This window comes from Mycoplasma sp. 1578d, from assembly GCF_024582695.1.
GTDB lineage: Bacteria > Bacillota_I > Bacilli_A > Mycoplasmatales > Metamycoplasmataceae > Mycoplasmopsis.
The window spans coordinates 230,687-288,357 of record NZ_CP102081.1; the positions used below are offsets into that span (position 1 = coordinate 230,687).

The following is a 57,671-nucleotide window of genomic DNA, read 5'->3' on the forward strand; positions in this document are numbered from 1 at the left end:
AGATCAATCTCCAATTGATCTTTATTATCCAGGAATGATTTTAAATTGTATTATTGAAAATGTGGATTTAAAAAACAAAAAAATTTCAGGTATTTTAGCGAGCTAACGTTAACTTATTCCACGGACAAATACTCAAGTAGTATTTGTTTTTTACTATTATTTAGATTAATTTGAGATTTAATTTATATCATTTATTCGCTAAAATTGTGGAAAATGATATAATAAAATATATATATACTATAAAAGGACTGAATATGGCTCAAAATAAGAATAAAAACGATGAAGAAATTAAGTTATCTTTAGAAGAAGATAAAGAATATGAATATGAAGAAAACAATCGAGTTGTTTTTAGAAAAAAGCAAACTAAGTTAATTGAGGAAGAATTCGAAGAAGAAATTCCTCAAGCTAAAGAGCAATATCAAGTTCAATCACAAATACTTGAAGAACCAACTCTAAGTGTTGCACCCATTTCAATTGATTATGAAATGAACAATTCATTCTTAGAATATGCAATGAGCGTTATTGTTTCACGTGCTCTTCCTGATGCACGTGATGGGCTTAAACCAGTGCATCGTAGAATTTTATTTGACATGAGCGAACTTGGAATCACTCCCTCAAGTCAACACCGGAAAAGTGCTCGTATCGTTGGGGATGTGTTAGGAAAATTCCACCCACATGGTGATTCTTCAGTGTATGAAGCTATGGTTCGGATGGCACAAGATTTTTCAATGCGTTATCCACTAGTAGATGGTCATGGTAACTTTGGTTCAATTGATGGTGATGAAGCAGCAGCAATGCGTTATACTGAAGCTAGAATGTCTAAAGTTGCTGCTGAAATGCTTGAAGGAATTAAAAAAGACACTGTTGATTTTGTAGATAATTATGATGCTAGTGAAAAAGAGCCTGAAATTTTACCTTCAAGATTCCCTAACTTACTAGTTTCTGGAGCCACCGGAATTGCTGTTGGAATGGCCACAGAAATCCCACCACATAATTTAGGTGAAGCCATTGATGCCACTATTGCTTATGCTAAAAATAAAAATATTAGCACTAAAGAGTTAATGGAGTATATCAAAGGGCCAGATTTTCCAACAGGAGCTATTATTTTAGGAACTAAAGGTATTTATGATGCTTATGAAACTGGAAAAGGAAAAATTCCAGTTCGTTCAAAATGTGAAGTGCAAGAATTTTTAAACGGTAAATCAAAAATTATCGTTACAGAAATTCCATATGCCATTAAAAAATCAACCATTGTTCAAAAAATTTCTGAATTGCACAAGGACAAAGTCATTGAAGGGATTTCAGATTTACGGGACGAATCCAACCGTGAAGGAATTCGGATTGTAATTGATGTTAAAAAAGGAGTTAATCCACATATTTTACTCAATAAGCTATATCAAAAGTCATATTTACAAACCAATTTCAATGTTAATATGGTTGCTCTAGTTAACGGGGAGCCAAAATTATTAAATCTTAAAGATGCACTTGAAGTTTACTTGCAACACCAAAAAAGAGTGGTTACTCGTCGTTTACAATTTGATTTAAACAAAGCCCAAGAAAGAGTTCACATTCTTGATGGTTTAAAAATTGCTATTCAAAACATTCGTGAAGTAGTTGAGATTATTCAATCAAGTAAAACTGATGCTCAAGCTCAAGAACGTTTAGCACAGCGTTATGAATTAAGCGAAAAGCAAACTAAAGCTATTTTGGATATGTCACTTAGAAGACTAACCGGTCTTAATTATGAGAAAATGACTCAAGAAATTGATCAATTACGTCAAGAAATAACTTATCTTCAATCAATTTTAGAATCTGAAGAAAAATTAATTCAACTTATTATTGATGAGTTGAACCAAATCAAAGAGCAATTTAATGATGAGCGGAGAACCAAAATCGATTCTTCGGCTGTTGGTGTTATTTCGGATGAAGATCTTATCGCCGAAGAACAAATTGTCATTACCAGCAGTGTGAATGGATATGTCAAACGTGTTTCTTTATCTGAATATAATACTCAAAATCGTGGTGGAGTTGGTTCAATTAGCATGAAAACCTATAATGATGATGATATTAATACCATCATTCACACCAGCACACATACTGATTTATTATTATTTTCAAATAAAGGAAAAGCGTACAAAATTCGTGCTCACCAAATTCCTCAAGGATCAAAACAATCTAAAGGGATTCCATTTATTAACATCATTCAAAACTTAGATGTCCAAAATGGAGAAAAAATCATTTCAATGCTTGATGTGCCGGATTATAGCGAAAACACTTATTTAACAACCGTGACCAAAAAAGGAATCATCAAGAAAAGCCCGCTTATTTCATTTAATAATGTGCGGAGAAATGGACTTAATGCCTTTAAGCTTAATGAGGGAGATGAATTAGTTCGGGCATTTATTGCTTCAAATGATGATTACATTTTAATTGCTAATAATCAAAAAAGCATTGTAGTGTTCCGTGCTGATTCACTGCGTTCACTTGGTCGGGTTGCAATTGGTGTTAAAGCAATTCATCTCCAAGAAGATCAACACGTTATTTCAGCTTCATCAAGCTCAGATGGAGAGTACATTCTTTCACTCGGAAGTCAAGGATACGGTAAATTAACTAAGAGCGATGAATTTAGAATTACTAATCGTGGAGCTAAAGGAGTTGCTGGAATTAACTCAGATAAAGCTGGTCATTTAGTCTTTGCTCGTTTTGTTTCACTACAAGATGAGTTGATTATTATCACTACTAGCGGAAACACTATTCGAATTAAAATTAATCAAATTTCACTCACTTCACGTAATACCAAAGGGGTAAAAATAATTAACCTTAAAGAAGGTGATGAAATAGTTGCTGTTGATGTCATTAAATCAGAAGAATCAGAGCAAACACAAACTGAAAAAGAATAATATAACAAAAGCAGAAAAGCAGAACAAATGTTCTGCTTTTATTTTATTTAGGATCAATAATTAAATCAATCACATAATTTAATTGAGTTGGTTCTGGTTCTGTCATTAGCTTTTTTAAGAATTGGTTTAATTTATTGATCGAACTATAACCTTCAATATATGCATAATTTGTATTTTCTTTGGGTTTATAAATAAGCATAGTTAATGATTTAACTTTCTTATCTTGTTCTTTTTCCTTGAATTTATGGACATATTTTTCATAAGCACTTAATAATTGGTTTGTTTTTTGTGGATCAATATCTTTTTCAGATTTAACCTCTACAAAAAGCATATGATTTTCCTTAACTATTAATAATAAGTCTGGATAGCTTTTTTTAACATTTATATCATCATTATTTTCTAAATAACCATATGAAAATCCATTATAAACCTTATTTCTGGTTCATAAGGTAATCAATTCACGGAGTGTTCGATTATTTTCTAAAGTTTCTTTTAAAACTCTCATAAACTCTTTTTCTGGCTCAGAGTCTAATTTTAATTGATCGTTTTCATTAATCATATAAGGAAATCTTTGCTTTGTCTTTTCTGTTCCTTTTCCAAAAATGAATAGTTTTTCATCTGTCTCTAAGTTGAATTTTTGTTCAAAAGTTTCCGATATTTCAGCTCAATCAAGAACAAAAGAGTTTGAATCAGTTTGAGAAATTACTTTCTTTGCAATTTTCTTATATTCACCAATGATTAAAGGAAGGAATTCTTTATAGACTATATATTCAAACAATTCTAAGGTAAAATGTGCTTTTTGTATTTTAGGAGCAAACTGATTGTATAAATTTTTAAGACATTCTTTTTCAATTTCACTAAAATATTTTTTATTAATCACTCTTTGTTTGTTAATAAAAAGTCTTAGATCAATTTTATTATAAAGGTGAGAAGTAATATAAATTTTATTTTCGTTAGCACTGTTTTTGTAATTGCGCGATTCGCCAATTAAAAAACCATTTCTTCGGTATTCTTCTTCATATTTTTCAAGATAAATTTTAGTTTCGTTAAATTTAATAATATTACTTACTTTTTGTAAATATTTTTCTTTATCAAAAGCCTTAGTTAAGACTTGTACTTCAATTTTTCCGTATGGAATTTTATAATTTAATTTTTTAATATCGTCTCTAATTTTTCAAATTGCTAATTCATCAATGTTTGTTTTTGAATAATTTGAATAGAGAAAATATTTATTAGCAATATGTTCATCATGTAGCTTAGTTTTAGGAATTGGATTGCGCTTAATTCTTCCAATGGTTTGAATGTTTAAAATATCTGATGAAACCTTTCTAAGTTGAACAAGCATACAAGCACGAGGAATATCCCACCCAGTTGCTGGACCGACCTTAAAGAAGATAACATCTATTGCTGAGCTATTTGCTGATAAATTTTTTAAATCTATTTTTTCATGAATACTAGATGAAGTTTTGGAATAATCAAAATAAGTTGCTCAACTTAACCCAAATTCTTCAACTATTCTTTTGTATTTTTCAACATTCTGTTCAAGCTCTAAATCCTCTTTTTTATCCTTTCCGTTACTTTTACTTCTGATTTGTATTAGCATAGCCGGATTTATTCCTAAGAGCTCTTTGTATTTTTTAGTGTTGCCATATTCCTTTTTAATTTCTTTAAATTGTTGACAAGCAGCTTTTAAAATATCAACATCATCCAAAGTATATCCGCCTCCAATTTTTTCGTTGAATAAAGCCTGCTTTTTTAAAAGTTGCATTTCTTTATCGTTATATAAACTTAACTCAGTTATTTCAACTACTTTATCAGTTTTTATCGGAGTTGCGGTCATGTGAATTGAGAAAAAAGCGGCATTGTTAACTAGGTTTTCAAAATTTGCTAAATCTTGATCTTTATTGTTTCTTTCATCAGCACCAATGTGGGCTTCATCACGGATGTATATTAGTTTAATATTATCGTCATTTTTAATCGAATCAATCATCCTATTAATTACATCTTCTTGGTAAAAAATAGTTCCTTTCCCAAAGGAAGATTTACCAACAATCATCACATCATATTTTTCATATAATATGTTGTTGCTTCGGTCTTTTTTAGCTTTGTTATTTTGATTTGAAGGAGATTCAATATGTTGAATTTTCATATTGTTATTTCAAAGTGATGATTTATATTCGTTAAGTTTATAGGCAAACTGCTTAGGTAATTCAGCTGATGAAATAGTTGCAATTAGAAATAACAATTTTTCACCTGTGTCCTTATGAGCTTCAATCATTTGATCAATGACATTTGCAATCATAAATGTTTTCCCACTTCCAGTTGGGGCTTTAAAACTTATTTTTTTATATTCTTCGTCTTCATATTGTTCATCAAGACGCTTTTGTCAAAAATTAAAAATTTTATCAACAGCTTCCTTTTGAACTTCTGATAATTCTAACTTCATTTTCTTATTCTCCTAATGCTTTTAGTGATCTTAATTTAGATAGGATTTTATTGGTAGAAACGTTAACATTCAATATACCAAAATCATTAAGCATTTGATTAACTTCATCAATCAAACTATCTAGATCTTGATCATTATCTATTTTCAGATTTTTATATTTAATTCGATAAACATCTAAATTCGAATTAAATACTTCATTTTTCTTATTTTTTATTCAAGGAAAATTTTCATTATTTGTTCCTTTACCTTTGTTTATTCGGTAAAGTCTTTCGTAGGTAATTTTTTCTCCAATTTTATTTTCATTATTAGTCACTAGTGTATAAGTTCTTGAGCCACCATCTTTTTTATTCAATGCTAAAACAGCATGTCCTGTTGTTCCTGATCCAGCATAAAAATCCAATATTCTTGATGTTTCCAGAGAAAATATGTTTATTAAATATTCAAGTAGTTTTAGTGATTTAGGGTATTGAAAAAGTCTATTATTTAAAATACTAGTAAGAACTACGGTTCCGTCTTGTGCACTTCCTGTTTTATTTTTGTCAATCAAAAATGTTTTTAAATATTCTATATTAAATAACTTTATGAAGTCTAAATCCCAATTTCCATCCAGACTACTATCAACTCTTTCATCATATATAATCGAAACAGGAGATATCCCCTCTTTAACTTCAGAAAGAAACCTTTTTAATCTTAAAGTGGTTTGGCCAACTAATATTCTGTTATCAGCTATTAAATCCATCATTTTATTTTTTGTATGAAGTCAGCTTTTGTCTTTACCCGGTGTATAAGTTTTGCCATTAACAACAATTTCATAATCTGTACTTTTTCTGTATGTTGGTGATGTAACTTGACAATCTACTCACGGCCCTCTTGGGTCGTTGTCTTTATTTTGGTACTGAGCTAATTGATTTTCGGTTCTTTCTGTTAATTTAATATTAATATTTTGGATATCTCTAGCATAAGCAACGATATATTCGTGATTGATTGTAATTGATTTTTTATCGTTTTTAGGTGCCTTGCTTTTGGCAAATATAAAATTAGCAATGAAATTTTCCTCACCAAATATTTCGTCCATTAAAACTTTTAAATAAGCGTGTTCATTATCGTCTATTGATACTAAAATAACACCCTGCTCAGTGAGTAAATTTTTAGCTAATTCAAGTCGTTCACTCATCATATTTAATCAACCATTTCGGCTGAATTTATCACGGTAAACAAATTTTTTAGCCTTGAATTTTTCATTATGATCTGCAACTCTGTTTCCTTCTTTTGCAGAACTTTCAGTATTATACGGAGGATCGATATAAATTACATCATAACCGAAGTTATTCTCTCTCTCTCTCTCTCTGCTTCTATAAAAATTAGATTTTTAAGAGCGTCATAATTTTCACCAATAATTAAAGTATTTTTATTTTGATTTTTATTATTTTCAAAAGAAAGTTTTTTGTCTTTTTTTAAATAAGACACTGTATCTACCTTAGTTGTTGGTGCTGCATCAAAAGTAAACCCGATTTTGACTCTTTGGATCAATAATTGATATACTTGTTGAATTAAAAATTCATTTGCATTTTCTTGTTGAGAAATTGCTAATAAAATTTCCTTAATTAATTCTTTTTGATCATCATTTAAATTACTCTTGGCAATTTCGTTTATTTTGCCTTGGTAATGTTTTAATAATTCTTGTAAATTATTCATTAGTCCTCCATAAATATAACATTTAAATTATACTTATTTCGAATCTAAATCTTTATCATTCTCTAAAGCCCTTAGCGATCTTAATTTAGATAAGATTTTAGTTATATCAATTGTATCTGTTGGTATATTAAAATCAATAAGCATTTGTTTGACATCATTTAATAACTTATCGAGGTCTTCTTTCTTGTTTATGGCCATGTTTTTATATTTAATTTGATAAACATTTAAATTTGATTTGTATGGATTATTTTCCTCAGCTCAATCTATTTTTCTTTTTTTCTTAGAATCAGTTCCGTAATTTATTCTATAAAGTCGCTCATGAGTTACATTTGTACCGATTTTATTTTCATTATTAGTCACTAGTGTATAAGTTCTTGAGCCACCATCTTTTTTATTCAAATCTAAAACAGCGTGTCCAGTTGTTCCTGATCCAGCATAAAAATCGAGAACTTTAGCATTATTTTTAGTATGTAAATTTATTAAATACGAAATTAAATCTACAGGTTTAGGATTAGAAAAAACTGATTTGGCATTATTTGGGAAAATAGATCTTAATAATATAGTCCCTTTTGAATTGGAAGTGAAACTAATCATATCTCTAGGTTTTACAAGTTTATGAGGTTCTTCTTGAGCCAAAACAAAATCTTTTTTGTATATTTTTCACCCATTGTTTGTTTTTTTAAATTTTATTAACTCATTTTCTATTAACTCTTGAAGTTTTTTATCAGCAACTTTTCATCTTCCAAGTTTTCCTCGATATAATCTAGCGATTATCGGGACAAAACCTTTATCAATTAATTCTTGATTAAAACTATAGATTTCTTGAGTTGAATTTTCATTTAAGTTTTCTTTATCATAGTCATGTCTAATTACAGCTTTTTCTGTTTTTTCATTGTAATAAACTACATAACCTAAATTTGGGCGATCAGTTAAAAAAGATTCATCCCCACCCTTTTCCAACTGGCTTCCATCTTTTTCGTATCGATTGTATTTAGCGTTATATTTTCAATCGAGTATATCAATTGGCTTTTTAAGCAAATTTACTTCAAATGCATTTTTGTTTTTGGCATAAAAAAGAATGAATTCAGTAGTTTCAGCAATATGTTTTTTATCATTAGAACCGCTAGGTTTTTTAATGAAAAATAAGTTACTAATGAAATTTTCTTCACCAAATATTTCATCCATTAAAATTTTTAAATAGGCGTGTTCATTATCATCGATCGAGACAAAAATAATTCCTTCTTCATTAAGGAGCTCGTGAGCTAATTCTAAACGGTCTTTTAACATATTTAATCAACCGTTTCGGCTAAATTTATCACGATAGATAAATTTTTTTGCCTCAACAAATTCATTATGATCTGCAACTCTGTTTCCTTCTTTTGCAGAACTTTCAGTATTATACGGAGGATCAATATAAATTACATCATAACCAAAGTTACTCTCTCTCTCTCTCTCTCTCTCTCTCTGCTTCTATAAAAATTAGGTTTTTGAGAGCGTCATAATTTTCACCAATAATTAAGCTGTGAGTATTTTTTTCTTTATCTATATTAAAAGATAGCTTTTTATCTTTTTGTAGGTATGCGATTGTATCCACCTTAGTTGTTGGAGCAACATCAAAAGTAAAACCAATTTTAATTCTTTGAATCAGTAATTGAAATAATTGTTGAATTAAATATTCACTTACATTTTCTTTTTGTGAAATTATTGACAAAATTTCTTTAATTAATTCTTTTTGATCTTGATTTAAATTGCTTTTCGCAATTTCATCAACTTGTTTTTGGTATGTTTTTACCAAATCTTGTAAATTATTCATTAATCCTCCATAAAAATTAATTATAAAAATTATACTTATTTAATTGTGCTGATAATCATTTTTAATACACTATTTAACAAAAAAGAAAAAATAGCTTTTGCAGCTATTTTTCATTCTTTTGATTAAGAATAACTTCAACAATTCTTCTTAAAGTAGTACTTTCACTTTCAGGAGTTTTTAAAAAATTAGCTAATGTTTCAATTGAACTATAACCTTTTACTTGAATAAATGATTTGGTAATTGGATAACAAACTAACATTGTTAGCGATTGATTTAAATTATATTCAGGGAACAAATTCATTTTTTCTTGTTTAATAAAACTTTGAACATATTTTTTATAAGCATTTAATAAATAATCGGTTTTTTGCTCATCAATGTCATTTTGATATGCTTTAATTTCAATAATTACAATATGAACTTGATTAATAATAAGATATAAATCGGGAAAACTTTGTTTTAGTTGCACGATATTATCATGTTGATTTTTAGCAAGATATTCATAACTTACGCCAATTGACGAATCGTTTCGATTTCATAAAGTCAAATTTTTTCCAGGATTATTTTTAAAATTTAATCAGCTTTTTAAATGTTCTAAAAACATTTTTTCACTAGCAGAATCCAGCAATAAGTTTTTATGTTTTTTAGGATCATAAGCAAATTTTAATTCCATATTACCTTTAATAGGATATTTATTTTGATTTTCTGCTTTATAAATTTGCACAAAATTTTCCGGAATTTCTTTAATATCAATTGAGTATTGACCCTCAATATTTGTGTTTTTATGATAATGTTTAGCCTTTTCAATGATTAAGTTAAGTAATTTTTTATAAACAATATATTCAAAAAGGTCCTGTGAAAAATATTCTTCATTAATTATCGAGGATATTTGAGCAAAACGCTTGTAAAGATAATTTTCTCCTAGTGGCACAAAATATTTTTTATTAATCTCTCTAAGTTCATTAACAAACAGCCTTAGTTCAATTTTGTTATAAATTTTTGAATCAATATATGGAACTCGCTCGGTTTTAGATTTTATAAAAACACCCTCTCGCCCAATTAAAAATTGATTGCTTTCGTAATATTGATCTAATTCTGCCAATGCTGTTTTAATCTTTTTAATGCTGATAATTTCATTCAAATATTTTTCATAATTAACCTTATCAAAGTTACTGATAACTTTTTTTGTTTCAACTCTTCCGGTAAATATTTTGTATTGATATTTCTTGACTTCTTCTTTGAGTTTTCAATAAAAAATACTTTGGTTAATTTTGCTATCAACATTTGAATAAATAAAATAATCATTACCAATACTATTAATAGGTAATTGGCCATTAGGATTTGGATTACGTTTAATTCTTCCAATGGTTTGGGTATTAAGAGTGCTCGAAAAAATTTTTCTCAACTGAACAAGCATGCAAGCACGTGGAATATCTCATCCAGTTGCAGGACCAACTTTAAATAAAATTACATCAATACTTGAATTATTTGCTGATAAGTTTTTTAAAGTTATTTCTTCTCTGCTCTTGGTTGAGTATTTGGAATCGCTAAAGTATGTTGCTCATTGTAAACCTTCGCTTTCGATAATTTGAATATATTTATTAATATTTTGTTGTAATTCTTCATCTATTTCTGAATCTGAATCATTCTTTTTATTTCTAATTTGAATCAGCATAGCCGGATTAATACCGACTAATTTTTCTTCTTTTTTAGATCCGTATTGCTTTTTAATTTCTTTAAATTTTTGACAAGCTTTTCTTAATAGTTTTTCATCATCAACGTCATCAGAAGTATCTAAGTTAACATTAAAATGAAGACGTCTTTTTAATAATTGCAAACTATCATCTCTTAATAAAGCTTCTTCAGTAATTTCGACTAAATTTTCGTCATCTTGTGGAGTCGCAGTCATTTGGATTGAAAAAGAAGCAATTGAATTAACTGAATCTTCAAAATTCTTGCTAATTTCTTCATCATTTGTTATTTTCTTTTTCTTAGCGCTTCTTTTCTTTATTGTTCCAATATGGGCCTCATCACGAATATAAATTAATTCAACTTCATCATCATTTTTAATCGAATTTAACATACCGTCTAAAATCCCATAATCTGTGAAGATTCTGCCTTCTCCAAAAGAAGATTTTCCAACAATCATCACATCACAATTTTTGTAGGTTAAATTAAAATTATAATCTTTGTTACTTTTAGTCTCCGATTTTGAAGGCGATTGAATATTTACAATACTTAAATTATCATTAACTAAACCGATTTTATATTCTTCAAGTTTATTAGCAAATTGTAAAGGCAGTTCAGCTGAAGAAAGAGTTGCAATTAAGAAGAAAATTTTTTTATCATTATGATTGTTGATTAAAATTTTATCTATTAATTTAGCAATCATAAAGGTTTTACCGCTTCCTGTTGGAGCTTTAAAAATTACTTTTCTATTTTTAGGATCTTGATGTCTGTTTTTTCAAAAATGATAGATTTGATCTACTGCTTCACGCTGGACTTTCGATAGAATAAAGCTCATTTTTTATTCTCCCATCGCTTTTAATGATCTTAATTTGGCTAATATTTTATCACTTGTCAGAGAGTTATTTTTAATTCCAAAATTATTGAGCATTTGATTAACTTCATTAAGTAAGTCATCAAGTTGTTTATTACTTTTTATACTCATGTTTTTATATTCAATATCATAAACATCAAGTGTTGAATTAAAAGCATTATTTTTCTCAATTCAATCAAATTCTTCTTTGATTTTTGAACCCTCTCCTTTATTTATTCGATAAAGTCTCTCATATGTTATATTCTTTGCAATCTTGTTTTCGTTATTTGTTACAAGTGTATAACTTCTATTTCCTCCATCTTGTCTATTTAGTTCTAAGACAGCATGTCCAGTTGTTCCTGATCCAGCATAAAAATCCAATATTCTTGAATTTTCAAGTGAAAAAATATTAATTAAATATATTAGTAATTTAACTGACTTAGGAAACAAGAACTTTTTAGTTCCTAAAATACTAGAAAGAATTCTTGTGCCTTCTGTAGAACTTCCATGTTCTTGTGGATTTATTAAGAAACTTTCCAAAAATAATTCAGGCAGTATTCTAAAAATATCTATATCCAAATTATTATCTTTACCATTGTTTAATTGATTATCAAAAATTGTTGAAATAGGATTTACTCCAGATTTAGATTCGTTCAAAAATATTTTTTTAAATAATTTATCGCCTTTTGCACCTATTCTATTTTCCTTAATCATCTCAAGCATTTTGTCCTTGGTGTATGATCAAGAATAGTTTTTTTCTAAATAGTAGGTTTTACCGTTAAAATCAACTGGATAATGGTTTTCTTTGTTAAATGTTGGAGTGATTATATACCCCTTAGCTCAGCTCCCTCTTGGATCATTATCTTGATTTTTAAATTGTTTCAATCTTTCTTCTTTTCTTTCATTTAGTTTGATGTTAATATTTTTAATATTCTTCGCATAACAAACAATATATTCATGGTTTATTGAAATTCAGGCTTTTGCTGAATTATTATTCGGTCCAGAAGTTTTTGCAAACACAAAGTTTGTTAGAAAGTTTTCTTCTCCAAAAATTTCATCCATTAAAACTTTTAAATATGCTTGCTCATTGTCGTCAATTGAGACCAAAATAACTCCTTGATTACTAAGAAGTTTTTTAGCAATTTCTAAACGCTCTTTAAGCATGTTTAATCAACCGTTTCGACTAAATTTATCACGGTAGATAAACTTTTTAGCATCAATTTTTTCTTTATCATCTGCAATTCGATTTCCTTCAAATGCAGATCTTTCAGTATTATACGGAGGATCGATATAAATTACATCATAACCGTAATTACTCTCTCTCTCTCTCTCTCTCTCTCTGCTTCTATAAAAAGAAGGTTTTTGAGAGCATCAAAATTTTCTCCGATTATCAGAGTATTTTGTGTCGAATTTTCGCTACCTTTAAAAGAAAGTTCTTTGTTTTTCTTAAGGTAAGAAATTGTATCTACTTTAGTTGTCGGAGCAGCATCAAAAGTAAAACCAATTTTTACTCTTTGAATCAATAATTGATATACTTGTTGAATTATAGCTTCGTCAGCATTTTCATTATTTGCAACATCTATTAGAATTTGTTTGATGAGATCTTTTTGATCATCGTTTAAATTGCTTTTAACAATCTCATCAATTCTTTGATGGTAATTTTTTACCACATCTTGTAAATTATTCATTAATCCTCCATAAAAAATATTAAAAAAATTATACTTATTTCATCAACTAGATAATAGTTTTTTAGCGAAAATTATCGAGAAAAAGAAAAAAATGGCGTTTAAGCCACTTATTTATCTTATGTTTTCAAGTATATCAATTTCGCTTTGAGTTAAAAAACGATATTCTCCTAATTCAAGATTTGGGTCTAATTCAATCCCAGCAAACGAGACTCGTTTTAAAAAAGTTACTTGTTTCCCAATTGTTTTAAACATTAGTTTGACTTGATGAAATTTTCCTTGATCAATTGTTAAATAACAAGTATTATTAACAATTTTTGTTAGAAAACCTTTAACTAAATTTCCTTTTGATATTTGTACACCTTGTTCAAATATTTTTGGATCAATATCTTCTAATGTATTGTTGACTTCCACATAATAAGTTTTTTCAACATGGTTTTTCGGAGCTAAAAGTTTATGGCCAAGCATTCCATTATTAGATAAAATAATCAATCCTTGAGTATCCTTATCCAAACGCCCTCAAATGTGAAGATCTTTTTTAGGTAAATTATCAGCAATTAGATCAAGAATAACTTTTTGCTTTTTATCAAAATTAGCACTTAAATAATTGCTGGGTTTATTAAGCATAATATAAATATGTTTAATAATTTTTAGTTTTTGATTATTAATGTAAATTTGATCGTTTGAATTAATTTTTTGCCCAATTTTAGCCATTTGACCATTTACTAATATTTTTCCTTGTGAAATTAAGTGCTTAATTTCACTTCGAGAATAATTGCTATTTTGTGAAATAATTTTTTCAATTCTATTCATTGCTCCCTAACATTTGATTTAAAAGTTTTTGTAATTTTTGAGCTTGTGAATTATTATCAGTAAACTTGAAAAAACTAATTAATTCACTTAAAATTCAAATCTTTTTGGCTTCATTGTTAAATTCACCAAAATTAATTTCTAAATTATAATGAGCTCAAAATTTGACATATAAAGCAAATAAAAGATCTTTTCCTTGTAAAGAATCAAGATTTAAGTCTTGAAAATACGAACTAATAAAGTTAATACCCGATTCTAAAACCGGAACTGGATTCAAGCTGGCTTGAATCATTTGAAAAAAACTTTTTCCTGCACTGGTTAATATTTTTAGATCTAATTGACCTATTGAAATAGTTTGTTGGTTAACAAACTCTTGATCTTTAATGAGCTCTTGAGCTACTTCGTAAAAAGTAGATTCAATAAACGGTTCAATATTATCTTTGAATTTAAATTGATCTTTTAATAAATTAGCTTGTTGACTAATGTTTGTAGCATTAAGTTTGACTAAATCATTAGAATAAGCTTGGTGTTTAAGTAGAGTATCAAGGTTAATGATTTTTTGACCATTATATTTAAGTAAGCAAACTTGACATGGAACTTTTTGCTTGGTTTTTACATAATGAGTATGATTTAACGGAATTGGTTTAAAACCACTCATGTGATATGTTTTGACATAATATGCCGGCAAAGTTGAATTTTTAACCGCTCATTGCACTTTAATATCAGCTGATCCAAAACCAGGATTTTGAATTACTTCAGCTACTCTTGAAATTAAAGTAGTGTTTGAAACTGGATCATATATTTGAGCTCCAATTAGTTTTTCTAAACAATCTAAGGCTTCAGATGTATAATCAGTCAGTTTATCATCTGGTTTTAAAAACTCAATTTTAGGGAGTTGTTCATTTAACGAAGTTTTGTTGAGAATTTGGACAATTTTGTTTGTTTCTTTAAACTCAGATTCTTTATTTGAGGTACTTGAGCACGCAACACTTAACAAAACACTTGATAAAAGTGTGCCTGGCAAAATTAAGTGTTTTGTTAATCTTTTCATAATTATTATTTTATATCTTAATTTGGGAATACTCAAACTAAAAACGCATCTTTAATGATGCGTTTTCATATTACTATCTAAAAATAAAGGATAAATTTTGGATCAGCTTAAATTGGTGAAAAAAATAAAAAACTAAAAAAAATTCAAGTTAAGTTTACCAAAATTACTTTATCTTGCGAGTGTCTATTTTCAACACACTACACTTTTATTAAAAAGTTTTATTTAATTATTTCAAATTATTTATTATCTGATTTAGAAAGGTTAAAATGGGTATATATGCAAAAAATTCATCAACCATATATTGAAAGGAGTTATGAACAACGCAAAAGCATAACAGGAGAAAATTAACTATTCAATTTTAAAAATATAAAAATTAATAAAGGAAATTACAAAAATAAATAATTAAATAAAACAACACATTTTATATTTTAGACTTAGCAAATTTTACAAAAAGAACCCGAACGGAAAAATGAAAAACTTTAAACTCTACAAAAAAGAAAGAGGACCGTACCTATAAAAATTGGACAGAATAATACATTAAATCATTATAAAAGAAAAGGATAAATATGAATAAATGTATTTTATATATAAAAAAATAAAATTAAGAGTATATTTAAATGCAAACCTTGAAATAATTAAAAATAGAACGAATTAATAAAAAAGATAGTAGACAATCATATTATTGTCAATAAAATTATATCTAATTTTACTTAAAGGGAATCAAAACGATAATTTCATAAATTATTTTATGAATTATAAAATGCTTAATTGATTTGATAATTAAATTTATCAGCAAGTAAAAATTATATCCACATTTATTCTATATGAATAATTTTTATAGCTTGCTTTAATATTCAACAACAGAAAAAAAATATAACACATCCAAAGAAGTGTTATATTCAATTTTTGATTATTTTTTAAGTAATTCAAACATATTTTTTTTGTAAACTTCTACACCAGGTTGATTAAATGGATTAACCCCAAGTAAGTAAGCACTCATTGTGACTGCCCGTTCAAAAAAGATAAATAATGCTCCAAGAGTTTGCTCACTAAAATCTTTAATAGTTAAGTGTAAATTTGGAACATTTCCAACATTTGCGTGGGCACAAATTGTGGCTTGAAGAACAGTATTGTTAATACTATGTAAATCTTTATCATTTAAATATCCGAGTTTGTCAGGGTCGTTAAAGTCCTGTTGCAATGTGATGTTTTGATGCGAATCTTGTACAGAAACAACAGTTTCAAATAAAATTTTGCTTCCATCTTGCACCATTTGTCCAATTGAGTGTAAATCAGTTGAATATAGTGCCGAAGCCGGCCAAAGACCCTTACCGTCTTTACCTTCGCTTTCACCAAATAATTGTTTTCATCATTCGGTAAAATATTGTAATTTAGGTTCATATGAAACAAATAATTCCACCATATATTTTTGTTTAACATGAAGATAATATCTCAATGCAGCATATAAATATGCTGGATTTTGGCTAATTAAATCACTATTTAATTGTTCATTAGTTTCAGATGCTCCTTGGAGTATTTGCTCAACATTAATTCCGGCACAAACAAATGGAAATAATCCAACAGCTGTAAGTACTGAAAAACGTCCACCAACATCATCTGGAACAATCAATTTCATGTACCCTTTTTGAGTTGCGAGTTCATTAAGCAACCCTTTGTCTTTATCAGTGGTAGCAACAATTAAATTTGCAGCTTCTTCAATTGGAAGATTTTGCTTTTTAATTTGTGCTTCAAGTAGCATACGAAATTCTCTAAAAGCTACTGAAGGTTCAAGAGTGGTTCCTGATTTGGAAATAACATTAATTGCAAATTTTTTGTCTTTAACATAATTTAGTTTAGACACTAATGCACTGGCAGAAAGATCATTACCAGCAAATAATAGCTCCATACGTGGTTTTTTATTTGCATATGGACCATAAATAAATTCATATCCGGTTTTAGCTCCTAAATATGAACCCCCAATTCCTATTACTACAACAACTTCAACTCCGCTTTTTTCTCATTGAGCTGCCTTTTGGTGCATGAGTTCTACTTCGGTTTTACCATAATTACTTGGTAAATCATACCAACCAAGTCATTCTTTTTCTGCAACAGTTTTGTGTTTAACGTCATGATGAATTTGTGAAATTTTTGCTTGCAAAAAACTCAATTCACTACTTGCGTTTTTTAAAGCATTTTCAGTATTTAAATTTAAATATTTTAAGCTCATTTAGCCTTCTTTCAGGTTTGGTTTTATTTAATATAATTATATTATACTTGTTAATCTTCAAGTACAGAGAATGACCTAATTTAAGTAATTTAAAAAAGTGTTAAAAAATTTCAAAATTAGCAAATAAAAGCCTAAAAAAGGTATAGAATTTTATACAGCAAACAACAGGAGGCGCATTTGAAACAGTTTTTAAAAAACAATACTGTCGATGCGACTTTTTTATTTTTTTTATTTCCAATTTGGTCAATTTTAGCCATTGGAGCTTATTGACATGCTGGAAGTTTCTTTGGGTTTGCTATTGGTTCTTTAATTGCTTATTTATCCACTAAAATCAATGTTGTTATTTCACTTTTGCTTAATCCGAAAATGCACAAGCAAAGCATAATTAGATTAATCATAATCAAAAACATTATCTTTTTTATTATTATCGGGATAGTTATTTATTTAAGTGTTCAAATTAACAGTATTTATGCTGGAAAAAATCAAGCAATGCCAATCTTTAAATGAGAATATATCAACAATCCAATTAATTTGATTGCACTATTAATCGGAACCATGATCATTATTCCCATATACGCTTTAGAGAGCGTAATACAACAATATTTGGTAAGGAGGTGAAATGAATAATATTGCTGATAAATTATGAAATTGAAATCAACCTCAATTATTATCACTCGTTATCACTGTTTTGATTGTTTTAATCTTTTCAATTATTGCTTATAAATCAATTAAAAAAGTTAAACCACATCAAGCCCCAAAAGGTGCAGCACTAATCACGGAAATGTACCTAGCAAACTTGGATCAAATGATTGATGAAAGCATTGAGGATAAAATGCCCAGAGCAAGACATTATATTGTAACTTTATTCACTATGCTTTTAGTTGGAAACCTTCTGTCACTGTTAGGACTAGAGCCAATTTCAACATCATATTCAATTCCCTTAACATTATGTATTGCGACATGATTAGGAATTTTTGTAGTTGGTTTTATTTACCAAAAACTCAGATATTTAAAAAAATATCTTAATCCATTTGAAGCAATTAGTGCCATAGCTCCACTAATTTCACTTGGATTTCGTTTATATGGAAACTTAATTGGTGGTGGAGTAGTCTTATTTTTACTTTATTCACTCTTTGGTCATTTATGAGAATCGCTACCAAATTTAAGTGGTCATAAATGATATTTCATTGCTCCAGTGATTACACCAGTATTTCATTTTTATTTTGATGTTTTCGATGGATTAATTCAAACGTATGTGTTCACAATTTTAACTTTAAGTTATTGAACAAATGAGGTTGGTGAAGAAGAAGCTTCACAACCAATTAAAAGCAAAACAAATAGTTTTAAACGTGTTAAAATTAGCCAAAAATTAAAGGCAATTTATTAATTATTAGGAGAAATTATGTTATCAAACATTACAAAACTTTTACAAGAAGCTACCCAAGCTGTTGCTAATACAGCTAACAATGCCGCTACTAGTGCAACTCAAGTAGTGAAAGAAACTGCAACAAATGTGGCCCAAAATGCTCAAAGCTCTGGACTTGGTTCGATTGAAGCTGGTCTTGTAGCTATTGGTGCAGGAATTGCTATGATTGGTGCATTTGGTTCAGCGATTGGGCAAGGATTTGCTGGAGGAAAAACTATTGAAGCAATTTCAAGAAACCCTGAAGCTGAATCTAAAGTTCGTAAAATGTTTATTATTTCTGCTGGGATTACCGAGTCAGCTGCTATTTATTGTTTAGTTATTTCATTCTTAATTTTCTTCGTTGGAAGAAGATAATTTTATAAGGTGCAAAATGATTCAAAACACAGTTAAATTATTAGCTGAAAATAATTCATTTGATAAACCTAGTTCACTTCAACAAGGAATTGCAGAGAAATTTGAAGCAATTTTTCCAAGCATCCCCTTAATGATTGCAACAATTATTGCATTCATTGCAATTTCAATTATTATTTACGTTTTTTTACGTAAGCCACTTCAAGAAATGCTTAAAAAACGGAAAGAATTTATTCAAAGTAATATTGATGAATCTATTAAATTCAAAGAAGACATGATCGAAAAACTCAATCAAGCCAATGAGAATTTAGAAAATTCAAACAAACAAGCTGAAGTTATTATTAACCGTGCCAAGCTCAAAGCCGAACAAATTGTAGTTACTTATATTGCTAAAGCTAAAAACGATTCTAAACAATTAATCGAAGAAGCTCATTTAGATATTACTAAACAACAAAAAGAATTTGAACAAAATTCCCGTGAAATTGTGGCTCAAACTGCAAAACAATTAGCTGAAAAAATTCTACAAAAAGAAATTTCCCAATCCACTCAAGAAGAAATTATTGAAGCTTTTTTACAAGATGATAATCTTAAAGGGTTTGAATAATGCTTGATAAATCTACTGTTAAAGGATATGTAATTGCTATTTTTGAATTAGTCAAAGAATCAAATAAAACAAACTTAATTCACAAGCAAATGAATAAGCTTTTAAATATTATTAAGGCTAATCCAGAATTAATTCCTTTTTTAAATAATGATTTGATTTCTAAAGATGATAAGCTCTCTTTAATTGATCAAATTCTGGTCGACTTTGATCAATTAATTATTAATAGTGTCAAAGTGATCATTGAGCGTAAAAGCGTGAACAAATTAAAAAAAATCATCACTCATTATTTAAAATTATCTAATCAAGCTTTAAACATTTCTTTTGTGAAAGTAATTACAGCTAAACTGCTTTCACACGATTACTTAGCCAAAATTCAAGCTAAACTTGAAAAGCAATATAATAAAACTTTTGAACTCAAACACGTTGTAGATCCTTCACTAATTTCAGGGTTTAAAATTGTTTTTGATAGCAAAATTATTCAAAGTAATTATCAAAATGATTTAAATGAACTCATTGGAGCTATAACTTCACACAAACCCAAAGGAGATAAATAATGGCAATCAAACTTGATGATATTTCAGTGATTATTAAGGATCGTATTAAAAATTATGATCTTAAAATTGATCAATCTGAAATTGGAAAAGTTGTTTCAATTGGTGATGGAATTGCTCTTGTTTCAGGAATCGAAAAAGTCATGAACTCAGAAATTGTTGTTTTTGAAAATGGAGTTTATGGACTGGCTTTAAACCTTGAAGAAGAAGTAGTGGGAATTGCTTTATTTGGAGATGCTAACTCAGTTTCTGAAGGTGATGTAGTTCGTCGCACTAATAAAGTTATTTCAGTGGAAGTAGGAGATGAATTACTCGGTAGAGTTGTTAATGCCCTTGGACAACCAATTGACGGTAAAGGTGAAATTAAAGTAAGCAAAACCAGAGAAATTTTCAAAGTAGCTAGTGGAGTTATGTCTCGAAAAGAAGTTAATCAACCACTAGAAACTGGAATCATTGCAATTGATTCAATGATTCCAATTGGAAAAGGTCAAAGAGAGCTTATTATTGGTGATCGTCAAACTGGGAAAACCGCTATTGCAATTGATACTATTATTAACCAAAAAGGAAAAGATGTGTATTGTGTGTATGTAGCGATTGGACAAAAAAATTCAACAGTAGCACAAATTGTAAAGAAACTAGCCGATTCAGAGGCTCTTGAATATACCACCATTGTTGTTGCTGGAGCTAGTGAATTAGCACCACAACAATATATTGCTCCGTACACTGGAGTTACCATTGCTGAAGAATGAATGTCAAAAGGAAAAGATGTGCTCATTGTCTATGATGATTTATCAAAACACGCTACAGCATATCGTACTCTCTCCCTTTTACTTAGAAGACCACCAGGACGTGAAGCGTATCCAGGGGATGTATTCTACTTACACTCACAATTACTCGAACGTGCTGCTCGTTTAAATATGCATTATGGTGGTGGTTCAATCACTGCCCTTCCAATCATTGAAACCCAGCAAGGTGATATTTCAGCTTACATTCCAACCAATGTTATTTCGATTACTGATGGACAAATTTTTACTCGTGAAGCATTATTTAACTCAGGTCAAAGACCGGCAGTAGATGTAGGTTTTAGTGTTTCTCGTGTAGGTTCAGCTGCTCAAAATAAAGCTATGAAAAGTGTGGTTGGTTCGCTCAAATTAGAATTAGCTCAATATAATGAAATGCTCGCATTTGCTCAATTTGGTTCAGATCTCGATGATTCAACAAAAACCATTTTAGATCATGGTGGTAAAGTATATGAATTACTCAAGCAAGAGCAATATCATCCAATTTCACAAGCTGCTCAAGCGATTATTTTAGTCGGAGTTAAAGAACGGATTATCAATCCACTTCCAAAAAGCAAAATTCACGAATATCGCGATTTAGTGCTTAAAGAAATTGAAAACAACAAACTACTTAACATAACTTATAAAGAAATAGTCGATTCAACAGTCATTTCATCAGAAAACTATGAAATTATCACTAAAGCATTAGTAAAAATAGTTCAAGACATTATCAAAACTATCCCAAATTACGATCCAAAAATGTACAAACCAATTCCAAGTAAATTTTTAAACTAAAGGTGCACCATGTCAAATCTAAACGCACTTAAAAATCGTATTTCAGTAGTTGGTAATACTAAAAAAATCACTAAAGCAATGCAATTAGTGGCTACTGCAAAATTACAAAAATCGAAAAAAGATTTAGAAAATATTAGAAATTATAGAAATTTACTCGAAGACACATTTAACGAGCTCATGAAGAATGTTTCACTTAAGGAATTAAACGCAATTTTTCCATTACATAGTGAAACATCAAAAAAATTATTCATTATTATTTCATCAGATTTAGGACTTTGTGGTTCGTATAATTCGAATATTTATACTCAAATTAATCAACATTTAACCAGCGAAGATTTAGTTATTTTTGTCGGAGCTAAAGGCTACTTATACACACATTCTTTGGTCAAAGACAAAAACATTGTGCAAAAATACTTTGCTTATGGGGATAATTTTAACTATGCTCTGGCTGATTCGATTAGCAAGGATGCACTTGAGCTATTTTTTGCTGGGAAAATCAAGACTATTAATGTTATTTATACTGAATTTGTTAATAATATTATTCAAGAAGCACAAACTATTCAATTATTCCCATTTGTAGTGCAAGGAAGCGAATCTTCACTTAAAGCTAATGTTGAATTTTATCCAAATGCTGAAACCATTTTAAAAAACTCAATTCCACTTTTTATTAGTAGTATGATTTATTCGTTTGGAAATATTTCCAAAATTTCAGAAATGGCCTCAAGACGCAATGCCATGGAAAATGCTACTGAAAACGCTAATGAATTAATCAAAGAATTAGGATTAGAATTTAATAGAAAACGTCAAAGTTTAATTACTCAAGAAATTACTGAGATTGTATCTGGAGCAGATGCGACTCAAAATTAATTAAAGGAGAAATCATGTCAAAAAACAAAGGTGTTATTGTACAGATCTTAGGTCCAGTTGTTGATGTACGCTTTACTAATGGTGAACTCCCAAAACTTTTAAATGCTTTAATTGTAGAGAAAGGTAATCAATTATTTACATTAGAAGTAGCTCAACATATTGGTGATGATACCGTTAGAACCATTTCAATGGTCTCAACTAATGGTCTTCAACGTGGAATGGAAGTACTTGATACTGGGAATGCTATTTCAGTTCCAGTTGGGAATGATGTTTTAGGGAGAATGTTTGACGTTTTAGGAAATCCGATCGATGATCAAGAAATTAACAAAGATGTTGAACGTGCTCCAATTCATGCTCTAGCTCCTTCATATGAAGAGCAAAAAAACTCAAGTGAAATTCTTGAAACAGGAATTAAAGTTATCGATCTATTAATTCCATATGCTAAAGGTGGAAAAATCGGACTCTTTGGTGGAGCTGGGGTTGGAAAAACAGTTCTAGTACAAGAGTTAATTAATAACATTGCCACTGAGCATAATGGACTTTCAGTGTTTGCTGGAGTTGGTGAGCGTACTCGTGAAGGGAATGACTTGTACTATGAAATGAAAGCGGCAGGTGTTTTGGATAAAACAGCTCTAGTTTTTGGACAAATGAATGAACCCCCAGGAGCCAGAATGCGTGTCGCCTTAACCGGACTAACTATGGCTGAATATTTTAGAGATGTTCAAAATCAAGACGTGCTTTTATTTATTGATAACATTTTCAGATTTACTCAAGCTGGTTCAGAAGTTTCTGCACTTTTAGGTAGAATGCCTTCGGCTGTTGGATACCAACCAACTCTTTCCACTGAAATGGGACAATTACAAGAACGAATCACTTCAACAAGAAGAGGGTCAATTACTTCAGTGCAAGCTGTTTATGTTCCTGCTGATGATTTAACTGACCCAGCCCCAGCAACTACTTTTACTCACTTAGATGCTAAAACCGTGCTTGATCGTGGAATTGCTTCACTTGGGATTTATCCAGCTATTGACCCGCTTGAATCTTCTTCTAGACTTCTTGATCCATTAATTGTGGGAATTGAGCATTATCAAGTTGCTCAAGAAGTGGTTAACATTTTACAACGTTTTAAAGAACTTCAAGATATTATTGCCATCCTTGGGATGGGAGAGCTTTCTGAAGAAGATAAGAAAATTGTGGCTCGTGCTCGGAGAATTAGAAACTTCTTATCACAACCATTTACTGTTGCTGAGAAATTCTCAGGAATTAAGGGACAATATGTTCCACTCAAAGAAACTATTCGTAGTTTTAAACTTATTTTAGCAGGAAAATTTGACGAATATCCCGAAGAATTGTTCAGATATGCCGGAAGCATTGATGATGTAATCCAAAGAAATGAAAAAAGATTAAATAATGGCTAGTAAAACTTATTTAACAATCACTACTCCTAATAAAATTTTCTTTAGTGGCGAAACTGAAATTGTGACCTTAAAAATTGCTGACGGTTATATCGGTATTATGCCTAATATTACTCCTATTTTCTCAAGTATTGAAACTGGGAAATTAACCATTGGATATTCAAATAACCCTAATTCAATTAATTGTTATATTGGAAGTGGCTTAATTTATGCCGATAAAGAAAAAGTTAATATTATCACTGATGACATTATCAAAGCTGATGAAATTGATCTAGAACGTGCTAAAAAAGATTTAGCACTATATGAAGAGGCAATTCAAAAAGCCAAACAAACATCTTCAGCTGATACTCAAAAATTTGAAGTTAAGCTTAAAAAAGCAATTAACCGCATTGATATTTATAACCAATATCACAAATAACTAGCTCGCTAGTTATTTTTTATCGCTTTTTTTGATAATATAAAAATATGAGTAAATTTTTAATAGCTATTAAATCCAAAATTAATTCAGACACTAAAAAGCTTAAGTGAGTTTTATTACTTGATAAGCTTTTTAGTGGCTTAATTTTACTTTTAAATTTATCATTTTTAGGATTGGCGATTACTGCCTTAGTGATTATTAGTTTGCAATCTAAAACTCAAAAAATCACTGACACCACTTCCTTTTACATTCTAATTTCGCTGGTAGTATTCATTATTGCTTCCTTTATACTTACTTTAGTGATTGCTATTTACAAGGTTAATGGTCATTTTAAACGCTACAAAAAAGTGAAACAAACAGCTATTGATCTTAGCGTTAAATACAAATACAAGGTCATCACCAAAGAAGAATTTATTAATTATTTACAGGCATTAACTCAAAAATTGAATAAAAAAGAAAAAATAATTGTTAAAAATATAGTCACCAAACAACTAACAGGAGCAAAATAATGAACGCAATTCAAATTCATGAAAAGATCAAGCGAGAAAATTATCTTAAATTACTTATTTCAGGTTTTTTCTACTATACACTTAATATTATTTCTATAGGTTTGGTGTTTTACATTGGGATAATTGGGGTTATTTTTATTTCTTCAGTTAATGATCAATATCAAAGCGGAACGAATCCTTACAAAATGATGTTTCCTAATCTAACCAAAGGAGCTAATTATATTTTACTCACTAGCATTATTAATGCCGTAATTTCACTAATTTCGGGATTATTATCGTTTTTTGTTATTAATGATTATTACAAAAAACAAAAATCAATTCGTGAAAAGCTTCAGCTCGAATATTTATTATATTTAGATAAAGTTTCCTTTTACAAAGAATTATCAGGCAAAGAACGTGAATATTTGTTTTATAAGCGAATCTGTTTTTTAGCTAAAAAAGACAAATATGATCGCGAATCTTTAATCAATAAAGAGGTTAAACATGAACAAAAAAGAAATTAAAATTAATGAACATGAATTGTGTGACAAAATTATTAAAACCGCCAACAAAAAATATTTAAAAAGTTATTATATTTTTGTCTTTTTAAATATGGTTTTAATTTTCATTACTGCTGCTTCAATTATTTTAAACTTATTCGCAATAAGATATAATCCCTTCCCAGAAAAGACTATGATTTACTTTATCTTATTATCGTGTATTTCTGTGATCATTGCTTTTTTATCTTCTGTACAAACTTTTTTAAGCATTAAAGATCAAAAGGATTCAATGAGTAATAATATTCAAATTAAAATTCAAATTCTTGATAAATTGAACTCAAACGAAGCAATTACTCGTGAAGAAATTGATAATATGTTTAATACTCTTTAAAAAAGAGATTTTGAACAATCTCTTTTTATTTTGTCATTTAAGGTTTTGATTAAATTGCTATAATATATATCAATATTATGACAAAGAACAAGTGAGCCATTTTTAGTGATGTTGACGGAACAATTTATTCGTTTCCTGATAAAAAATTAACTGCAGGTAATCTAGAAAAAATCCACGAATTAAAAGAAAAAGATATCCCATTCATTTTGAATACTGGGAATCCCCCATACAAAAAAATCCAAAATTTAGCCGATCAAACCCATGCACCTTACATTGTCTCTTCAAATGGAGCTTTAGTGTATGATAACATTAACAAAAAAACCATTTTTATTGAAAAAATGCCTCTTGAAGAGGTAGAAAAAATCTGAGCTATTGCTGATGAAATCAATGCCATGCTTTATTATTTTGGAACTGATCAATATTATGTTAAAAATATGACTAAAAAATGATTTGATTTTTTAGTTGATTTTACCGAATATAATGAATTTCAAACTCATGGAAAAATTGTTCCAGATATTCATAAAATTGAAGTATATGGAGAACCTGAAGATATTGAACGTTTCTACAATATTGCTATGAAACGTAATATTAATCTTAATATTATCAATTTAAAAACACACATTGAAATTACCAAATACGGAATTTCAAAAGCCACTGGAATGGCCTGAGTGTGCAAAAATGTTCTCAATATGGATGTTCAAGATGCTATGGCTATTGGAGATTCTCCAAATGATATTTCAATGCTTGAGGTTTCAAATTATTCATATGCAATGGATAATGCTGATGATTTAACTAAAAAAAGTGCTAAATTTTATACATCAGATGTAGAACAAAGTGGATTAGCTGAAGCTATTGATGACTACTTATATCGAACTGATTTTGAATTAAAACGTTTCGTTTCACAAAAAGGAAAAAAATAATTAATGAGTCTACAACTACAAGTTGTTTACTTTTCTATTATTGCTCTAGCGAGCGTTCTTTTCATTATTCTTTTATCGCTTTTAATCACAAATTTATTAATTAGAAGATTCGTAAATAAATTAGAAAATAATTATTTAATAGTAACCAGAGAACAAAATAATTTCTTTAATTCACTCAAAAGGTTTAAAGCTTTAAAAGAACAGAATAATAATTATGTCGAATCTTATCAAGCTTTATTAGCTCTGGAAGAAATTATTAATCATCAAAAAGATAAAATTGATAGAATTTATGAACAAATTTATCAATTACTTAAAAAGAAAAAACTTATTTGTGCGAAAAAGGAGTTTAAAAAATTTCAAAATGCTTGAAATGAATTTTTAAACTCTACATCAAGTTCACTTAAAATAATTGAACAAGTTAACTCTAATTGAGATAATTACGATGGAGATATCACTGATATTTTGAATAAATTATCTCTTGCTAGAGAATACATTAACAAAAACAAAACTGTTTTTGCAAATACATACAATTTCATTAAAAAACAAATTGATCAATATAGTCAAAAAATTAGTTTTATTGATGACCAATGAAATAATCAAGCTAAATTTGAAAATGTAGGAACTTCAATTTCAAATTTAATTATTGATTTACAAAATTTATTTGAATATTTAAATAATTGCAAAATTATTGAATTTTCTTTGTTTGAAGATTTACCCAAACTTTTTAAAAATCAAGAACTTGATAAAGATAATCTAAACTATAGATTTTTCTTATCAACTAAAAATTCATTTTATAAAGTTCAAAAAAAATTCACCCAATATCAAGTCGATGCAATTAAAAAGCAAATTATTGATTTTTATCGTTATTTCCACATTTCTCAATTCAATCAGTTTAAAACTAAAACCTTACAAATGTTAAAAAATGTAGTTTTAAAAGATTTTGAAAAGTTACATTTTCAAGTATATAAAAACTTTAATCAACTTAATTTAAATAATTATGTAATTGAAGAAGATTTAAAATGATTAGGTGAACAAATTCAAAATTTAGCCCTTAGCGATTTTGATGATTTTATTGATTTAATTGAGCAAAATCTCAGAATACTTTTTTCGATTAATCAAAAAATTATTGATATGGAATTTGCGAGAGCTCATGAACTCATAATTCAAAATGGTTTTGAAGAAGAAATTAAAACCAGTTTGAATTTATATTTTGAAGTCATGCAGAACAAATATTTATTTGCTTCGGAATATCAAGAAAATCTTCAACAACTCAAAACCATCTATGAGCAATATTTCACCAGAGACTGTAATTTCACTAAAGTCGAAAAAGTATGAAATCGATGAATTGAGCTACTTTGTTATTTTGTTGAACAAATTTCCATTAATCAACAATATGAGCAATGATTTGATTTAACTTATCAAGAAATTGCTCAAAGCGATAAAAATATTTTTCAAGCAAATGAAGATTTAGTTAATCAACTCATGTTTTTAAAACAAAAACATCAATACAAAGAATCGTTCAAATTACTGCAACAAATTCTCAAATAAAGGAGCTCTTATGTTTAGTAAAATTTTAATTCGTTATGGAGAATTAGTACTAAAAAAGAAAAATCGTAAACAATTCACCGATCAATTAAGTGTTAATATTCATAAGATTACCGGACAAAAACCACAAGTAGAATTTGATCGTATGTATTTAGAATACTCGCAAGAATCAATCGAAAAACTCAAATATGTTTTTGGAATCAGTTCATATTCACCTGTTGTATTGGTTCCAAGTGAACTAGAAAAATTTAAAGAAGTTGCTTTGTCTTTAGTTAAACCACAAACTCAAACATTTAAAATAGCCGCCCGTCGTAATTACAAACAATTTGAATATAGTTCAGATCAAATAAACCATGAATTGGGTTCATATATTCTAAAAAACACTAATCTCAAAGTTAATGTTCATACACCCGATCAAACCATTTACGTTGAAGTTCGAAGCAAAGCAACATATATTTTTAGTGAATATTTTACTGGTTTAGGTGGTTTACCAACTGGAAGTAGTGGTAAAGGACTTCACTTAATTAGTGGCGGCTTTGATTCGCCAGTAGCAGCATATTTAATGATGAAACGCGGAGTTGAATTAGAATTTTTATCATTTCTTACCCCACCACAAACTGACCAAAAAACTAAAGATAAAATCTTGAATTTAGTGAGCGTTTTATCACGCTTTCAAGGACAAAGTATATTGCATTTTGCCGATTATTCTAAAATAATGAATTATATTTCCTTAGTTTCTAAAGAAGCTTATAAAATTAATCTTATGCGTCGTAGTTTTTATCGCATCGCTGACCAGTTAGTAAAATCTAAAAAACTTTTATGTCTCTCTAATGGTGAAAATTTAGGACAAGTCGCTTCGCAAACAATCGAATCGCTAAATGTGATTGGAAGTGTTGCTCAAACAGTGATTTTAAGACCTTTAATTGCTTATGATAAGAATCAAATTATTGAATTAGCCAAAAAAATTCAAACTCATGATATTTCTATTATTAAGGCCAATGAAACCTGTGAATTATTTGCACCTAAAGCTCCAGTCACTCGCCCTTTAATTCAAGTAGCCAGTCAACTTGAAGCTGAATTATCAATGATGGATCAATTGGAAAAACAATTGCTTGAAAATGGAATTGAAACACTTAAAATTTCACCTAAATATAATTAAATAAACACTCAATTTAATTGAGTGTTTATTTTCGAGTTAATATACCAAGTGCAAACAGAGTAATTAGAATGATTAGAGCACCTAAAATAATCAAAATTGAAAGGACTCCCAAGGCATAACCTAAACGTTGCTTTGAGTGAATTTTACGATCTTTTTCACTGAAACTGCCCACTTCTTGGATAATTTCTTGAGCTGTTTGTAAATTATTTTGGTCAGTATCCTCACCAATGAATTTAAGTTCATTGGTTAATGTGTTTTCGTTCTCGGTTCCCAAATTAACTTTCTTATCAATAAATTCAATATCATCATCAGAGGGATCTAAGGATTTTAACCTATTAATAAATTCTTTGGACCTAAGTAGAATTTCTTTCAAAGGCTTCATATTGTTTATATTTTACCAAAATATCAAATAAAAAAGCACCAATAAGGTGCTTTTGAAGGTCATTTTTTGAAATGGTACGTCCTAGAGGATTCGAACCTCTGACCCAATGGTTAAAAGCCATTTGCTCTACCTGCTGAGCTAAGGACGCAGGTTTGGTGCCCAGGACTGGACTTGAACCAGCACAGTCTTTCGACCGAGGGATTTTAAGTCCCTTGCGTCTACCTATTCCGCCACCTGGGCTTGTGATTTGGTAGCTTTTCAATTATACACTATTTAAAATAAAACAATCATTTTTTAAATAATTTTATTCACCCATAAAGAGTATTAAAATTATACCATTAGAGCGAAAAATTAAAAAGAAATTTTGGATATGTTTTATATTATAATTAGATTAATAAACCTTAAAAACAAAAAACAAGAGGAAAATTATGATTAATGTAAACGAATTTAAACCAGGAATTACTTTTCAAGATGAAGGCGAAATTTTTGTAGTCCTAGAAGCTCAACACTCACAGCAAGGACGTGGGCAAGCTAATGTTAAAGCTAAAGTAAAAAACCTTAGAAGCGGTTCAATTACTATAAAAACCTATACTGGTGGAGATAGAGTTAAACGTGCTCACATTGAGAAACGTAAAATGAATTACCTATATTCAGATGGAACTAACATTATTCTAATGGATAATGAAACTTATGATCAAGTTGAAATTCCAGTAAAAAATGTTGAATGAGAGTTAAATTTTTTAATCGAAAATAGCGAAGTGCAAATTCGTAAATTCCAAGATGAAGTACTTGATGTAGAGCTCCCAATAAATGTGGATATTAAGGTTGTTGAAGCCCCTGATGCAGTCAAAGGAAATACTACCACTAATCCACAGAAAAAGGTGATTCTTGAAACAGGATTTGAACTTGACACTCCAATGTTTATTAAGGAAAATGATATCATCATCGTTTCAACTGAAACTGGTAAATATGTAGGAAAAGCTAAATAAATAATGAACTGAATTAATGTCTTATACAATCATAATCAAGAATATATTGTCAAAGAAAGTGCTATTTTAAATGCAATTAAAAATGTTTTTAGTGAAATTAAACACTCAAAACTATTAACCAATCCACGTTTAGATATTGATGATCAACATTCAAATTTAGATATATATTTAAGTGTCCAAGTAAATAATAATAAAGAAAATTTATATTCTTGTGTTGAAGAAATTACTAATTTAATTGAGCATTCGGTTAAATTGCTCATTGATAAAAAACCGCGTAATATTCAAATTTGTCTTAATAACCCACTTTAAAAAGAAGTTAAAAATAACATCTGTTTTTTAACAGATGTTATTTTAGTTTACTTGGTTGAGTTTATTGAATTTAATGGCATGATCAATGGCTTTTTCTTTAGCAGGATTGGTCATACTTAAAGCTTGCAAAATTGGAGTAGCAAAAATATGATTGTTTAAAATCCCAATTGCCAACCCACTTTTTCCTTGAATTAAGTATTCAACAGCTTTAATTCCCATAAGCGAAGCGTTAATGCGCTCTTGTGCACTTGGTGTTCCACCCCGTTGAATGTGATTTAAAGGGTTAATCCGAGTTGCTCATCCAGTTGCTTGTTCGATTTCTTGTTCTAATTGTTTTAGATTGTAATACTTTTCTGATACGACTATTAAAACACTTCTCCGCCCTGGTTGTTCAATTAATTCTTTAGTTTTCTTGACAATTTCTTCTACTGAAGGACGATATTCACTAGTTGCGATAATTTCAGCTCCAGTGGCTAGCCCTGAATATAAAGCTAAATCACCACATTGATTTCCCATGACTTCAATAATCATAATTCTTTTGTGCGATGTAGCAGTATCACGAATTTTATCAATTGCCCCAACAATTGTGTTTAAAGCAGTATCGTATCCAATGGTTATATCAGATGAAGCAATATCATTATCAATTGTACCCGGAAGGGCTATGGTTTTCACTCCGGCTTCATGAAGTGCTTGAGCACCCATGTAACTACCATCTCCTCCAATTACTACTAGCGAATCGATTTGATGTTTTTTTAAATTGTCAATAGCGACCTGACGAATTTGCGGATCTTTAAATTCAGGAAAGCGTGCCGAATAAATCACAGTTCCACCTTTTGAGCTGGCTTGAGCAAGTTCTAAGGTATTGGCTTTAGTGATTTGATTATGATAAAGTCCTTTATAACCTTCAAGAACAACATAAGGTTCTAAATTATTTACTTTAGCACTTTTTGCAATCGCTAGTACAGCAGCGTTCATTCCAGGGGCATCGCCACCAGAAGTTAAAATAGCAATTTTTCTCATATTTTTCCTTATTTTATTATTTAATGCTGTCAATTAAGTTTTTAAGCAAGCAAACTACAGTCATTGGGCCAACACCACCAGGCACTGGAGTAATTGCTGAAGCTTTAGTTTTGACCGATTCAAAATCCACATCTCCATAGATTTCATCTGGAATTTGTGCGTCTAAGTTAGTTCCTACGTCAATAACAATAACCCCTTGTTTAACGTTATGACTTTTAATATAACGGGCCACACCAATAGCAACAATTAAAATATCAGCACTTTCTATTCCTTTAATTCCTGTGTTCTCATCAAAAGTAGCCACATTAGCACCACGGCGTTTGATAATGTGAGCGAGCGGTTTTCCGACTAAGTGACTGCGACCAACCACACATACTTTTTTATTTTTAACTTCAATATTATATTCGTGCATTAATTCTAAAACGGCTCGAGCTGTAGCTGGTACAAAATGTTTCCCAGCTTCATTGTACAGAGCAAATTCGTTTTTAGTACTTAATCCATCAACGTCTTTATCATAAGGAACAGCATCTAAAATCACTTGTATCGGAATGTGTGGTGGAAGTGGTAATTGAACTATTACCCCATCAGCTCATTCGTTAATATCATCCATTTTTTGTAATAAGCGATTTTGAGTTATTTTTTCTGGGAATTTAAATAATTGGCCTTCAACTCCAATATATTCACATTTAAGTAGCTTTTGTTGAACATATTTATCTGAAGCTGGATTGTCTCCAACTTGAATAATAGCTAGTCTTGGCTTACGATGATAGTTTAATTCAGCCAATTCTTTTTTAAGTTTATCAAGCTCTCTTTTTGCTAATTCTTTCCCACTTAGTATTTGCATTTTAATTCCTCCTGATATTTAGCTAATTCTTCATTGTATTTATTTAATTTATCTTTTTCAGCTTGCACTTTTTCTTTTGGTGCTTTGGCAACAAAATTAGCATTACTTAAAATAGTTTGTGCACGTTCAATTTCGCTTTGAGTGAAATGGATTTTTTCAAGCAATAATTGTCTGTTTTTTTCTTTTAAGCTTGCTTGCATTTGAATAAATAAATTATTATCGCTTAATGAAATTAAGAAATCTTGGTTTGGAACATTATTTGCATATGCCATTGAATTAATGATTTGGATAGTGTGTTGATCTAAAGGTTTTTCAGTGTGATAATTGATAATTTCTTTTTTGGAAATTTGATTTTGTTCGCGATATTTACGAATCTGAGTCACAATTTCAATGATTATATCAATGTATTGAGTTTGTTTGTTGGTCCGAATCATTGGAATAAGATTCTCGAGCAATTCTGCATTAAAAAGTTCGCTATAAATGCGATCAGTGATAAAAGGCATGAACGGATGTAAAATGATTAAAGTTTTCCTTAATATTTCAAGAGCATGTTTTTTTGAAGGGTTATTTTTAATCATTTCAATATATCAGCCACTTAAATCATTAAATAAATAATGTTGAATTTTACTTCCAACAATAGCAAAATCATAATTTTGCATAGCTTTATTAATCTCTCTGTTTAACAAAGCTAATTTATGATTAATTCAATAATCAGCATCGCTTTTCACTTTATTATCATCATTTAATGAGTTAATAAAGTTGGCAATATTTCATAATTTATTATTTACTCTTCAAGCAGATTGGAGTTTTTCAGTTGAAAATTTAATATCCATTCCAGGCGAAGTATTTGTGATTAAGAATCAACGTAATGCATCTGAACCATATTCATTTATTAAGTCCATTGGATCAACCCCATTATTGAGTGATTTAGACATTTTTTGACCATGTTGGTCTCGAATTAAGCCGTGGAACAATAAGTGTTTAAATGGTTTTTCTTGCATGAATTCTTTACCGAAAAAGTACATTCTTGCAACCCAAAAGAAAATTAGATCATATCCAGTAACTAGCAGTGAGAAAGGATAAAATCGAGCTAAATCAGAATTAGATTTTGGTCAATTTAAAAAGCTAAATGGAGCAATACCAGAAGAGAATCAAGTGTCTAAAACATCAGGATCTTGAGTTCATTGTTTCCCTGGTGATTTTTCTTGCACCTTGATATTACCGTGTGCATCGTATCAAGCTGGAATTCGATGACCTCATCAAAGTTGGCGAGAAATATTTCAATCATGCACGTTTTGAATCCATTTTTTTAAAGTTGATTTAAAACGTTTTGGGCAAAACTTTACAGCTTTAGTTGTATCAAGTTCGTCCAAAATGAGTTTAGCAAAATGATCCATTTTAACAAATCATTGGGGAAGAACTAAAATTTCAACAGGAGTTTTTGAACGCTCGCTATAACCAACATTAGAAATAGTTTCTTCAACTCGAGCGATTTTATTATGTTCTTGAAGGTATTGAGCTATTGCTTCACGGGCTTGAAAACGTTCCATTTTGTTAAATTGACTATCAGGAGCATTGATAAATCCGTTTTTATCAATAGTTTCAACAATTTGTAAATTTAGCTTTTGAATAATTTCAATATCAGCTTCAGCGTGAGCTGAAAGTTTCATTACTCCAGTTCCAAATTCTGGATCAACATAATCACTAGCTAGGACCGGAATAATCTTACCAGTAAGAGGATGAATGACATTTTGTCCTAAAAATTGCACATATCGTTTATCTTTAGGATGACAAACCAGAGCAACATCACTTAAAAGTGTTTCAGTTCTTACAGTGGCAATGGTTAAATAATTGTTTGAATTTTCAAGTTGGTAATTAATATAATACATTTTTTGGGGAGTGGGTTGATTATTGACTTCAATATTTGAAAGAGCGGTTTGAAGTTTAATATCTCAATTGATTGCTCGTACACCCCGGTAAATAAAACCTTTTTTATATAAATCAATAAAAACTTTATTAACCGCTTGATTAGCTTTTTTATCTAAAGTAAATCGCTCTTTAGAATAATCAAGTGCAAGCCCAACTTTAGACCATTGATTTTTAAATACTTGAGCATATTGGTCTTTCCATTCTCAAATTTTGTCAATAAACTTTTCTCTTCCCAAGTCATGACGAGTTAATCCGCTGGTTTGATATAACACATCTTCAACTTTGCTTTGAGTAGCGATTCCGGCATGGTCCATTCCCGGAAGCCACATGACATCAAATCCTTTTAATTTTTTATAACGAATAATAGTATCTTGAATATACACATCTAATGCATGTCCAAGGTGTAATTTCCCAGTCACATTAGGTGGAGGCAGCAGAATTGAAAACGGTTTTTTGCTTTGGTCATGAGTCATGAAGAATTTTTTTTGAACCCATTTTTTATCAATATTAGCTTCAACTTTTTTATGATCATAGATTTTATTCATACTCACTCCAAAAAAGAAAAAAGACTTATTTTTTCTAGAAAAACATATAATATTTAATATTATTTAAATTATACCTTAAAAAGTGTATTTTAGCTTAAAAGGAGCTTATGAAAACCAAATTATTACTCAAAATGAGTGCAATTAGTGCAATCTTAACACCGGCCATATCAGTGTCATGTGCCGAAAATGATCCAATATTATCAGTTGCACAAATAAATGAAAATACCTCTTTTAAAGATGCTTTATCTGATTTAAAGCAAACTTATTTACTTTTCATTCCATCATCTTATCAAATATCATCAGATGCTAACCAAAATGAAAAAACCAATTTTGAAGATGTTAAAAAACAGCACGTATCACTTGTTGAAGGTTTATACAAAAAAACAAGTTCAATTTATCAAGAGCTGAATGATCAAAACTTTTATCAACTTAATTCAGGTTTACTTAAAGCAGCTCAGGATTTTATTATTCAAAACTATAATTTGATCGATGAAATTGAAAAAATTCTTTTTGTTAATAAATCAGTGAGCAGAAAAAATTACTCGAAAAATATTGCTCTGGTTTCAAAAAACTTTATCAATACTTGATTTTTATGATGAAAATTACAAATTGACTTAGTCAGAAAGCAAACCTTTCCACTTATTGATAAAGCACTAGAAACAAACTTATTATCTCAAGCACAAAAAGATGAATTATCCAAATCTAAAAATTTCTTAGATCAAGCAATTCAAGAATATCAAAACGCTAAAACACGTTTTTTAGAAATAAACAACATTCAAAGTGTTAAAGAGCACTCAAATGATGAAAAATATAAAGCATTCATAAACAATGCTGTCAACAAACTGAATGATTACTTCAATAAGTTTTCAGAGCTTGTTGCCAAAACTTTAGTGCAACAAGCTCCAATAGTGCAAAAAACTTCTTTTGCCCTTCCACGTTTTACTCAATCAGAATTCTTTAATCCACTAACTAATTACAAAGAATCAATCAAAGATTATGAGCTACTTAACCCAAATGCTGAAAGCTTAAACGTTTATTTTAAAGCTTTACTTAGAATTGCAAATAACAAATTAATCTCAAATCAACAGCAAGATGAAATTAAACAATCTTTTAATAATTACTTTGTTAAAAAGGTAATTAAAATCACCCAAGAAAGTATTAAAGATAAAAAACTTGAAGAGCTTGAAGCCTTAGAAACAATTTTTAAAGATCTTAAACTTCCAGAAGATATTGTCCCAGAGATGGCTACTTTAATTAAAAATGAAGTTGAAAAATTAATCCAAACAATTAAAGATGGAATTGAACAAGTTAAAAAAGCACTAAAAGATAAAAAAGAAGAAAATAAGCAACCAGAACCACCTTTATTATCAAGTAGAAAAAGTGTATTTTCTGATTATGTAGATCAATTAAAATCATTTATTAAATCTGAAAATAAAGAACATTTTATTGGAGATAACTCTTATTTAAATGATCTTAAACCTTTTTATTCAGCTAAGATTCAACTTAGCGATTCAGTAAATATTTCTGATGGCAAAAAAGAGACTTCAATTTGAGTGTATAAAAAAGAAAATGGCAAATACCCAACCAATAATTTCACCACAAAAGAGCTTAAGTCTTATGAGCACAAATTAAGCGATATTCTAAATTCTTATCAAGGTGATTATTTAATAAAAATGACCTTATCGCAAGAATATTTACAAAAACTAGGAAGATTAAATAATTGATATTATAAAGAACTTGATAAAAAATTCAAAGATGAGAATCCTAATGCTCAAGGAATTTTAATTCGAGCTCTTAGCCAATATCAATTTATTCCTTCAGTTAACACCAAAGGTCAATTGGATTTAAAATACCAACCAGTGAATAAAGATTTTAAAACTATTGATCGTCCGCTTGAATATTTTGGGCTTGATGGTATTGATCGAGTTTGAGGATATTTCATCACTACTGCTCAAATAAACCCTCAAAATGAATACTATGATTTTTACATATCTTTAACTAAAGAACAATATGATGCAACTTTTGGCTCAGCTGCTAATATAGATAAAATTAATAGCACTAAAAAAGCCGTGGTTACTAAAGTTGAAAATACCCCTGAAACACCAGAAGGTCTGCAAAATGTGGATATTCAGTACGATTATGACTCTTTAGGTGTGATTAAAGTACACATTATTCTTTAAGAAAAATAATATAAAACATCCTTGCAAAAGGATGTTTTATATGTAATTTTACTTGTATTGGGAATGGTATAAATTAAAATAAAAGCCTTTTTTAGCAAGTAATTGCTCATGATTGCCGCTTTCAATAATTTCACCATTATTAACTACCATAATTACATCAGCATTTTTAATGGTTGATAAACGGTGAGCGATAATAAAAGAGGTTTTATTTTCGGTTAAATGACGAATTGAGTTTTGAACAATAATTTCAGTTCGTGAGTCAATGCTTGAGGTCGCTTCATCTAAAATGAGCAGATTTTTATTACTTAAAATTGCCCGAGTGAGCGAAATAAGTTGACGCTCACCTTGAGAGATATTTTGACCATTATTTTCTACCACTGTATCATAATCATTAGGAAGAGTCATAATAAAGTGATGAATATTAGTTAATTTAGCTGCTTGAATTACTTGTTCTCTAGAAACGTTATGATTTCCGAGCGTTAAATTATCATAAATAGTTTCATTAAATAGGAATGAATCCTGGAGCACAACTGTCATATGTTCGCGTAACATGTTAGTTTTAATATTACGTAATTCATTACCATCGATTAAAATTGATCCTTCATTGTAGTCGTAAAACTTGCTTAATAAGTTGATAATGGTAGTTTTTCCAGCTCCAGTTGGTCCAACAAAAGCAACAACTTGACCAGGTTTAACTTTAAATGAAGCATTCTTAAGTTGATAGGTTGATGAATTATCTAAATATTTAAAATAAACATTTTTAAACTCAACTTCACCTTTAATATTATCAATTTCAATATTTTCTGGTTCACGCGGTTTAAAATTAAGTTCACTTAATTTGAATACCCGATTTGATGATGCTGTTCCAACTTGAAGTGAGAAGACAATGTTTAAAATTCCGTTAAATGGAGTAATAAAGTTTCAATTTAGCGACACAAAAGTAACAATCAAGGCTGCAGATGCAGTTCCATCTGAATTAGATCCAAATCCAGCAATTCCATATACGCTAATTTCATTGACAAAGAAAATAGCTGCTATTGCTGAAATTACTAAAACTAACAGGTTTGAAACTAATTGAAATCACACCTCAAAAAAGCGAGCTGATGTATCACCTTTAAAGGCAATATTACGGATTTCTTTTGTAATTTGTTTAAGACCTTTATAAACTTGTTCTTGACGATCAAATGAATTAGTTACTTTTGTATTAGTGAGCATTTCTTCTACGTATCCATTCATTTTTCCGAATGCATTTTGATTAGCTACAAAGTATCTTTGTGATTTTCCCACCACAATAAATGAGACAAAAAAGAGAAATAATGATACAGGAACTACAATAATTGTGAGCACTGAAGAAACAAAGAGCATGGCAATAATGCTTAAGAGAATGTTTCAAAAGTTAGTAAATAATTGCGTGGTAATTTGAAACAAAGTATCATTAACACTATTAATATCATTTATGATAATTGATATGAGATTTCCAGCTTGCTGTTGATCATAATATTTAATTGGTGTTTTGGAGAGTTTGTACATAATTTGTGCACGAAGCTTAGTTCCAAGTCCATAGCAAACCCGAATATATAAATAACTTTCAATATAACGAAGGACACCGTAGATAATAAAAGCGGCCGCCAATGCACATAAGTAAAGTGAAAAGGAAGTTCAATTAAAATCTTCTAATTTTAGTTCACCTTTGGCATAAGGTTCAAAAAACTTTTGAACAATAATTCCAATTAAAGCACTCCCCGAAACATAAAACACGGCATTGAAAAAAGCGAAAATATTCCCTAATATCAAACGCTTTTTTTCAGCTTTAAGATAGTGAAAGATCGTCTTTAACGTTTTTAACATTGAAAAGGAACTATCATAGTACTTATCAATGTCGCTGATTTTTTTCTTACTTGACATTATCTATTAGCTCCTTTTAATGCATGGTTTGGTTTAAAAATACTTGATTATATCAATTACATGATTCAAGTAATTGATCATGAGTCCCTTTGCCAATAATTTTACCTTTTTCAAGGACGATAATTTCATCAGCATGTTTAATTGAATTAATTTTTTGCGAAATAATAATAGTAGTACATTGATAATATTTTTTAATATTTTCAATAAGGTTTTTAGTGGTGATGTTATCTAGTGCTGAAGTTGAATCATCCAAAATAAGTACTTTAGGATTTAATAATAAAGTACGAGCAATTGAAAGGCGTTGTTTTTGCCCCCCTGAAAGGTTTTTTCCACCTTGAACAATTTCGTGATCAAGCCCTTTATCAAATCCATAAACAAATTCAGCAGCACACGATGCTTTCAATGCAGTATCAATTTCTTGAATAGTTGCATTTGGTTTAGCAAATAATAAATTTTCACGAATAGTACCAGTATAAAGCAAGGCTTCTTGGTACACAATTCCCACATTTTTATGCAGATCCTTAGTATTAATTTGATTAATTGGGAAATTAGATAAAGTTACTTTCCCTTCTTTAAGGTGCATATTATTAACAATTAAATTAGCAATAGTACTTTTTCCTGAACCAGTTGGTCCGATAATTCCAAAAGTTTCTTGTCATGGAATTTCGAAACTAATATCTTCAATTGCATACTCTTTAGAAGTAGCAAAATATTTAAAATTAACATTTTCAAATGCAAGAGTTAAATTATTTGGATCAATTTTATGTCCATTTTGGACAAATAAATCAATATGATGATGATCGTGAATTTCAAAATAACGTTTTGCTGAAACTTTAGCTTTAACCATTGTTCCGAAGAATTGTGCAAAAACAATAATTCCAAGCGAAATTAATACTTCATATTCAACAAAAATATTAATTTTAGCAATTAAGTTAGGAATTTCATCTTGTTTATTATTTAATTCTAAAAGTCTGTATCCGCCAATTAGATAAATTAGCCCTATTAAGGCGTTAATAATTACAAAAAAAGCAGGGGTTCCAATTGAAATATATTTTCAAACTTTGCTTTCGACATTGTATCAACGATTATTTGATAAGTCAAATTTAGTTCTTTGCTTGTTTTGTAGATTGTACACTTTAATTACCCGTGCACCATTGATTGTTTCGCTAACATCTTTAGTAATGTTATCTAAATTAACTCTGTTTTTAGATATTAATTTACTGCTTTTAATAAAAATAAAAATTAAAATGGCTGCATTAATCGGGATAGCAATAATAATTACTGAAGACATTTCTAAATCAGTTAAAAGTGCAAAGATTAAACCAATAATAATAAATAAAGGAGCTTTAATTAATGCACTGGTTGCACTAATTAAAAAGTCTCAATATTGAGCAATGTCATTTGAAATCCGGTTTATTAAACTTTCTTTAGTTAAGTTTGAAATATCTTTCAAACTTAATTTCTGGTACTTTCGGAATAATGCATTGCGATAAAACATTGAAGCTTGCTCACCAGCTCAAGTTGTAATTAAAACCGCCACAATATTAGCTAATACCGTTAAAATGATAATAGTTAATGTTATAGCGGTTAATTGAGTTAAGAGAACGCTTTGACTTGAGTTGTGCATTATCGTTGTATTGAACAGTTTTACGATGAATTCTCCACTTTTTCCGCTTTGAGTTAGAATGGCAAGAAATTGAGCAAGAAAAATCGGAATAATCATAGTTCCAATAATATTAATTAAAATGCTACAAATACCATAGAAAAATAGTAACTTGATTTTTAATGGTAATAACTTGAACATTTTAAGCATACTTTCTCCCTTATCTAAATTATGTTTTATTATATCAAAATATAGCTAAATTGGCAATTTATCTATGTTTATTTCGGAATATAAATTAGCACAAAAAACACATTTAGAAATGAGTATTTTTTCAAACATTTTTAAATCTTTTTTATAAAATTTATTTTATGAAAAACTCAATTAAATTTATTATCAAATTATTAACAAAATTTGTGTTAATAAATTTTTGTTGTTTGCAATATCCTCAATTAAGATTTGTCATTATTCAATACAGTGACGATATTTTTGATACTGTCTCCCCTATTGTTTAATTAATTCGAACAATAGAAAGGAAAAATAATAATAAATGGAAACAAATAATGAACACTCGCCACAGATAAATGGCGATTTTAAGACTAGAAATCGTACTAAAAGTGACAACATTGTGGAATTAATTGATGTTGTTAAAGAATATGATGAAAAAACCGTTTTACAAGAAGTTAATTTAAAAATTAAAAAAGGTGAATTTGTGACTTTACTCGGACCAAGTGGAAGTGGTAAAACTACAATTTTACGCCTTCTTGGCGGTTTTGAATGAGCTACACGTGGAGAAGTTAAATTCAATGGACTTGATATTAAAGATCTTCCACCACACAAACGAAACTTATCGACTATTTTTCAAGATTATGCCTTATTTCCACATTTAAACGTATGAGGAAATGTTGCATTTGGGCTTAAACTTAAAAAAGTTCCTAAAGAAACCATCAATGAAAAGTATATTGAGCTTTTAAAACAAAAAACTCAAAAATGAACTAAAATTGCACAAGAAAAAATGCAAAAACTTGATCAATTACAATTAGAGTACGAGCACGAGCTTGAAACTTTAATTCTAGGAACTAAAAAGTGAAAAAAAATTCAAGATTGACTTGATGATTCTGATTTTACTTATTCATATTGAGAAAGCTATGTGCAACAAAAACGCTTAAATTTTGAAAACAAATACTTTAAACGTAAAATGACACGTCAAGAACTTGAAAATAAAATCAGTAAAATTCTTGAAGTTGTTGGACTTAAAGGAAATGAAGAAAAAGCAATTTCCCAACTATCTGGAGGGATGAAGCAACGTGTTGCTCTTGCACGCTCACTTGTGCTTGAGCCTGAAATTTTACTTTTAGATGAACCGCTATCAGCTTTAGATGCTAAAATTAGACAAAAAATGCAAGTACTTTTAAGAAGTATTCAACGAGAGCTTGGTATTACCTTTGTCTTTGTTACTCATGATCAAGATGAAGCTCTTGAGCTTTCGGATCGTGTTGCTGTTATGCGGGATGGGAGAATTGAACAATATGACACTCCTAAAATTATTTATGACTATCCAGCTAATATTTGAGTAGCTAAATTTATTGGAGATTCAAATGTTTTTGATGCTAATTTTGTTGATGAAGATAAAGTTAGTGTCCTTGGTAAAGTTTTTAAAACCATTCATAAAAAAAGAGATTTTAAAGAAGAACAAACTCTTGATGCATTAATTCGTCCAGAAGATATTAATATTACATTAGAAACTAAAAATCCAAAAGATAAAATTATCGGGAAAATTTCACATATTACTTATCGTGGAAGTTATTACTACATCACTGTAGAAACTAAGGAAAAAAATAAAATTTATGTTGAAACAGCTGATAAATTTGAACAAGGACAAACTGTTTATTTAAGTTGAACTATTGATTCAATTCATTTAATGAAAAAAGATAGTAAGTGAGATTATAATCGAAATGATTTTTAAATTATTTGAGAGATTTGACAAAAAAACATCCTTGTTAATTCCTTATTTTCTAATAGCTTTATTATTGATTGTTTTACCGATGATTTTAATCTTATCTAAAGCTTTTGCTAACAATGGGCCTAGTTTTGATAATTGAGAATTTACCAAAAGCCCACATACTTGAAACATTATTGTGCGGAGCTTAATTGTTGGAATTATTTCTTCAATTATTTGTTTAATTATTGCGCTTCCATACGCATATTTTGTAGCTATAAGTAAATCAACTTTATTTAGAACCTATGCAATTAGTTTAATTGTATCGCCACTAATTATTTTTACAATTGCTCGGATTTATGCACTGAGAAGTTTATTTCAACTCATTTTTGCTTCAGATATTAATTCGCTTAACTCACTTTGATTTATTATCATTGGATTAGTTTATTTAAACCTTCCCTTAATGATTATGCCTTTATATACTGTGTTTAGAGATATGCCTAAAAACATTGTTGAAGCAAGTAGTGATTTAGGAAATAATACTTTACAAACTTTTTTCAGAGTAATTATTCCTTACGGAACTAAAGCTATTTTAAGTGGATTTGCAATCATTTTCCTTGCTAGTGCTACTACCTTTATCGTGTCAAGAAAATTACTTCCTAATTCATCACAATTACAGCTTATTGGAGATGCAATTAATGAAAAAATTAACCCAGGAAATGCCTTTAATCTTTCGTCAGGATCAGCGTTAGTTATTGTGGTTAGTGGAATTTTCATGTCAATTTATGCTTTTGTGTTAATTGTGCCAAGAATGATCTTCTTTTTCAAAAAAGGAGCTAAATATGAGTAAGTTTGTTGCATTTGTTAAACGTTTTTATGTATATTTAATTCTTTTTTGCATGTACACACCATTGCTGTGTGGAGCTATCTTTAGTTTTAACAAGACCATCAAAGGTCAATATAACTCAGTTTGAGTTGGATATACTGCTGAAAATTGAAAAACTCTTTTTGATGAACGTAGAGATGTAGCTTTTGTTAATACTTTATTAATCGCTATTATCGTTTCTTTTTTAGTTGTTGTTTTATCAATTGTTAGTGCTTATGCTTTATACCGTCAAAAAAATAAATTAATTAAATCTTTTGTCAATTCAACTTCAAAAATTCCGCTTGTTAATCCTGATAACGTCACTGCTTTAGGGTTAGTACTAGTCTTTGGATTATTTTTCGGGATTATCGGAGTTGAAAGAGAAGGACTAGTTAGAGTGATTGTTGCTCATACTGTTATGATTTTACCGTATGGGCTTTCGCTTGCTATTCCACGGAGCGAAAAGTTTAATAATAACTTATATGAAGCTGCACAAGATTTAGGTTACAATAAGTTTTTTGCTTGACTAAAAACTTACTTTATGTACATGGTTCCTTCAATTATTTTAATTGTTGTAGTGTCTGTAGTTTTAAGTTTTGATGATTATATTATCACTCACGTAGTTTCTAATGTTTCAACTCTTGGAACTAAAATGTATGAAGGTGAATTTAAACCTTGAGGATTAGTGCTTGGAACAATTATTTTATTCATTGTAATTACTGGAAATATCATTTACACAGTATCAAAGGTGAAAAAAGGAAAATAATTGATGAAAATTAAATTATTTAAAAGAATTTTATTTTCAAGTATTCCTTTGGGTATATTTGGAGCATTAGGAGCCATTGCCTACTTTAAACACAACAACAATTTCAAACCAAGTTTTTATAACTATAAATCTTATATGTCAAGCCATAATATCAAGGAAATTGGTGAAAAATTTGAATATAAAGAATTTGATTCGCTTCAAGAATTTACTCGTTCATTAATTGATAATAAGGCAATTGCTGGGATTGGTAGTGATTTTCAAGCAGCAGGATTAATTAAAAATAAACGTCTTGCTAAAATTGATTATTCAAGATTATTTAATGATCCTAGTTTAAAAAATAATAAAAAACGCACTGAACAATATTTAAAACTAATTATTCATCCAATTGTGTGAGAACATATTTTAAGTTATGATGAATACTTAAATAATTCAAATACACCTGAAAGTCAGCAAATTCACTTATGGGAATACTTCTTCCCTTATTACATGCAAGATTCTGTTGTTGCATATAACGTTGCAAAAAATCGAATTAAACCCGAAAATGCAAATGAAGATGGAGAAATTGATTTTTCAAAATATGAGCAAGAATATAAAGATAATTTGTATGATATGTCGAGTATTTTAAAAATTCTCAGTCAAAATAATTTTAAATACTGAAATATCACAGATTCAAATCGTGATAATATGGTTTATGGATCAACTTATTGAGCTGCTCCTAAAGAAGATGGAGATCAACGAATCAATAAACATTCAGGAGCAGTAACTCACTTAACTTATGCTAAGTTAATCGATTCCTTTGTTGACTTAATCCAAGACAATACAGGTTATCGAGTTGGCAATACTGAACATATTAATTTTTTAGGTGACGGGTTAACAATTGTCAATAATTTAATTCACCCAAATCTTAAAACAAATGCAGCAATTATGTACAATGGAGATGCCATTGATTCATATTATGGATCTGATAATATAGATGGGGTTGAAGACGGAAATGTGCGAATTGTGCGTCCAAAAGGAAACTTGCTTTTAGTTGATGGATTAGTTATTTCATCGAAAATTTCCGAAACATCAGCACAAGAGATAATTAAAAATGTCAGAAATAACATTTATCAAGAGATTCCTAATATTGGCCAAACAATCAATTCTTTAGAAAAAGATGATCCACAATTTTTAGATTTAATTACCCAAAAGAAAATTCATTTATTGCAAGAAAAAGTAATTGCTAATTATTGAAAAAATCTTCAACAAGTTTATTTTGAAAATTATTTCAAAGAGCCAAGTGAATATGTTTCAAAAAACTTAGAATCATTTATTGAAAATATTTACAATCATATTGACTTATCAGAACCTAAAAACATCGATAAGTTCAATAGATTCTATAATTCAGGTAAAAAGGAAAATCCTGACTTTTATATTAATCCATATCCACAATTAATTCAAGAATACTTAACTACTCAATTTAAGGAACAATTTGCTTCATTGTCTCAAAAAGTTTTTGATTTTTATCAAAAAAATGAACAACCAGAAGAATTATTAAATATCCTTAAATCGCAATTAAGCAATTCTTCTCAATTTGATATTTTGATTAATATATTAATTAATGAGTTTGAAGCATGAAGTAAAACTGAAAGCTTGGATGATGAAGTTAAAAAATCACCAGAAAATCTTGAAGAGTTTTTAATTAATATAATGGCTTGAAAACTTGCACTTGTAAATATTTCTTCGGATGAATTATCAGATCAAATATCAGAAAAATGAAAAAATCTTCAAAATTATGATTTTATTAATTATGATCCGGTTTTAAATACAGATTATGAATTTATTCGTCGCAATTATTTTGCTGATTATATTGATAAAATTGATCATAATGCCATTAAAATTTATGATATCAAACCAAATGATGGAGTTGATCGGGTAGCGATAAAACCAATTGATGATCAACTTCGGAGCCTAATTGCTGATTATTATTTCAAGAAAACCAAAAATTAAGCACAATCGTGCTTAATTTTTTCTGATTTTTGTACTTATTGGAACATTTACCAGCTTTTACAATATAGAGAATATTGTAAAATTTTAGTATGAAAAAACTTAGCTTTAACTTTTCGAGAATTTTGTTTTTTATATTTTTCTTTTGTTTATTTGCCGGTTTTATCAGTGTTTTAGTATATTTAATCTACCGTGTTAATCATTTATATTTTTATTTATGAGTTGCATTGGTTTATATCCTTAATGTATTGCTTGTGTTTATTATATATACTCAAAGAAGACCGACCGGAGCTAAATTAAGTTGAATTTACTTTGTTTTATTTTTCCCAATTGCTGGGCATTTGTTGTTTTTGGTGTTTGGATTAATTTTTAAAAATAAAAATGAGCGAAAAATTGATAAAGAAGCTAAGTTTCAAATTAGTTATTATCAAGAAAATAAAATAATAAAACCATTACACCGTTATCCAAAGGAGCTTTTTCATCTTGAAAAGTTAGATAATAATTTTTCGCTTCCAGGTCATATTGAGTTTTTTGATGAGGGATATCATTTTTATGAAAAACTTTTTCAATCTTTAAGAGAAGCTAAAAAAAGTATTTATATTGTTTCGTACATTATCAAAAGTTCAGAAATATTTGATCAATTAGAAAAAATCATTATCCAAAAACTCAAACAAAAAGTTAAAATTAAATGAATTTTAGATGATTTTGGAGTTACTTTATTCCCAAAAAGACGGATTAAAAGACTCAAAAGTAAAGGACTAGAATTTCAAATTTTGGGCAAGATTTATTATCCATTAGTTAATTCAAATAGTTTTATGCGAAACCACGAAAAACTATTTATCATTGATTCAGAATGCGTATTTACTGGTGGAAACAACATTTCTGATGAGTATGCTTCATTATCGAAAAAATATGCTCACTGAGTTGATATTAATTACAAACTAACTGGACCAATTATTAATAAATACAACCTTCATTTTGCTAAGTTTTGAAAAATTGTTTCGGGTAAAGAAATTGAGAATTTGCAAGATAGTTTATACCAAGAAACTAATGATATCTCCCTTTATAAAAATGACATTATTCAAGTAAGTGATTCACCAAATTTAAATTATTCTGTGGTTGAATATTATTGAATTAAATTAATTAGCAACGCCAAAAAGAGTATTAAAATTGCAACCCCATATTTTGCTATTTCCGAATCTCTAAAAACTGCCATTATTTTAGCTCTTAAAAGTGGAGTTAAAGTTACAATTTATTTTCCCGGTCTTCCTGATAATAAGTGAGTGCATAAAATTTCTCTTTCTGAATTATCAAATCTTGAAGAATACGGATTAGTAATTAAAATTTATAATCATGTTTTCATGCACTCGAAAATGGGACTTGTTGACGAACAAATTGCTTGAAGTGGTTCAACTAATATGGACAATCGAAGCTTATATTCACAATATGAAAACATGGATATTTTCTGTGGTGATGCTGTGAAACAAATTTCAAGAATTTTTGATAATTATGATTATCGATCATTAGATTTAAGCCAATCATCAGAATTTAATTCAAAAAATAATAAATTTGAAAAATTTATATTTGATTGACTAAAACCACTAATTTAATATAATTTAAATTATTAGCATAATTTAAAGAGGTCCAAAATGAAAAAGAAATTGTTATCAAGTTTATTGCTTTTGAGCTCATTAACTGCTGGTTTTGTGTCGGTTGCTTGTTCAAAACAAGAAAATAGTGTGCAAAATCCCCAACCAGATCCACAAAAAAATCCACCAAAAACTGAAAACAAACCAGTAACTCCAAATACCGATATTGAAAAACCAAATCCTTCTAAACAAACTCCTCCAATTAAAGATCAAAAACCTGATGAAACTAAAAATCCAGGAGCTTCAGATAATCAACCTATAAAAAAAGAACCTAGAACTGAGAGTGGAGAAGTTTCTGAACCTGTTAAAAAAGATGGTTTAAAAAGCGATCCGATCACAAATTCTTCAGGTTCTTCAAAAAATTCAACAATAGAAAACAAAAATCTTACTATTGATATTTCTTTTGATACAAGAGAACATTCTAATAAACAACAAGGTCAAACTAAGTTTATTGATAGTTTAATTAAAATTTTTAAATTTATCAAATCACACAACTATGATCCTGAATTAAAAATAACAGTTAATTTTGAACATCAAGATACTGAAAAGACTAGCGATTATGTTAAAAACTTTTTATTTAAGAGCAACAAAACATATTCTATCTATGATTTAGTAGGAGATCATCGTTTTGAAATAGCTTATTCCGAAACTCCTATTCCTGAAAGAAAAGCTTCACAGAATTCAATTGAGTTTTTTAAAAAAAACTTTGAAACAATCAAAGCAGATTTAGAAAACGCACCAAACACTTTTAATCCTGATGATCCAAAACATAGATCTTCTGAAACAGGGAATGGACTTTATTTAGAATATACAAAATTTTTCGCTGAAGGCGGAACAAAAGAAGAAATTCAAAAATAGAAAAACGAACTCATTTGAGTTCGTTTTTGTTTGTTTATTTAATTAAATTATCTAACATTTAAGATTGAATCTTGTGTAGAAACCTCTTTATTTAATTCTTTGAATTCAATTGTTTTATGTTTGCTTTCGTTTAATACAACTACAATAACTGAACTGTCTAAGTTATTTTCTTTAAGAAGTTTTAAATCAACTTGAGCGAGTAAATCACCTTTTTTAACCACATCTCCAACTTTAACAAAGCTTTCAAATCCTTGTCCTTTTAAGTTGACAGTATCAACTCCAATGTGGATTAAGATTCTTACTCCTTCTTCAGTTTCAATGCCATAAGCGTGTTTTGTATCAAAGACAACGTTCATTTTTCCGTCAACTGGTGCGTACACTTTTCCAATTTTCTCATCTGAGAATTTAACAATGTATCCATCACCCATTAATTTTTCTGAAAAGACACCGTCTTTAAGTTGGGTTATGTCCATTACTTTTCCATTAGCCACTGAGTTAACAGTTACAGGAGTTTCAAGTAATGGAAGGTGTTCTTGAGCTTCAGGATGAGTTTCCATATGGATTTCCATAGCTTTTTTACTCATCATTTTTAATTCTTCCATTTTTAGCTTTGCAATTGCATCGCGTGAATTTCTAATCTTAATATTTAATTGTTCGGCAACAGGCCCAAAAATAGCTTGGACTTGTTTTTGTCCTTCACGTTTAATAGCCACAGCTCCATATTGTTTGAGTTTTGCTTCATCAACAATTGATGAATCTTTAACGTCATATCTCAATCTTGAAGCACAGTTATTAAACGCTGTAATGTTATCAAGTCCTCCAAAAGCTTCAACAATTCCTAAAACTTGTGGATCGATTTCAGCCATTCCTTTTTGAGCATCTTTACTTTTTTGGTAATCAGCTTTAGTGAATAATTTTACTGTTTCTCCCCTACCAGGAGTTTTAAGATCTTTGTGTTTGATTCATCAGTAGAAGAATCCAAAGTAAATTGGGATATAAGCTAATCCAACTACAAAAATTCAGTAGAAGTTAGTTCCTTTTTGAACTGGTACCATTCCATAAATGATCAAGTCAAGGAATCCACCCGAGAATACTTGAGGAATGTGCACACTAAGTAGATTTGCTAACATAAATGAAAGTCCACAGAAGAATGCATGGAATCCTCAGAACAAGAATGGTGATAAGAATAAGAATGTAAATTCGATTGGTTCAGTAACTCCTGTTAAAAGAGTTGTAACCGCACTAGGCACTACGGCACTAATAGCTACTTTTCTATTTTCTTTAGGAGCAGCAAAAATCATTGCAGCTGCAGCAGCTGGAAGTCCTAAGATCATAAACGAGAATTTACCATCTAAGAATCTTCCTGCTTTAATTCCAAGTGCTTTGGACATAAAGTCAAAAAGCGGAGTTGGAGCACTATTAACAATTCCTTTTCCGTCTCAAATTGGATAAACTACATTATTAAATGAGAACTTAATAATGTTAACAGACATTGTTGAATCACCAACAAATTTGTTTGGTTCTGCAGCAACGGCTGTAATTAATGCATTTAAGTTTTCGAATGCTTTATCCGTTTTAATCATGTCACGAATTCCTGGACTTTGAGTTTCAAGCCCTTTAAGTCATTCGTTAAGACTAAAGTTTAAATTACCTCCAGCATCTGAGTATCAGAGTGGTGAATAGAAAGCGTGGTGAAGTCCGAACGGAACTAAACTTCTTTCTATAACACCAAAAATTAATGACTCAAAACCGTAAGGTACTTTTCCAAGCGAGTTTCCGAATACACTTAATCCAAAACCAACTCATGGTCAAAAGATTAAGAAGACAAAAGCAAGCAAGGCACAGGCTGGAACGCTGATAACAGCAACAAATCTTTTACCTGCAAAGAACGAGAAAATTGGATGGAATGAAATGGTGTGGAATCTATTGTAAAGGTTTTGTACCAAAAGCCCAACAGCTAAACCACCAAAAACAGAAGTTTGTAGCGATCTAAATCCCATTGTTGATCCTATAGCACTTTTAATTGCTTGTGGATCTCTTCCAGCTCCACCAAATAGAACTTTAAACCCTTCATTTGTTTTTAAGGCAGAAGATACCTCTACTCCTTTATAGAAGAAGTTTAATTTACCTCCTTCAGCAACTGTTGCAGTAACAGGAGTTTTATCAATCATTAAAGCAGTGTTTTGTACTTTTCCTAATGAATCAATTGGGTAAACAGAACCATCTTTGAATAAAACCTCAAAGGTTTTAGATTCGCTACCTTGAGTTGCTATTTGCAATGTGTAGACATTATATTCTTTGTTTTCGAATAATTGTGTAACTGGTGTGTCAACTGGAGTAATGAAAACAGACTGAATTGCTAGGAATACACCAAAACCAATAATAGTCGCAAAGACACCAACTCCGGCTTCATCAGTAAATGCTATAACAAAAGCAGCGGCGAATAATAATGGTAATAATGAAAAAATTGGATCACCTAAATTTTGAATAAATAATCCAAATTTTTTCCAACCTTCGTAATCACCGGCATTACCTGCTATAGCAGCCCCAACACCGAGCCAAAGACCAGAAATAGCCATAATGGAAATAGGTAACATGAATGCACCAGAAATTTTACCAAGTGTTTTTCTTAAATTACTATTTCCACTATTGTCTAAATTCTTGTTTTCTTTTTTCTTTGAAAAGATCGACTTGAACTTATCAAAGAAATTACTAAGTGAATTAGTCATTTTTTCCTTTCTATTTTAATTTCAATTCTAATTATATTTAATAATTGCTAAAATTGGCCATATTTGCACCTTCTTTTGCAAAAAAAAAAAAAAAATGGAATAATTTCCACTTTTACGAGTAATTTGTAATGATTTTTATAAAAAGCGAGACGCTAATAATAAACGAAGTAATTGAAAAGAAAATAGGTGAATTAAATTTTAAACGGTCTCAAGAAGGAATATATAAACCAGTATTCTCGTAGCGAAAATGCTTTTTGTCAGGATGGTTTTCTCTGAATTGTTTTAATTGTTTTTCTTTAAAAGCTCTTAAAGCTCTGAGCGAAGAAATTTTGTAATAAAAAATAAATAAAATTCCCAAAAGAAAAAACAAAACTCCAAAAACAATATAAACAACTAAATCCATATTTTCCTTTCTAATTTTTGCCATTTGGAATAATAAAAGGTTGGCTATCAGCTTGATTATTTTGCAAATGAAGGTCAAAAAAGTCGTGCAATTGCGGATCGACAACATCAACATTTAAAAAGATTGGTCGTATTGAATTTTGATCTTTAAATGAAAAAGCTTTGAGATTTTGAACTTGGATTACAAAAGCACTATTAATATTTTGTTTGTATTCGGCAAAATATTTAACTGGAATTATTTCTCCTTCAATATATATTAAAGAACCTTTAGTTAAATAATCACGAACAAAAGATGCAGTTTGATTTCAACAAATGATTGGGACAAAATCGCTTGACTGTCCTTTATTTGATACAGCAATTCAAAAGCGAGCGTGATCAACTCGATTCATAGTTTTGCCGTAAAAAATAGCAGAACTAATCCGACCTAAAAGCATTACTTTGTTCATAGTGCTATTTATTATATCAAATTTTTAAGCTCAAAAATCGCAATAAAAAATGTACCTAAGTACATTATTGTTGTTTTGTTTTGTTAACAAATTCATCTAAACGTGAATGTTTTCTCGCACCTTTGTTAGCGTGAAAAACACCTTTAGATACAGCTTTTGCAATTACAGAGTGAGCTTTAGCAACTAATTCATTAGCTTTTGGCTCATTAGCTAAAACAGCTTCACGTGCTTTACGAATAGCAGTTTTAACTCTTGATTTCATAGCTGAGTTTTTAACTCTAGCTGCTTCCATTTTTGCAATGCTTTTAATCTTAGATTTAATGTTTGCCATTTAAATCCTCCCTTTTTCTAAAATGTTGAAAAATCAATTAAATTATACAATAAAATAATCCCTTAAGGGATTAATTTTTAACTTTTTTATAGTAATAATCATCAATAAAAGTTCGTAATTGATCCGAAACCGGATTTAGTCCTTTATGATGAATTTGAGCCTGTTTTCAATTGTCCTTAACAGTTAAAATTTCTATTGCCTTTTGATCGATTGTGTTATCATCTTGAACAAAATAATTACGTTTTACTAATTCAAATTCAACCTCTTTACTTGGGGTGTAATTGATAAAATCAAAATTTTCTAAATTAGGATATTTAATCTCTAAAATTTGTTCTCGATATCTCTTTTCAGAAAAATTAATGAATGAAACCGCATAAATAAGTGGATCTAAATATTCATTTAAAGGAGCATTTGGTTGATAAGTATTTTTGATTTCATTTCGATTATTGTAAAGATTAAGCACATTGATTAGCATTTGTTTTTCTGTGTCATTAACATTGGATAAGTATTTAGCATATAGATCTTTAAAGTTATAAAAATTATCATCATTATAAAGAGTTTGTCGATAAATTTCTACTAAATGATTGATGATTTGTTCTTTAGTGTTTGTGTTATTTTGATCTTGGAAAATGTTTTGCAAGTATTCTTTATAGTATTGCAAAATTACATTAATGGAAGCTTGTTGTTTAATTTTAGGATCAAATTGATCTAAATTATTAACTTTTAATTGATTATATTGAATGCTTATTTGCTCTAAATTTGGATAAAAAGTTTTTCTTAACACTTGATAAATTGGGTCAGCATGGTCTTTTTGAATAGATTTAGAAATAATCAAGCCATCAATTAAAGTTAAATTATCTTCTGGCCGAATGATACGAATTGTTCCATCAGGGATATCTTCGCTATTATCACTTGAATATCAAGCATCTAAAGCATCACCATTAAACATTAAAGCAGCATCAGTATTTGCACCTTTTTTAATAGGTAAGATTAAATTAGTTAATAGTTTAAGTCCATCTGGATTTAAACTAACATGTTGCGAATTTTCAAATCTAAATCCAGTTGAATTCTTAATTAAATCAGCAAAATTATTAATAAGTGTTTGATAATTTTCTTGAGTGACTGGTTCACCATATAATTGCTTATTATCTTGTTCAAAATTGCTAGAATTAGGTCAATAAGATGAACCAAAAAGCACATTATTTCTAGTTGCATCTGTAATGGTTAAATGCTCAAAACCATTATTGAACAAGGTGTTAAAAATGTTGAAAAATGAATATTTTGAATAATTCTTTTTATCTTTTTGAAGCAATCTTTGTCTATTTTTTTCTAATAATTGGTCAATTTGTTCTGAAGTATCAAAAAGCTCGCTTTTTTCTTTAATTTTAGTTGGATTAATTCCAATTACAACATCTTGAATATAGTAAGGAACCATGTATTCTCACAAATGACGAGGAGTTTGGAATGGTTGGTTATTTTCATCATACTTAAGAGCTTCGTCATATGAAGTCAAATGTTGTCAGGTACTTGGGGTGTATATAGTTTGTAAAATTGTTTTTAATTCTTGCTCATTTTGAATTGGTTTGTCCAAATTTAGCAACTTATTAAAATCTATTTTTTGTAATAAATCTTTCTTAATCAAACTAGCAACTTGAAAATCACTTCCAATTCCGACATATGTTTTATTATTAATAATTGCACGCGAAAATTCTGAAACTTCATCAAATTCTTTATATTCGAAAGATTGATCAATAATTTGCATATTAGCCTCACTGATATAAGATTTATAATTTCAAAAAGCTGGTTGAAATGGGTGTCTTTGTTTATAAACTATTGCTGTAATTGAAATAGAAATTATTGATGTGAATGAAATTAAACCAATTGCTATTTGTTTAATTTTTCGTTTTAAATTCTGATTAATTTTAAAAGTTTCCATTATTTCTTATCTCTATGAATTTTTATATGTATTATTTTAATAAACAAATTTGAAAAAATATAAAAAAATAGATTTTTTATCTGCGAATTTTGAAGATAAACGAAAAATACTTTATCTTTATGAGTATAATTGAAGCTATGGAAAAAGAATTAAAACAAATTCAACTCTGAAAAGAATTGTACAAAAACGAAAATTTACAACTTTCTGTTTTAAATTCTGATGTTAAGAACCTTGTGGAAATGAAAGGATTTTTTAATCCTCCAAAAGCAAGTATTTTAGGAATTGAATTTCTTTCCCATTCATTATATGGGTATAACAATCTCAATTACTACACAATTGTGTATTTAACTAAAGCGTTTTATGAACTTTTTCTTATTGAAAAAACATCAGCAAATGTTGCTTTATATTTTGATTCAAATATTGAGCAAAATATTAGATCTAGAGTAATTTCATATCTTACAGCTAAAAAATGTAATGTTTTTGTTTTTGATAATCAAGAAATTACTCCTAATATGATTCATACATTAAATTTTTCTAATATTGATATGAGCTTTTTAATTTTTCATCATAGCAATCAGGCACAAAAGGATTATGTCTCAATTTATCATAACAACTTAGTTTTGACTATTAAAGAGCAACAAAAATTAATTGATCATTTTTGTAATGATGTTGAATTTATTAATTTTGGTTTTGATGATATTCCAGTTTACATTAACCTTGAGAAACTATTGCTTTTGAATCAATCGAAAAAATTTTCAATTCAAATCAGCTCATTTTTTCAACGTGAACAGTTTAAAAGTGTGGTTTTAGTCGAAAATCGAAGTGAATCTAAGTTTATTAAAACTTTATTAAGAGATTCGAAAATTAAATTCAAAATATCAAGTAATTCATATTTATTCAGTTATTATAATTCAACAACAAGATCAATCTTTAAAAGATTTTTTATCTTTGACAACTTTTTAAGTTATGAAGGAATCTTTTTAATTTCAAGAAATAACCAATTAAAGGTTTTTATTAAACAAAAGAATAAATTTATTCTTTTAAATCAATATCAAATTGCATATTTATTTATTAGAAACGAAGTTTTAAATTGAAGAAAACAACTTTATAAAAAGATTCTAGTGCCCGATGATTGTCCACAAATTTTAATTGAATTAATTCGTTCATTTAATTTTGTTCCGCTTGAAACGAGTTCTTATACCAGTGATAGAGATTTAATTTTTGGATTTATCAACGATACTTATTTATGCGAATATAATAATCAGTTTAGATTTAGCAACATTTCCATGATGTTATTGCTACTTGAAATTTTTGCTCGTTATAAACAAAATAATAACTTACTGAATCTCAAACTCTTCAAAATGAAAGAACATTTTGCGAAAAATTTTTTCATCACCAAAAAAATCAAAGTTAATTTAGAGCAAGTCCAACTTATTCAAAGTAATTTGTTTTTACCCAATCAAGCTATTAATAAAAAATATCAAATTGAACATATTCAAAAAATTAATTATCAATTTCAAAATGAACAATTTTTATTAATCATATCTTCAAGCCATAATCAAAGAAATTCACAAACATTAGTTCGCTGAATTGTTAGCTATAATCATCTTACTAGTTTACTTAAAATTAATACTGAATTTAATCTGGATAATTCGATTGGATGATTTACTAAATGCAAACTTAAGCGAATAAATAGAAAATTTCTTAAAAAGATTAAAGCAATTTTATAAGAGCAAAGAAAAAAACACCAGCAAGTGTTTTTTAATTATCACTATTATTGTACGGACGAACGTTTTCAATATTAGTTTCAACAATTACGTTTTGTCCAAATGTTTCCACAATTACTTCAACAAGATTTGAGTCAGCACTAATACTTTTGATGGTTCCTTCAGTTCCTTTGTAAGCTGTATTTTCAAAAACCACGACATCACCCTCTTTAAGAGCAAAATAGTTTTTATCAGTTTCAAAACGTTCAAGAGCTTCTTTTTCTTTAATGAGTGACTTTTTAATTTCTCTTTGAGTCACAGGAGTTGGTTTAGCTCCTTTTCCAGATGATCCAACTAATCCAGTTACGTATTGAGTATTTCTGATTACGTATCATGCTTTATCAGTCATGTCCATTTTAATGAAAATATAACCCGGATACATGTTAACTCATTTGATTTTGTAAATTTCACCATTAAGCTTTTTTTCTAGTTCTTTATGGGTTAAAGTTGGTTTTTTAAAAATTTTAAAAGCACCATCTTGGGTAGCAGTTGAATCGAAATTATGAGCCACTTCTTCAGCAATAATTCTGTTTTTTAATGCTTCAACAACCACATCCTCTTTTCCGGTGATGGTTGAAATCATATATCAGTTAAATTTTTGCATGCTAACTCCTTTAGATTAAATTATTTGATGCCCAAATTTGTGTAAAGACAAACGACACTAGAAACACAAAAGCCATAATAATTAAGGTAAAAATCAATATTTTAATAAATGAAGAAACATTAGTTTTATTAGAAGGTCATTTAACTCGCTTGATTTCTTTGACAATTTTTCGGAAAAAATATCTTTTATGTTTAGGTGGTTTAATTTCAATTTCTTCATCAGTAAAAAGTTTATTCATTGTTTATACCTCTTCTTTGTGGAATGTGTGTTCTTTGCATGGGGGACAGAATTTTTTTAATATAACCCGTTTATCATTTCC

Annotated in this window: 52 protein-coding genes and 2 tRNA genes (2 of these 54 running past the window's edge); 27 read left to right on the forward strand and 27 right to left on the reverse strand. The window is 29.0% G+C overall.

All coding sequences use genetic code 4. From position 1 onward, the window contains the following. Both NPA11_RS01200 and gyrA read left to right on the forward strand, forming a co-directional pair. Positions 1–106, forward strand: the 3' end of a protein-coding gene (locus NPA11_RS01200) for a helix-hairpin-helix domain-containing protein (protein ID WP_257043818.1). 2,045 nt of this gene lie to the left of the window's left edge; the window shows 106 of its 2,151 coding nt (coding positions 2,046–2,151); the start codon falls outside the window, past its left edge; it ends in the stop codon at positions 104–106. Positions 107–254: 148 nt separating this feature from the next. Continuing rightward, a complete protein-coding gene (gyrA, locus tag NPA11_RS01205; RefSeq protein WP_257043819.1) occupies positions 255–2,900 on the forward strand; it encodes a DNA gyrase subunit A in 2,646 nt (881 codons plus the stop codon). 43 nt (positions 2,901–2,943) lie between these two features. Here gyrA and NPA11_RS01210 read toward each other — a convergent pair whose 3' ends face one another. The 11 genes from NPA11_RS01210 to NPA11_RS01260 form a co-directional block, all read right to left on the reverse strand. Further along, positions 2,944–5,346, reverse strand: a complete 2,403-nt coding sequence (locus NPA11_RS01210; RefSeq protein WP_257043820.1) for a DEAD/DEAH box helicase family protein — start codon at positions 5,344–5,346, stop codon at positions 2,944–2,946. A gap of 4 nt (positions 5,347–5,350) precedes the next feature. Beyond that, positions 5,351–6,655 (reverse strand): site-specific DNA-methyltransferase, encoded by a 1,305-nt coding sequence (locus NPA11_RS01215; protein WP_306429075.1) that lies wholly within the window; start codon positions 6,653–6,655, stop codon positions 5,351–5,353. Then, entirely contained in the window at positions 6,655–7,041 is a 387-nt protein-coding gene (locus tag NPA11_RS01220; RefSeq protein ID WP_257043821.1) for a type III restriction endonuclease subunit M, read from the reverse strand. The genes NPA11_RS01215 and NPA11_RS01220 overlap by 1 nt, the downstream gene beginning before the upstream one ends. 33 nt (positions 7,042–7,074) lie before the next feature. Further along, on the reverse strand, positions 7,075–8,460 hold the full coding sequence (locus NPA11_RS01225; protein WP_306429076.1) for a site-specific DNA-methyltransferase: 1,386 nt from the start codon (positions 8,458–8,460) through the stop codon (positions 7,075–7,077). Between the two features lie 16 nt (positions 8,461–8,476). Continuing rightward, a complete protein-coding gene (locus NPA11_RS01230; RefSeq protein ID WP_257043822.1) occupies positions 8,477–8,854 on the reverse strand; it encodes a type III restriction endonuclease subunit M in 378 nt (125 codons plus the stop codon). Positions 8,855–8,957: 103 nt separating this feature from the next. Further along, on the reverse strand, positions 8,958–11,375 hold the full coding sequence (locus NPA11_RS01235) for a DEAD/DEAH box helicase (RefSeq protein WP_257043823.1): 2,418 nt from the start codon (positions 11,373–11,375) through the stop codon (positions 8,958–8,960). 3 nt (positions 11,376–11,378) lie between these two features. Next, the gene (locus NPA11_RS01240; protein ID WP_306429077.1) at positions 11,379–12,686 is read right to left on the reverse strand and encodes a site-specific DNA-methyltransferase; all 1,308 of its coding nucleotides are present in this window, start codon (positions 12,684–12,686) and stop codon (positions 11,379–11,381) included. Continuing rightward, on the reverse strand, positions 12,686–13,078 hold the full coding sequence (locus tag NPA11_RS01245) for a type III restriction endonuclease subunit M (protein ID WP_257043825.1): 393 nt from the start codon (positions 13,076–13,078) through the stop codon (positions 12,686–12,688). Before NPA11_RS01245 ends, NPA11_RS01240 begins: the two co-directional genes overlap by 1 nt. A gap of 111 nt (positions 13,079–13,189) precedes the next feature. Beyond that, the gene (locus tag NPA11_RS01250) at positions 13,190–13,888 is read right to left on the reverse strand and encodes a pseudouridine synthase (protein WP_257043826.1); all 699 of its coding nucleotides are present in this window, start codon (positions 13,886–13,888) and stop codon (positions 13,190–13,192) included. Continuing rightward, positions 13,881–14,936 carry a hypothetical protein gene (locus NPA11_RS01255; RefSeq protein WP_257043827.1) on the reverse strand — a complete coding sequence of 352 codons (1,056 nt, stop codon included), beginning with the start codon at positions 14,934–14,936 and terminating at the stop codon, positions 13,881–13,883. Before NPA11_RS01255 ends, NPA11_RS01250 begins: the two co-directional genes overlap by 8 nt. 910 nt (positions 14,937–15,846) lie before the next feature. Continuing rightward, positions 15,847–17,163: a glucose-6-phosphate isomerase gene (locus NPA11_RS01260; RefSeq protein WP_257043828.1), complete on the reverse strand. Its 1,317-nt coding sequence runs from the start codon at positions 17,161–17,163 to the stop codon at positions 15,847–15,849. Positions 17,164–17,340: 177 nt separating this feature from the next. Between NPA11_RS01260 and NPA11_RS01265 the strand changes: the two genes are divergently transcribed. The 15 genes from NPA11_RS01265 (at position 17,341) to thiI (ending at position 29,372) form a co-directional block, all read left to right on the forward strand. Further along, positions 17,341–17,790: a hypothetical protein gene (locus NPA11_RS01265; protein WP_257043829.1), complete on the forward strand. Its 450-nt coding sequence runs from the start codon at positions 17,341–17,343 to the stop codon at positions 17,788–17,790. Further along, positions 17,783–18,550: a F0F1 ATP synthase subunit A gene (locus NPA11_RS01270; RefSeq protein ID WP_257043830.1), complete on the forward strand. Its 768-nt coding sequence runs from the start codon at positions 17,783–17,785 to the stop codon at positions 18,548–18,550. The genes NPA11_RS01265 and NPA11_RS01270 overlap by 8 nt, the downstream gene beginning before the upstream one ends. Positions 18,551–18,565: 15 nt before the next feature. Beyond that, a complete protein-coding gene (gene atpE / locus NPA11_RS01275; protein ID WP_257043832.1) occupies positions 18,566–18,943 on the forward strand; it encodes an ATP synthase F0 subunit C in 378 nt (125 codons plus the stop codon). A 16-nt stretch (positions 18,944–18,959) separates the two neighbouring features. After that, positions 18,960–19,544 carry an ATP synthase F0 subunit B gene (locus NPA11_RS01280; protein WP_257043833.1) on the forward strand — a complete coding sequence of 195 codons (585 nt, stop codon included), beginning with the start codon at positions 18,960–18,962 and terminating at the stop codon, positions 19,542–19,544. Beyond that, positions 19,544–20,098 (forward strand): ATP synthase F1 subunit delta, encoded by a 555-nt coding sequence (gene atpH, locus NPA11_RS01285; RefSeq protein ID WP_257043834.1) that lies wholly within the window; start codon positions 19,544–19,546, stop codon positions 20,096–20,098. The genes NPA11_RS01280 and atpH overlap by 1 nt, the downstream gene beginning before the upstream one ends. Beyond that, on the forward strand, positions 20,098–21,669 hold the full coding sequence (atpA, locus tag NPA11_RS01290) for a F0F1 ATP synthase subunit alpha (RefSeq protein ID WP_257043835.1): 1,572 nt from the start codon (positions 20,098–20,100) through the stop codon (positions 21,667–21,669). Before atpH ends, atpA begins: the two co-directional genes overlap by 1 nt. A 9-nt stretch (positions 21,670–21,678) precedes the next feature. After that, the gene (atpG, locus tag NPA11_RS01295; RefSeq protein ID WP_257043836.1) at positions 21,679–22,536 is read left to right on the forward strand and encodes an ATP synthase F1 subunit gamma; all 858 of its coding nucleotides are present in this window, start codon (positions 21,679–21,681) and stop codon (positions 22,534–22,536) included. A gap of 14 nt (positions 22,537–22,550) precedes the next feature. Then, complete coding sequence (gene atpD, locus NPA11_RS01300; protein WP_257043837.1) at positions 22,551–23,954, forward strand: F0F1 ATP synthase subunit beta; 1,404 nt, start codon at positions 22,551–22,553, stop codon at positions 23,952–23,954. Beyond that, positions 23,947–24,369, forward strand: a complete 423-nt coding sequence (gene atpC, locus NPA11_RS01305; RefSeq protein WP_257043838.1) for an ATP synthase F1 subunit epsilon — start codon at positions 23,947–23,949, stop codon at positions 24,367–24,369. The genes atpD and atpC overlap by 8 nt, the downstream gene beginning before the upstream one ends. A 47-nt stretch (positions 24,370–24,416) precedes the next feature. Beyond that, entirely contained in the window at positions 24,417–24,878 is a 462-nt protein-coding gene (locus NPA11_RS01310) for a hypothetical protein (RefSeq protein ID WP_257043839.1), read from the forward strand. After that, entirely contained in the window at positions 24,878–25,381 is a 504-nt protein-coding gene (locus tag NPA11_RS01315) for a DUF4231 domain-containing protein (RefSeq protein WP_257043840.1), read from the forward strand. The genes NPA11_RS01310 and NPA11_RS01315 overlap by 1 nt, the downstream gene beginning before the upstream one ends. Then, positions 25,362–25,748, forward strand: a complete 387-nt coding sequence (locus NPA11_RS01320; protein WP_257043841.1) for a hypothetical protein — start codon at positions 25,362–25,364, stop codon at positions 25,746–25,748. The genes NPA11_RS01315 and NPA11_RS01320 overlap by 20 nt, the downstream gene beginning before the upstream one ends. Before the next feature lie 77 nt (positions 25,749–25,825). Then, entirely contained in the window at positions 25,826–26,668 is an 843-nt protein-coding gene (locus tag NPA11_RS01325; RefSeq protein WP_257043842.1) for an HAD family hydrolase, read from the forward strand. 3 nt (positions 26,669–26,671) lie between these two features. Continuing rightward, a complete protein-coding gene (locus NPA11_RS01330; protein ID WP_257043844.1) occupies positions 26,672–28,216 on the forward strand; it encodes a hypothetical protein in 1,545 nt (514 codons plus the stop codon). A gap of 10 nt (positions 28,217–28,226) precedes the next feature. Continuing rightward, positions 28,227–29,372 carry a tRNA uracil 4-sulfurtransferase ThiI gene (gene thiI / locus NPA11_RS01335; protein WP_257043846.1) on the forward strand — a complete coding sequence of 382 codons (1,146 nt, stop codon included), beginning with the start codon at positions 28,227–28,229 and terminating at the stop codon, positions 29,370–29,372. Positions 29,373–29,397: 25 nt separating this feature from the next. Here the strand turns inward: thiI and NPA11_RS01340 are convergent, their stop codons facing one another. The 3 genes from NPA11_RS01340 to NPA11_RS01350 all read right to left on the reverse strand — a co-directional run bounded on the left by NPA11_RS01340 (position 29,398) and on the right by NPA11_RS01350 (position 29,994). After that, positions 29,398–29,754, reverse strand: a complete 357-nt coding sequence (locus NPA11_RS01340) for a hypothetical protein (protein ID WP_257043847.1) — start codon at positions 29,752–29,754, stop codon at positions 29,398–29,400. Positions 29,755–29,826: 72 nt separating this feature from the next. Further along, a tRNA-Lys gene (locus tag NPA11_RS01345) sits at positions 29,827–29,902 on the reverse strand. 5 nt (positions 29,903–29,907) lie between these two features. Further along, positions 29,908–29,994, reverse strand: a tRNA-Leu gene (locus tag NPA11_RS01350). Positions 29,995–30,182: 188 nt separating this feature from the next. Between NPA11_RS01350 and efp the strand changes: the two genes are divergently transcribed. Both efp and NPA11_RS01360 read left to right on the forward strand, forming a co-directional pair. Further along, positions 30,183–30,743, forward strand: a complete 561-nt coding sequence (gene efp, locus NPA11_RS01355; protein WP_257043848.1) for an elongation factor P — start codon at positions 30,183–30,185, stop codon at positions 30,741–30,743. Positions 30,744–30,746: 3 nt separating this feature from the next. Continuing rightward, positions 30,747–31,052, forward strand: a complete 306-nt coding sequence (locus tag NPA11_RS01360) for an MMB_0454 family protein (protein WP_257043850.1) — start codon at positions 30,747–30,749, stop codon at positions 31,050–31,052. A gap of 42 nt (positions 31,053–31,094) precedes the next feature. On the opposite strand, the gene pfkA is transcribed toward NPA11_RS01360, so the two are convergent. Genes pfkA through NPA11_RS01375 form a run of 3 tightly spaced genes read right to left on the reverse strand, consistent with a single transcriptional unit; the run spans position 31,095 to position 35,390 of the window. Further along, positions 31,095–32,072 carry a 6-phosphofructokinase gene (pfkA, locus tag NPA11_RS01365; RefSeq protein WP_257043852.1) on the reverse strand — a complete coding sequence of 326 codons (978 nt, stop codon included), beginning with the start codon at positions 32,070–32,072 and terminating at the stop codon, positions 31,095–31,097. 16 nt (positions 32,073–32,088) lie between these two features. After that, positions 32,089–32,916, reverse strand: coding sequence for a bifunctional 5,10-methylenetetrahydrofolate dehydrogenase/5,10-methenyltetrahydrofolate cyclohydrolase (locus tag NPA11_RS01370; protein ID WP_257043854.1), 828 nt, complete (start codon positions 32,914–32,916; stop codon positions 32,089–32,091). Next, complete coding sequence (locus NPA11_RS01375; RefSeq protein WP_257043856.1) at positions 32,904–35,390, reverse strand: valine--tRNA ligase; 2,487 nt, start codon at positions 35,388–35,390, stop codon at positions 32,904–32,906. The genes NPA11_RS01370 and NPA11_RS01375 overlap by 13 nt, the downstream gene beginning before the upstream one ends. A gap of 107 nt (positions 35,391–35,497) precedes the next feature. On the opposite strand from NPA11_RS01375, the gene NPA11_RS01380 reads away from it, so the two are divergent. Continuing rightward, the gene (locus NPA11_RS01380) at positions 35,498–37,570 is read left to right on the forward strand and encodes a hypothetical protein (RefSeq protein WP_257043858.1); all 2,073 of its coding nucleotides are present in this window, start codon (positions 35,498–35,500) and stop codon (positions 37,568–37,570) included. 48 nt (positions 37,571–37,618) lie between these two features. On the opposite strand, the gene NPA11_RS01385 is transcribed toward NPA11_RS01380, so the two are convergent. Continuing rightward, positions 37,619–39,475, reverse strand: a complete 1,857-nt coding sequence (locus tag NPA11_RS01385; protein ID WP_257043859.1) for an ABC transporter ATP-binding protein — start codon at positions 39,473–39,475, stop codon at positions 37,619–37,621. 16 nt (positions 39,476–39,491) lie between these two features. Further along, positions 39,492–41,279, reverse strand: coding sequence for an ABC transporter ATP-binding protein (locus NPA11_RS01390; RefSeq protein WP_257043860.1), 1,788 nt, complete (start codon positions 41,277–41,279; stop codon positions 39,492–39,494). A 346-nt stretch (positions 41,280–41,625) separates the two neighbouring features. Between NPA11_RS01390 and NPA11_RS01395 the strand changes: the two genes are divergently transcribed. The 6 genes from NPA11_RS01395 (at position 41,626) to NPA11_RS01420 (ending at position 49,138) form a co-directional block, all read left to right on the forward strand. Then, positions 41,626–43,041, forward strand: a complete 1,416-nt coding sequence (locus NPA11_RS01395; protein WP_257043861.1) for an ABC transporter ATP-binding protein — start codon at positions 41,626–41,628, stop codon at positions 43,039–43,041. Next, positions 43,031–43,864, forward strand: a complete 834-nt coding sequence (locus tag NPA11_RS01400; protein ID WP_257043862.1) for an ABC transporter permease — start codon at positions 43,031–43,033, stop codon at positions 43,862–43,864. The genes NPA11_RS01395 and NPA11_RS01400 overlap by 11 nt, the downstream gene beginning before the upstream one ends. Beyond that, positions 43,857–44,645, forward strand: coding sequence for an ABC transporter permease (locus NPA11_RS01405; RefSeq protein ID WP_257043863.1), 789 nt, complete (start codon positions 43,857–43,859; stop codon positions 44,643–44,645). Before NPA11_RS01400 ends, NPA11_RS01405 begins: the two co-directional genes overlap by 8 nt. A gap of 3 nt (positions 44,646–44,648) precedes the next feature. Further along, positions 44,649–46,634, forward strand: coding sequence for a hypothetical protein (locus tag NPA11_RS01410; protein ID WP_257043864.1), 1,986 nt, complete (start codon positions 44,649–44,651; stop codon positions 46,632–46,634). Positions 46,635–46,885: 251 nt separating this feature from the next. Further along, positions 46,886–48,241 (forward strand): phospholipase D-like domain-containing protein, encoded by a 1,356-nt coding sequence (locus NPA11_RS01415; RefSeq protein ID WP_257043865.1) that lies wholly within the window; start codon positions 46,886–46,888, stop codon positions 48,239–48,241. Positions 48,242–48,280: 39 nt separating this feature from the next. After that, the gene (locus tag NPA11_RS01420) at positions 48,281–49,138 is read left to right on the forward strand and encodes a hypothetical protein (RefSeq protein ID WP_257043866.1); all 858 of its coding nucleotides are present in this window, start codon (positions 48,281–48,283) and stop codon (positions 49,136–49,138) included. Positions 49,139–49,185: 47 nt separating this feature from the next. Here the strand turns inward: NPA11_RS01420 and NPA11_RS01425 are convergent, their stop codons facing one another. The 5 genes from NPA11_RS01425 to NPA11_RS01445 all read right to left on the reverse strand — a co-directional run bounded on the left by NPA11_RS01425 (position 49,186) and on the right by NPA11_RS01445 (position 54,982). Next, positions 49,186–51,867, reverse strand: coding sequence for a PTS transporter subunit IIABC (locus NPA11_RS01425; RefSeq protein WP_257043867.1), 2,682 nt, complete (start codon positions 51,865–51,867; stop codon positions 49,186–49,188). A gap of 112 nt (positions 51,868–51,979) precedes the next feature. Continuing rightward, positions 51,980–52,270 carry a hypothetical protein gene (locus NPA11_RS01430; protein ID WP_257043868.1) on the reverse strand — a complete coding sequence of 97 codons (291 nt, stop codon included), beginning with the start codon at positions 52,268–52,270 and terminating at the stop codon, positions 51,980–51,982. A 10-nt stretch (positions 52,271–52,280) separates the two neighbouring features. Continuing rightward, positions 52,281–52,715: a single-stranded DNA-binding protein gene (locus NPA11_RS01435; RefSeq protein ID WP_257043869.1), complete on the reverse strand. Its 435-nt coding sequence runs from the start codon at positions 52,713–52,715 to the stop codon at positions 52,281–52,283. Between the two features lie 64 nt (positions 52,716–52,779). Next, positions 52,780–53,046 (reverse strand): 30S ribosomal protein S20, encoded by a 267-nt coding sequence (gene rpsT / locus NPA11_RS01440; protein ID WP_257043870.1) that lies wholly within the window; start codon positions 53,044–53,046, stop codon positions 52,780–52,782. 70 nt (positions 53,047–53,116) lie between these two features. Beyond that, positions 53,117–54,982, reverse strand: coding sequence for a hypothetical protein (locus tag NPA11_RS01445; protein ID WP_257043871.1), 1,866 nt, complete (start codon positions 54,980–54,982; stop codon positions 53,117–53,119). A 137-nt stretch (positions 54,983–55,119) separates the two neighbouring features. Here NPA11_RS01445 and NPA11_RS01450 point away from each other — a divergent pair, with 137 nt between their 5' ends. Continuing rightward, positions 55,120–56,712, forward strand: coding sequence for an MAG5620 family putative phospho-sugar mutase (locus tag NPA11_RS01450; protein ID WP_257043872.1), 1,593 nt, complete (start codon positions 55,120–55,122; stop codon positions 56,710–56,712). Positions 56,713–56,743: 31 nt separating this feature from the next. Here the strand turns inward: NPA11_RS01450 and nusG are convergent, their stop codons facing one another. The 3 genes in view from nusG to rpmG are tightly spaced (at most 10 nt apart) and all read right to left on the reverse strand, a layout consistent with a single transcriptional unit that may run on beyond the window. Then, the gene (gene nusG, locus NPA11_RS01455; RefSeq protein ID WP_257043873.1) at positions 56,744–57,352 is read right to left on the reverse strand and encodes a transcription termination/antitermination protein NusG; all 609 of its coding nucleotides are present in this window, start codon (positions 57,350–57,352) and stop codon (positions 56,744–56,746) included. Positions 57,353–57,362: 10 nt separating this feature from the next. Next, positions 57,363–57,590: a preprotein translocase subunit SecE gene (secE, locus tag NPA11_RS01460; RefSeq protein WP_257043874.1), complete on the reverse strand. Its 228-nt coding sequence runs from the start codon at positions 57,588–57,590 to the stop codon at positions 57,363–57,365. A gap of 3 nt (positions 57,591–57,593) precedes the next feature. Beyond that, a protein-coding gene (gene rpmG / locus NPA11_RS01465; protein ID WP_257043875.1) for a 50S ribosomal protein L33 crosses the window boundary here: on the reverse strand, positions 57,594–57,671 show its 3' portion. The gene runs 69 nt beyond the window's last position; only the last 78 of its 147 coding nucleotides appear in the window; the start codon falls outside the window, past its right edge; its stop codon occupies positions 57,594–57,596.